The organism is Streptomyces caatingaensis (assembly GCF_001187435.1).
In the GTDB taxonomy this organism is placed as follows: domain Bacteria; phylum Actinomycetota; class Actinomycetes; order Streptomycetales; family Streptomycetaceae; genus Streptomyces; species Streptomyces caatingaensis.
The window spans coordinates 631441-689111 of sequence record NZ_LFXA01000002.1 but is presented as its reverse complement, the minus strand read 5'-3'; the positions used below and the strand labels follow the sequence as shown (position 1 = coordinate 689111).

The 57671-nt window shown below is 74.7% G+C and carries 45 protein-coding genes, 1 tRNA gene and 3 pseudogenes (2 of these 49 only partly in view); 27 read left to right on the top strand and 22 right to left on the bottom strand.

Annotated features, from left to right (window positions below; all coding sequences use genetic code 11):
• Positions 1-409: the 5' end (the start) of an ATP-grasp domain-containing protein gene (locus AC230_RS03655; protein ID WP_049714445.1), read on the bottom strand. It extends 1271 nt beyond the left edge of the window; only the first 409 of its 1680 coding nucleotides appear in the window; it begins with the start codon at positions 407-409; its stop codon lies off the left edge, out of view.
• Between the two features lie 279 nt (positions 410-688).
• On the opposite strand from AC230_RS03655, the gene lanKC reads away from it, so the two are divergent.
• The 4 genes and pseudogenes from lanKC to AC230_RS33420 all read left to right on the top strand — a co-directional run.
• Positions 689-3382 carry a class III lanthionine synthetase LanKC gene (lanKC, locus tag AC230_RS03650; RefSeq protein ID WP_049714444.1) on the top strand — a complete coding sequence of 898 codons (2694 nt, stop codon included), beginning with the start codon at positions 689-691 and terminating at the stop codon, positions 3380-3382.
• Between the two features lie 61 nt (positions 3383-3443).
• Positions 3444-3569 carry a SapB/AmfS family lanthipeptide gene (locus AC230_RS03645; RefSeq protein ID WP_049714443.1) on the top strand — a complete coding sequence of 42 codons (126 nt, stop codon included), beginning with the start codon at positions 3444-3446 and terminating at the stop codon, positions 3567-3569.
• A gap of 102 nt (positions 3570-3671) precedes the next feature.
• Positions 3672-5417 (top strand): ABC transporter transmembrane domain-containing protein, encoded by a 1746-nt coding sequence (locus AC230_RS03640; RefSeq protein WP_078870929.1) that lies wholly within the window; start codon positions 3672-3674, stop codon positions 5415-5417.
• A 373-nt stretch (positions 5418-5790) separates the two neighbouring features.
• Positions 5791-6864: pseudogene (locus AC230_RS33420) on the top strand (ATP-binding cassette domain-containing protein); the annotation flags it as partial.
• A 282-nt stretch (positions 6865-7146) separates the two neighbouring features.
• Here AC230_RS33420 and AC230_RS30700 read toward each other — a convergent pair.
• The 3 genes from AC230_RS30700 to AC230_RS03625 form a co-directional block, all read right to left on the bottom strand.
• A complete protein-coding gene (locus AC230_RS30700; RefSeq protein WP_198535402.1) occupies positions 7147-7758 on the bottom strand; it encodes a response regulator transcription factor in 612 nt (203 codons plus the stop codon).
• Between the two features lie 268 nt (positions 7759-8026).
• Positions 8027-8764, bottom strand: a complete 738-nt coding sequence (locus AC230_RS03630; protein ID WP_241833061.1) for a serine hydrolase — start codon at positions 8762-8764, stop codon at positions 8027-8029.
• A 185-nt stretch (positions 8765-8949) separates the two neighbouring features.
• A complete protein-coding gene (locus AC230_RS03625; RefSeq protein WP_049714441.1) occupies positions 8950-9954 on the bottom strand; it encodes an ArsR/SmtB family transcription factor in 1005 nt (334 codons plus the stop codon).
• Between the two features lie 208 nt (positions 9955-10162).
• Here AC230_RS03625 and AC230_RS03620 point away from each other — a divergent pair, with 208 nt between their 5' ends.
• The 3 genes from AC230_RS03620 to AC230_RS03610 all read left to right on the top strand — a co-directional run bounded on the left by AC230_RS03620 (position 10163) and on the right by AC230_RS03610 (position 14771).
• The gene (locus tag AC230_RS03620) at positions 10163-11971 is read left to right on the top strand and encodes a hydroxysqualene dehydroxylase (RefSeq protein WP_422125550.1); all 1809 of its coding nucleotides are present in this window, start codon (positions 10163-10165) and stop codon (positions 11969-11971) included.
• Between the two features lie 154 nt (positions 11972-12125).
• Positions 12126-13109 carry a trypsin-like serine peptidase gene (locus AC230_RS03615; protein ID WP_049714439.1) on the top strand — a complete coding sequence of 328 codons (984 nt, stop codon included), beginning with the start codon at positions 12126-12128 and terminating at the stop codon, positions 13107-13109.
• A gap of 165 nt (positions 13110-13274) precedes the next feature.
• The gene (locus AC230_RS03610) at positions 13275-14771 is read left to right on the top strand and encodes a M28 family metallopeptidase (RefSeq protein WP_049714438.1); all 1497 of its coding nucleotides are present in this window, start codon (positions 13275-13277) and stop codon (positions 14769-14771) included.
• A gap of 115 nt (positions 14772-14886) precedes the next feature.
• Here the strand turns inward: AC230_RS03610 and AC230_RS03605 are convergent, their stop codons facing one another.
• Positions 14887-15801: an SMP-30/gluconolactonase/LRE family protein gene (locus AC230_RS03605; protein WP_157868501.1), complete on the bottom strand. Its 915-nt coding sequence runs from the start codon at positions 15799-15801 to the stop codon at positions 14887-14889.
• An 85-nt stretch (positions 15802-15886) separates the two neighbouring features.
• On the opposite strand from AC230_RS03605, the gene AC230_RS03600 reads away from it, so the two are divergent.
• Positions 15887-17077 carry an MFS transporter gene (locus AC230_RS03600; RefSeq protein ID WP_049714436.1) on the top strand — a complete coding sequence of 397 codons (1191 nt, stop codon included), beginning with the start codon at positions 15887-15889 and terminating at the stop codon, positions 17075-17077.
• Between the two features lie 223 nt (positions 17078-17300).
• On the opposite strand, the pseudogene AC230_RS33415 reads toward AC230_RS03600, so the two are convergent.
• Positions 17301-17759, bottom strand: a pseudogene (locus tag AC230_RS33415) (polysaccharide deacetylase family protein); the annotation flags it as partial.
• 105 nt (positions 17760-17864) lie between these two features.
• On the opposite strand from AC230_RS33415, the gene AC230_RS03595 reads away from it, so the two are divergent.
• Positions 17865-18887, top strand: coding sequence for an SDR family oxidoreductase (locus AC230_RS03595; RefSeq protein ID WP_049714435.1), 1023 nt, complete (start codon positions 17865-17867; stop codon positions 18885-18887).
• 40 nt (positions 18888-18927) lie between these two features.
• On the opposite strand, the gene AC230_RS30690 is transcribed toward AC230_RS03595, so the two are convergent.
• Positions 18928-19500 carry a hypothetical protein gene (locus tag AC230_RS30690; RefSeq protein WP_049714991.1) on the bottom strand — a complete coding sequence of 191 codons (573 nt, stop codon included), beginning with the start codon at positions 19498-19500 and terminating at the stop codon, positions 18928-18930.
• A gap of 481 nt (positions 19501-19981) precedes the next feature.
• Between AC230_RS30690 and AC230_RS03585 the strand changes: the two genes are divergently transcribed.
• On the top strand, positions 19982-22753 hold the full coding sequence (locus AC230_RS03585; RefSeq protein WP_049714434.1) for a SpoIIE family protein phosphatase: 2772 nt from the start codon (positions 19982-19984) through the stop codon (positions 22751-22753).
• A gap of 26 nt (positions 22754-22779) precedes the next feature.
• Here AC230_RS03585 and AC230_RS03580 read toward each other — a convergent pair whose 3' ends face one another.
• The 5 genes from AC230_RS03580 to AC230_RS03560 form a co-directional block, all read right to left on the bottom strand.
• Entirely contained in the window at positions 22780-23313 is a 534-nt protein-coding gene (locus AC230_RS03580) for a hypothetical protein (protein WP_157868500.1), read from the bottom strand.
• A 131-nt stretch (positions 23314-23444) separates the two neighbouring features.
• Entirely contained in the window at positions 23445-24110 is a 666-nt protein-coding gene (locus AC230_RS03575) for a hypothetical protein (RefSeq protein WP_157868499.1), read from the bottom strand.
• Between the two features lie 799 nt (positions 24111-24909).
• On the bottom strand, positions 24910-26442 hold the full coding sequence (locus AC230_RS03570; RefSeq protein ID WP_049714431.1) for a malate synthase: 1533 nt from the start codon (positions 26440-26442) through the stop codon (positions 24910-24912).
• Between the two features lie 38 nt (positions 26443-26480).
• Positions 26481-27761 (bottom strand): isocitrate lyase, encoded by a 1281-nt coding sequence (gene aceA, locus AC230_RS03565; protein ID WP_049714990.1) that lies wholly within the window; start codon positions 27759-27761, stop codon positions 26481-26483.
• Positions 27762-28000: 239 nt separating this feature from the next.
• Positions 28001-28567 (bottom strand): histidine phosphatase family protein, encoded by a 567-nt coding sequence (locus AC230_RS03560; RefSeq protein ID WP_049714430.1) that lies wholly within the window; start codon positions 28565-28567, stop codon positions 28001-28003.
• Positions 28568-28800: 233 nt separating this feature from the next.
• Here AC230_RS03560 and AC230_RS03555 point away from each other — a divergent pair, with 233 nt between their 5' ends.
• The 6 genes from AC230_RS03555 to AC230_RS03530 all read left to right on the top strand — a co-directional run bounded on the left by AC230_RS03555 (position 28801) and on the right by AC230_RS03530 (position 33277).
• On the top strand, positions 28801-29016 hold the full coding sequence (locus AC230_RS03555) for a CbtB domain-containing protein (RefSeq protein WP_049714429.1): 216 nt from the start codon (positions 28801-28803) through the stop codon (positions 29014-29016).
• A gap of 17 nt (positions 29017-29033) precedes the next feature.
• On the top strand, positions 29034-29744 hold the full coding sequence (locus AC230_RS03550; protein WP_049714428.1) for a CbtA family protein: 711 nt from the start codon (positions 29034-29036) through the stop codon (positions 29742-29744).
• A 353-nt stretch (positions 29745-30097) separates the two neighbouring features.
• Positions 30098-31108: a winged helix-turn-helix domain-containing protein gene (locus AC230_RS03545; RefSeq protein ID WP_078870926.1), complete on the top strand. Its 1011-nt coding sequence runs from the start codon at positions 30098-30100 to the stop codon at positions 31106-31108.
• Positions 31109-31425: 317 nt separating this feature from the next.
• Complete coding sequence (locus AC230_RS03540) at positions 31426-32187, top strand: thioesterase II family protein (RefSeq protein WP_241833060.1); 762 nt, start codon at positions 31426-31428, stop codon at positions 32185-32187.
• Positions 32188-32307: 120 nt separating this feature from the next.
• Positions 32308-32829 carry a DinB family protein gene (locus AC230_RS03535; RefSeq protein WP_049714427.1) on the top strand — a complete coding sequence of 174 codons (522 nt, stop codon included), beginning with the start codon at positions 32308-32310 and terminating at the stop codon, positions 32827-32829.
• A gap of 112 nt (positions 32830-32941) precedes the next feature.
• Positions 32942-33277: a hypothetical protein gene (locus tag AC230_RS03530; RefSeq protein WP_157868498.1), complete on the top strand. Its 336-nt coding sequence runs from the start codon at positions 32942-32944 to the stop codon at positions 33275-33277.
• Positions 33278-33373: 96 nt separating this feature from the next.
• Here the strand turns inward: AC230_RS03530 and AC230_RS03525 are convergent, their stop codons facing one another.
• The 8 genes from AC230_RS03525 to AC230_RS03490 all read right to left on the bottom strand — a co-directional run bounded on the left by AC230_RS03525 (position 33374) and on the right by AC230_RS03490 (position 46512).
• Entirely contained in the window at positions 33374-35602 is a 2229-nt protein-coding gene (locus tag AC230_RS03525) for an NADP-dependent isocitrate dehydrogenase (protein ID WP_049714425.1), read from the bottom strand.
• 94 nt (positions 35603-35696) lie between these two features.
• The gene (locus AC230_RS03520; RefSeq protein ID WP_078870925.1) at positions 35697-37364 is read right to left on the bottom strand and encodes an APC family permease; all 1668 of its coding nucleotides are present in this window, start codon (positions 37362-37364) and stop codon (positions 35697-35699) included.
• Between the two features lie 294 nt (positions 37365-37658).
• Positions 37659-38486 carry an SDR family NAD(P)-dependent oxidoreductase gene (locus tag AC230_RS03515; RefSeq protein WP_049714424.1) on the bottom strand — a complete coding sequence of 276 codons (828 nt, stop codon included), beginning with the start codon at positions 38484-38486 and terminating at the stop codon, positions 37659-37661.
• A 116-nt stretch (positions 38487-38602) separates the two neighbouring features.
• Positions 38603-41926, bottom strand: coding sequence for an ATP-binding protein (locus AC230_RS03510; RefSeq protein ID WP_157868497.1), 3324 nt, complete (start codon positions 41924-41926; stop codon positions 38603-38605).
• Between the two features lie 216 nt (positions 41927-42142).
• On the bottom strand, positions 42143-42742 hold the full coding sequence (locus tag AC230_RS03505) for a histidine phosphatase family protein (RefSeq protein WP_049714986.1): 600 nt from the start codon (positions 42740-42742) through the stop codon (positions 42143-42145).
• On the bottom strand, positions 42735-44192 hold the full coding sequence (gene zwf, locus AC230_RS03500) for a glucose-6-phosphate dehydrogenase (RefSeq protein ID WP_049714422.1): 1458 nt from the start codon (positions 44190-44192) through the stop codon (positions 42735-42737). Before zwf ends, AC230_RS03505 begins: the two co-directional genes overlap by 8 nt.
• Before the next feature lie 347 nt (positions 44193-44539).
• The gene (locus AC230_RS03495) at positions 44540-45049 is read right to left on the bottom strand and encodes an SRPBCC family protein (RefSeq protein ID WP_241833059.1); all 510 of its coding nucleotides are present in this window, start codon (positions 45047-45049) and stop codon (positions 44540-44542) included.
• 155 nt (positions 45050-45204) lie between these two features.
• A complete protein-coding gene (locus AC230_RS03490) occupies positions 45205-46512 on the bottom strand; it encodes a YhgE/Pip domain-containing protein (RefSeq protein WP_049714420.1) in 1308 nt (435 codons plus the stop codon).
• A gap of 195 nt (positions 46513-46707) precedes the next feature.
• Between AC230_RS03490 and AC230_RS03485 the strand changes: the two genes are divergently transcribed.
• The 11 genes and pseudogenes from AC230_RS03485 to AC230_RS03430 all read left to right on the top strand — a co-directional run bounded on the left by AC230_RS03485 (position 46708) and on the right by AC230_RS03430 (position 57153).
• Positions 46708-47388: a MerR family transcriptional regulator gene (locus AC230_RS03485; RefSeq protein ID WP_049714419.1), complete on the top strand. Its 681-nt coding sequence runs from the start codon at positions 46708-46710 to the stop codon at positions 47386-47388.
• A 120-nt stretch (positions 47389-47508) separates the two neighbouring features.
• Positions 47509-48420 (top strand): LysR family transcriptional regulator, encoded by a 912-nt coding sequence (locus tag AC230_RS03480; RefSeq protein WP_049714418.1) that lies wholly within the window; start codon positions 47509-47511, stop codon positions 48418-48420.
• Positions 48421-48746: 326 nt separating this feature from the next.
• A pseudogene (locus tag AC230_RS03475) lies at positions 48747-49873 on the top strand (CaiB/BaiF CoA transferase family protein).
• On the top strand, positions 49873-50637 hold the full coding sequence (locus AC230_RS03470; RefSeq protein WP_049714417.1) for a crotonase/enoyl-CoA hydratase family protein: 765 nt from the start codon (positions 49873-49875) through the stop codon (positions 50635-50637). The pseudogene AC230_RS03475 and the gene AC230_RS03470 overlap by 1 nt, the downstream one beginning before the upstream one ends.
• A complete protein-coding gene (locus AC230_RS03465) occupies positions 50634-51389 on the top strand; it encodes an acetoacetate decarboxylase (protein WP_049714416.1) in 756 nt (251 codons plus the stop codon). The genes AC230_RS03470 and AC230_RS03465 overlap by 4 nt, the downstream gene beginning before the upstream one ends.
• A complete protein-coding gene (locus tag AC230_RS03460) occupies positions 51386-52393 on the top strand; it encodes a 3-hydroxyacyl-CoA dehydrogenase NAD-binding domain-containing protein (protein ID WP_078870924.1) in 1008 nt (335 codons plus the stop codon). Before AC230_RS03465 ends, AC230_RS03460 begins: the two co-directional genes overlap by 4 nt.
• Positions 52394-52408: 15 nt before the next feature.
• A complete protein-coding gene (locus AC230_RS03455) occupies positions 52409-53593 on the top strand; it encodes an acyl-CoA dehydrogenase family protein (protein ID WP_049714415.1) in 1185 nt (394 codons plus the stop codon).
• A gap of 127 nt (positions 53594-53720) precedes the next feature.
• Positions 53721-55391 (top strand): hypothetical protein, encoded by a 1671-nt coding sequence (locus tag AC230_RS32385; RefSeq protein WP_157868496.1) that lies wholly within the window; start codon positions 53721-53723, stop codon positions 55389-55391.
• A 176-nt stretch (positions 55392-55567) separates the two neighbouring features.
• Entirely contained in the window at positions 55568-56119 is a 552-nt protein-coding gene (locus AC230_RS03445) for a hypothetical protein (RefSeq protein WP_049714414.1), read from the top strand.
• Positions 56120-56509: 390 nt separating this feature from the next.
• On the top strand, positions 56510-56761 hold the full coding sequence (locus AC230_RS03435; RefSeq protein ID WP_049714412.1) for a hypothetical protein: 252 nt from the start codon (positions 56510-56512) through the stop codon (positions 56759-56761).
• Positions 56761-57153, top strand: a complete 393-nt coding sequence (locus tag AC230_RS03430) for a type II toxin-antitoxin system VapC family toxin (protein WP_049714411.1) — start codon at positions 56761-56763, stop codon at positions 57151-57153. The genes AC230_RS03435 and AC230_RS03430 overlap by 1 nt, the downstream gene beginning before the upstream one ends.
• A 146-nt stretch (positions 57154-57299) precedes the next feature.
• Here AC230_RS03430 and AC230_RS03425 read toward each other — a convergent pair.
• Both AC230_RS03425 and soxR read right to left on the bottom strand, forming a co-directional pair.
• Positions 57300-57376 (bottom strand) — tRNA-Pro (locus AC230_RS03425).
• Between the two features lie 102 nt (positions 57377-57478).
• Positions 57479-57671: the 3' end of a redox-sensitive transcriptional activator SoxR gene (soxR, locus tag AC230_RS03420; RefSeq protein ID WP_049714410.1), read on the bottom strand. The gene runs 320 nt beyond the window's last position; the window shows 193 of its 513 coding nt (coding positions 321-513); its start codon lies beyond the right edge, outside the window — the gene reads right to left on this strand; the stop codon is at positions 57479-57481.

Below are 57671 nucleotides of genomic sequence, written 5' to 3'. Positions count from 1 at the left end.
CGCTGTACGGCTGGGGGAGGCCGGCGTCGCGCAGCCGTTGCCGGCACAGGTCCCTGGTGCGCACGCGCCGTACGGCGTCGGGGTCGTTGCCCGGGAGGCCGAGTTCGCGGGCGATGACGGCGGCCGGCAGGACGGCGGGCTCACGGACCGTCAGCACGCCGTCCACCGGCGGTTCGGTGGCGGCCCAGGCCCGGCAGGGCTCCGGGTTGTGGATGTCCAGGGCGAGGACGTCGTCGACGTTCGCGAGTTCGCCGGCGGTGGCGGAACGGAGGGCGGCGGGGGTGTCGGCGCCGACGAGGGTGATGCCGCGGGAGCGGGCCTGGGCGCAGAGGCGGTGGATCTGGTCGCGCTCCCAGGGGGTGGGGGCGGTGAGGCCCATGAGGAGGAGGGTGGTGTCGGGGTCGATCATGCGGGGGTTCGCTTTCTGGGGGTGTGGTGGGTTGCTCCTGTTTCGTGGTGGTTTGAGTGATGACGGTAGTGGGGCGGGGGGTGCGGGGCGGGGATTGCCCGGTCGGCGGGGGATGCGCCCCGGGCCCCTGCCCCCGAGGGGGCTCCCCGTTTCCCCCAACCCCCGGTCCCCAACCATGCGTTCTGCACGGCCCCTTCATGACACCTGTGACTGTCCCCGCCCCCCACCGCGTGAAAATCTCGGTGCATCACCACCGCGGGGGATCACGAGGGGGATCACATGGACAAGCGGTACGAGGTCTACTGCCTGGCGGACAGGCACTTCTACGAGACCCCGGAGACCGCTGCCGCTGCCGCCACCGCCCCCGACGGCGTCCTCTTCGACACCGCCCGGCGCCCCGTCCCGGACGGCTGGGAGAGCGCCCGCTCCGGGGACTGGCTCGCGCTCCGGCCGCTGGAGAAGGAGGGGAAGGGCACCGGCCCCCTCCAGGGCTGGAAGATCCACGTCTCGGCCACCGCGGACACCGCGGACAAGACCGCGGCCGACGTCTGGGACTACTGCGTGCCCCGCGGCATCCCGTTCAAGTTCGTCCCCGCGCCCCACCTCCTGCACCTGCGCAACACCAAGTACGCGGCGCGCGACCACAGCGGGAAGTTCGTCACCGTCTATCCGCGCGACGACGGACAACTCCGCACCGTGCTGGAGGAGTTGCACGGGATCGTCGGCGGCCGCCCCGGCCCGTACGTCCTCACCGACCTGCGCTGGCACGAGGGTCCGCTCCATGTGCGCTACGGCGCGTTCGTCCGCCGCTTCTGCGTCGACGGGCGCGGCACTCTCGTCCCGGCGATCGAGGACGGGGAGGGGCGCCTCGTCCCGGATCCCAGAGAGCCGGCGTTCCAGGTGCCGCCGTGGGTGACGCTCCCGGAGTTCCTCGCCCCGCACCTGGCCGCGCGCAACGCGACGACCGTCACCGACATCCCGTACCGCATCGAGAAGGCCCTGCACTTCTCCAACGGCGGCGGCGTCTACCGCGGCACCGACACCCGCGACGGACGCCGGGTCGTCCTCAAGGAGGGCCGTCCGCACGCGGGCCTCGCGGCCGACGGGGCCGACGCCATCACGCGCCTGGAGCGGGAGAAGGACGCGCTGGAGCGGCTGTCCGGGCTCGGGGTCGCGCCCGAGGTGCGCGACTGGTTCACGCTCGGCGACCACCGCTTCCTGGTGATGGACTTCGTGGAGGGCAAGCCCCTCAACTCCTTCTTCGGCGAACGCCATCCGCTGCTCGCCGCCGATCCCGACCCCGCGGCCACCGCCGCCTACACCGAGTGGGCGCTGCGGATCCACCGCGCCGTCGAGGAGGCCGTGACCGCCGTCCACTCCCGCGGGCTCGTCTTCAACGACCTGCACATGTTCAACGTCATGGTCGCGCCCGACGAACGCTCGGTGCGGCTCATCGACTTCGAGGCCGCGGCCCCCGCCGCCGAGCACGGCCGCCAAGTCGTCGCCCACCCGGGCTTCTTCGCCCCGCCCGGCCGCCGCGGCGCCGACGTGGACCGCTACGCGCTGGCGTGCCTGCGGCTGGCGCTGTTCCTGCCCCTCACCACGCTCCTCGTCATCGACCGCGCCAAGGCCGCCCACCTCGCCGAGGTGATCGCCCAGCAGTTCCCCGTGCCGAGGGCGTTCCTCGACGAGGCCGTCGCCGAGATCCTCCGCGACGACGGCGCCCGCGACGCCGGCCACGACGGAGACGACGGCGACGATGGTGTCCGCGGCAACGACGGCGTCCACGGCGACGACAAAGGCGCCAGGCGCAGCCGGCGTGGCGGCGGCACCCGACCGCCCGCCGCCGCCGACTGGCCCGCGAGCCGCGACTCGATGGTCCGCGCCCTCCTGGCCTCCGCCACCCCCCACCGCGACGACCGCCTCTTCCCGGGCGACATCGCCCAGTTCGGCGACGGCGGCGGCCTCGGCCTGGCGCACGGCGCCGCCGGCGTGCTGTACGCCCTGGACGAGGTGGGGGCCGAGCGGTACGAGGCGGGCGAGCGCTGGCTGCTCGACCACACCGACCCGCCACCCCCCGGCACCCCGCTCGGCCTCTACGACGGCCTCGCCGGCGTCGCGTTCGTCCTCGACCGGCTCGGCCACACCGGCCGCGCCCTCGGCCTGATCGACACGGTGCTGAGCGAGAACTGGCAGCGCCTCACCTCCGACCTGCGCGGCGGCATCGCCGGCATCGGGCTCGTCCTCGACCACCTGGCCGCGACGACCGGCGAGACGCGCCTGCGCCGGCAGGCCCTCGCCGCCGCCCGGTCGCTCGCCGACCGGATGACCGCCGAGAGCGCGCCCGCCGGCCGCCGCGCCGGGCTGATGCGCGGCGCGGCGGGGCCCGCGCTGCTGTTCCTGCGGCTGTACGAGCGGACCGGCGCCTCCGAGCTGCTCACCCTCGCCGGGACGGCCCTCCGCGCCGACCTCGACCGCTGCGTGACCACGCGGAGCGGCAGCCTCCAGGTCGACGAGGGCTGGCGCACCATGCCGTACGCCGGCGACGGCAGCGTGGGCATCGGCATGGTCCTCGACGACTTCCTGACCCTCGCGGCCCGCGACGGCCGCGAGCCGGACCCCGGCCTCGCGGCCGCCCGCGACGGCGTCCTCGCCGCGGCCCGCTCCCGCTTCTACGCCCAGCCCGGCCTGTTCCAGGGCCGCGCCGGGATGGTCCTGCACCTGCACCGCACCACCGCCCCCGGCGTCACCCGCGACCAGGTGACCGCCCAGGCCCGCGGCCTGGACTGGTACGCCATGGAGTACCGGGGCGAACTCGCCTTCCCCGGGCACCAGATGATGCGGCTGTCGATGGACCTCGCCACCGGAACGGCCGGCTGTCTGCTGGCGCTGGGCGCCGCGCTCGGCGGCCGCCCCGCCCACCTGCCGTTCCTCCCGCCCCTCCGGGGCGTGCCCGCCCCCGCGGGCTCCTAGACCCGGTGCCGCCGCTCGGCGGCACCGCGCACCGAATCCCGTCCCCAGGAAAGGAAACATCATGGCCCTTCTCGACCTGCAGAACATGGAATCCGAGGAGATGCACGACGGCGGTGGCCACGGCGGCGAGAGCTCGGCCAGCCTGCTCTCCTGCGTGAGCGCCATCAGCGTTCTGCTGTGTCTCTGACGGCCGCGCGCCTGACGGCTCGTCAGATATGAGAGAACGGTCCCGGACGGCCTCCCCGTGGTGGCCGTCCGGGGCCCGCCCGCACCGACGCGAAGGCCGGCCATGCCCCGCAGAAGCACCACCGGAGGCGCCGCTCCCGCACCAGGCCGCGCCCCGGTCCACGCCGCCCCCGACGGCGACCGCGTGCTGCGCGGCGCGGTCCGGCAGGCCGCCGCGCCCGCGGCCGTCCTCGGCCTGGCCACCCTGCTGTCCGCCGGCGCCGGGCTGCTGCTGCCCGCCGCCCTCGGGCGCGCCCTCGACCTCCTGCTGGCCCGCGACCCCGGCGCCGGCCGCCACGTCGCCCTGTGCGCCGCGCTGATCTGCGGGGCCGCCGCCCTGGACGCCGTCGCCGACCTGCTCGGCGGCACCACCGCCGCCCGCTCCACCGCGTACCTGCGCCACCGGCTGCTGCGCCACGTCCTCGCGGCCGGGCCGCGCGTCACCGCCCGTACCGCCCCCGGCGACCTGGTCACCCGCCTCGTGGGCAACACCGCCGACGCCGCGGCCGCCCCCGCCACCGTGGCCACCGCCGCCGCCACCGCCGCCGGCCCGCTGGGCGCCGTCGCCGCCCTGGGGATCATCAGCCCCTGGCTGGCCGCCGCCTTCCTCGCGGGCGCGCCCCTGCTCTTCCTCCTGCTGCGCTCCTTCGCCCGCGCCTCCGGCGACTGCGCCGCGCGCTACCAGCGGATCCAGGGGGACATCGCGGGCCGCCTCGCCGAGGCCGTCACGGGCGCCCGCACCATCGCCGCCGCCGGCACGGCCGGACGCGAACGCGCCCGCGTGCTCGCGCCGTTGGGCGGGCTGTCCCGCCAGGGCCACCGCATGTGGCGGGTGCAGGGCCGGGCCGGTGCCCGGGCCGTCACCCTCGTCCCGCTGCTCCAGATCACCGTCCTCGCCGTCGCCGGTGTGCTGCTCTCCGGGGGCCGGATCAGCGTGGGCGACCTGCTGGCCGCCTCCCGCTACGCCGTCCTCGCCACCGGCATCGGCATGCTCACCGGGCGGATCGGCGCCCTCGTCCGCGCCCGGGCGGCGGGCCGGCGGATCGCCGAGGTCCTCGCCGTCCCGCCCGTGCGCCACGGCGGGCTGCCGCTGCCGCCCGGCCCCGGCACCCTGGAGCTGCGCGGCGTCGGCGCGGTCCGCGACGGCCGGCCGGTCCTGAGCGGCATCGACCTCGTCGTGCCCGGCGGCACCTCGCTGGCCGTCGTCGGCCGTTCCGGCAGCGGCAAGTCGGTGCTGGCCGCGCTGGCCGGCCGGCTCGCCGACCCCGACACCGGGACCGTCGCCCTCGACGGCGTCCCCCTGCCCGCCCTGTCGCACGACGCCCTGCGCGGCGCCGTCGGCCACGCCTTCGAGCGGCCCGCGCTGCTGGGCGCCACCGTCGGCGACGCCCTCGCCCTCGGCGTCACCGACCCCGGCCGGGAGGCGGTCGTCGCCGCCGCGCGGGCCGCCTGCGCGGACGGCTTCGTCCGGCGGCTGCCCGAGGGGTACGACACGCCGCGCGCGGCCGCGCCCCTGTCCGGCGGCGAGGCCCAACGCCTCGGTCTGGCGCGGGCGTTCGCCCACGCCGGGCGGGTCCTCGTCCTGGACGACGCCACGTCCGGGCTCGACTCCCCCACCGAGCGGGAGGTCGGCCGGGCCCTCGCCCACGACGTCGCCGCCCGCACCCGCGTCGTCGTCGCCCGGCGCGCCTCCACGGCCGCCCGCGCCGACCGCGTCGCCTGGCTGGAGGACGGCCGGCTGCGCGCCACGGGCCCGCACGCGGAGCTGTGGCACCTGCCGGAGTACCGGGCGGTGTTCGGTGCGGACTGAACTGCCCTCCGCCGGGCTGCGGTTCCTCGCCGCGCGGCGCCGCGCCCTCGTCCGGCTGGCCGGCTGGTCCGCCCTGGAGGCGGGCCACACCTTCGCCCTGGGGTACGCCCTCGCCCACGCCCTGGACGGCGGCTTCCTCGCCGGCCGGACGGGCGCGGGCCTCGCCTGGCTGGGCGCCGCCGTCCTCGCCGTCCTCGCCGGGGCGTTGAGCACCGGACGGACGTACCCGGCGCTCGCCTCCGTGGTCGAGCCGCTGCGCGACGCCCTCGTCCGGCGGGTCGTGACGCGCGCCCTCCACGACGGCGACGGCGCGGCGGTCTCCCGCCTCACCCACCAAGTGGAGATCGCGCGGGACGCGTTCGCCGGGCTGCTGATGGTCACGCGCTCGTTCGTCTTCACCGCGGCCGGCGCCCTGACCGGTCTCTTCGTGCTGGCGCCCGCCCTGTTGGCGGTGGTGGCCGGGCCCCTGCTGCTGGGCCTGCTCCTCTTCGCGGCGACGCTGCGGGCGCTGGCCCGGCGCCAGGAGGCGTTCCTCGTCGCGGACGAGGAGATCGCGCGGTCGCTGGGCGAGGTGTGCCAGGGGCTGCGGGACGTGGCGGCGGCCGGGGCGGAGGCCCGGGTGCGGGCGGAGGCCGGGGCGCTGATCGACGCCCAGCGGCGGGCGGCCGGGGCGCTCGCGCGCTGGTCCGTGGCCCGGATCGCGGCCCTCACGGTCGCGGGCCGCCTGCCGCTGGTGCTGCTGCTGGTGACCGCGCCCTGGCTGCTCGACCGGGGGGTCACCCCGGGCTCCCTGGTCGGCGCCCTCGCCTATCTGACGCAGTCGCTGCTGCCGGCGCTGCAGGATCTGGTGCGGGGGGTGGGGACGAGCGGCGCCCGCCTGACGGTCGTCGTCCGCCGCCTTCTCTCCCCCGCTCCCGCCGCCTCCCCGTCCCCCGGGACGGACCCCGGCCCCGGCACGGAGGGCGGGGACCTCCCGACGGCACGGCCCGCGAGGGCGCCGGGCCGTCCCCCGCGGGGGGCCGAACTCGCCTTCCGCGGCACCACCTTCGCCTACGGCCCCCACTCGGCCCCCGCCGTCCACGACCTCACCCTGACCGTGCCCCCCGGGGGCCGCCTGGCCGTCGTCGGGCCCAGCGGCGTCGGCAAGTCGACGCTCGCCGGGCTGGCGGCGGGGCTGCTGGCACCCCGTTCCGGGGAGGTGCTGCTCGGGGGGCTGCCCGCGGACAGCCCCGCCGCGCGGGCCCTGCGGCTGCTGATCCCGCAGGAGGCGTACGTGTTCTCGGGGACGCTCGCCGACAACCTCGGCTATCTGCGCGAAGGGCGCGTGCCGCAGGGTGAGTTGGCGGACGCCGTGGAGGCCGTCGGCATGCTGCGGCTCGTCGGGCGGCTCGGCGGTCTCGACGCACCCGTCGTACCGGGCGAGCTGTCGGCCGGCGAGCGCCAGCAGATCGCCCTGGCCCGCGCCTGGCTCTCCCCCGCCCCGGTCGCCCTGCTCGACGAGGCGACCTGCCACCTCGACGCGGCCGCCGAGGCCCGCGCCGAAGACGCCCTGGCCGCGGGCCCGCACGGGCGCCGCACGCTGGTCGTCATCGCGCACCGCGCCGCCTCCGCCCTGCGCGCGGACCGCGTCCTGGTGCTCGACGGCCCGCGCACGGTGTGCGGGGAGCACGCCGGACTCCTGCGCGTCTCCCCGCTCTACCGCGACCTGGCCGGCGACGCCGCCGACCGGTCAGACCCAGCCCGCGACCTGCGAGATCCGTATCGCGTCGACACGGTTGCGCGCCCCGGTCTTGCGGGTGATCGCGGACATGTAGTTGCGCACGGTCCCGTTGGAGAGGTGCAGACTGCGCGCGATCTCCCCGACGGACGCACCCTCGGCGGCCAGTGACAGCACGCTCAACTCCCGTCTCGTGAGCGGGATCTCCGCCGCCTCCAGGAAGCCGTACCCCAGCGATTCGTCGATGTAGCGCTCGCCGCGGGCGACCTGCCGTATGCCCTCCGCCAGCCGGTCCGGTGAAGCGTTTTTGCTCAAGTACCCCAAGGCGCGCTCCTCGTACGCCCGGCGCAGCGGCCCCGGGCGCTCCGCGCTCGCCAGGGCCAGCAGGGCGGGCACGGCGTCCCCCGGTCCCCGTCCGCCGGACAGCTCCCGCAGCCCCCCGGGGCCACCCGCGTCAGGGCTGTCCACGTCCACCACGCACACCCGCGGGCGGACGGTCCGCGCGGCGGCCGGCGCCCGGCGCCACGGCGCGGAGAAGACCTCCAGATCCGGCTCTCTTCCGATCAGCTCCGCGAGGGCGGTGCGCAGCAGCGAGGTGTCGTGCACCAGTAGAACTCGGATCACGGATTCCGTCCCACCCTTCCCATCTCCCCCCAAGAACCGCCTTGCTCAGGGCACGTCAAGCACGTCACCAATTCATACCGGCGGTTGCCCTGGCCATGGGTGGGGATCACTGAGCCGCGGGGGGCGTAAGGGCGCACAGTGCTATCCTTGCGCGCCCCAAGTTCACATGAATGCGCCTTTCAAAACTCTTGGAAAACTGACCCCGGAGTCAGCTGCGCGGAGCGGCCGTCACGGACGGCACCGTCACCCCGTGCCCTGCGGGACACGGTCAGAGCAGCACGGCTCCCGGCACCCGCAGCGACCGCGTGATCTCCGTGACCGCCGCCCCCGCCTCCGCGTACGGCGTGCCGGGCGGGTGCAGGGTGAGGACGGCGACCACCGCGCGGTCGCCGGGACCCACCGCCCCGGTGGTGTGCAGGGCCGGCCGCCGGAGGTCGACCCCTGTACCGGACACGCCCGTCGGCCGGGCGGCGGGCGGGTATCCCGACCAGCCCTGCTTCACCGCCCACGGCCGGGCGAAGGCGGACGGGATGCCGAAGAACTGGTCGAAGCCGTCGGTGCCGTACCGGGTGGCCCGGCGCAACGGGCCCAGGACGGCCTCGCGTTGCGCCGGGGGCGCGTCGTCCAGGAGGTGGCGCCAGACGCGCACGACGTCGGCCGCCGTGACGGCGGAGTATCCCCAGTGGCCCGGGAAGCGGGGCGGCGGGCCCGCGGTACCCGTGAGGCCGAGACGGGAGACCATGCGCGTGATCACGCCGGTCCCCCCGTTCCGCTCCCAGAAGTGACCGGCCGCGCTGTCGTCGCTGCTCGCGAGCATCGCGGCCAGCCGGGTGCGGTCCGCCGGCGGCAGGCCGTCCACCGGGCCGCGGTCCCACAGGTGGTCGAGCGCGATCAGCAGTTTCACCACTGACGCCGACCGGAACCGCGCATCCGGTGCGAGCCGTTCGGCGAAGGTGCCGGAGCAGCGGTCGTACACGGCGACGCCCGCGCTCACCCCCGTCGGCACCCCCGGTCCTCCGGACGGCGCGCTCACGGCGCGTACCGCCCGGGCCCTCCCGGCTCACGTCCTCGCACGTCGATCCCCCGTCTCTCCCCCGCATCCCCCCTGGGACACCACGGTGCGCCCGACGGGCCCGCCCGGCCACGGCATTCGACGGGAGTCGAAAGCCGCAGGCCGGCGGCGCGGCACTATCACGCCACGCGGCGGCCGTTGAGCAGCTGGACGCCCAGCGGGGTGAGCGTGTGGTGCGCCGCCCCGCCCACCCGCCGGGTCACCAGCAGCCCGGCCTCGCGCAGGACGGAGACGTGGTGGCTGGCGGTCGCGGCCGCGATGTCGGCGGTGCGGGCCAGCTCCGTGGTGGTGCCGCCCTCGGCGACGGCCTCCAGCAGCACCGCCCGCGTCCGTCCCAGCAGCGCCTCCAGCCCCTGCCCGCGCCCGGACGGCGGCCTGCCGGGCACCAGTTGGACGGGGCTGTGCTCGATGGGGTAGACCACCACGGGCGGCAGGTCGCGGCTGCGCAGCATCGTGGGCGCCCGCCAGCAGAAGAACGAGGGCAGCAGCAGTATCCCGCGTCCCTCCAGATACAAGTCGCCCTGCACGTGCGGCCCGTGCATGATGAGCACCGGCCGCTGCCACTCCAGGGCGGGGTGGAGGCCGCGCAGCAGGTGGTCGAAGGCGCCCGCGGGCAGGTCGGCGGCCGGCAGGGAGCGGCCGCGGGCGGCGAGGTCGGCGCCCACCTCGGTGCGCACCCGGGACCAGTGGGGCGCGAGCGCCAGCCGGTAGTAGGAGCGGAGGGCGTCGCCCAGCCCCTTCAGCGCCTCCACGTCGCCGTCGGCGATGCCGCGCATCCACGGCGCCACCCGCCCTCCGGACAGGGCGAGTTCGGTGAGGTCGCCGCGCAGCCGGGCGCGCGGGGTGGACAGCAGCGCGCTGATGCCCAGGTCGATGCCGCCGCTGCCGGCGGCCGGGGTGAGGAAGTCGGGCGAGTAGCCGACCGGCGGGGCGAGCGCCAGCAGGCGGCGGGCGCCGGGGTCCAGTCTGCCCCGCACCGAGCGGCGCCACCGGTCGAACACCAGCGGGCCGTCGTTGGTCTGGAGCATGTGCAGACTCAGCAGCACTTCCCACATCGGGTCGGGCGACTGCGCGAGCCTGGTGCGCGCGAAGTCGTCGGCGCCGAAATGGATCCGCAGTCCCACGGGCGTCGCCTCCTGACCGGTACCACGGGCGCCGTACTGCGTCGTCCCGGTAGGGGTCCATGGTCGGGGCGCGGCGAGGACCCTTTCAATCCGGCAACCGCGTGTTCCGGCCATCCTGCTTCCACACGTGACGGCTGCTGTGCGTGGGACGGGTGCGGTCCTATCATCCGTCGCCGACACGCCAGTTACCCATCCGTAGGGAGTCGTGGTGACAGTGGAGCGCACGCGGAGCACGACACGCAGGGGATTCATCGGCGGGGCCGCGGCGGCGGCCGCGGGGGCGGCCCTCGCGGGCACCGCCGCCACGGGGACGGCCCGGGCCGCGTCCGCCCGCCCGCGCACCGGCGGCGGGCGGGCCGGCGGGCGGACGGTCGCGGTCCTGGGCGGCGGGGTCGCGGGGCTGACCGCGGCGCACGAACTCGCCGAACGCGGCTTCGAGGTCACGGTGTACGAGCGCAAGGACGCCCTCGGCGGCAAGGCGCGCAGCATGGACGTCCCCGGCAGCGCGCGCGGCGGCCGCAGACCCCTGCCGGGCGAGCACGGCTTCCGCTTCATTCCGGGGATCTACCACAACCTCCCGGACACCCTGCGCCGCATACCGTTTCCCGGCAAGGCGCACGGCGTGCACGACAACCTCGTCGCGCCGAGCGAGGCGCTGTTCGCCCGCACCGGGCGCGAGGACCTCCGCTTCCCGTTCGCCGGCTGGAGTTCCCGGCCGGGCCCGCTCACCCCCGACGAGGTGCGACGGGCCCTCACGGCGTACCTGGAGACCTTCGCCGGGCTGCCCGCGCACGAGATCGCCCATTTCGCGGGCCGCATGCTGGTCTGGTTCACCAGCTGCGACGAGCGCCGCGTAGGCGACTGGGAGCGCGTGCCCTGGTGGGAGTTCACCCACGCCGCGCGCATGTCGCCCACCTACCAGCGGCTGCTGTGCATCGGCATCACCCGCAACATCGTCGCGACCAAGGCGGAGGTGGCGAGCACCCGGACGGTGGCGACGATGCTGGAGGCGTTCGTCTTCAACGCCCTGGGCCGGGGCGCGGACGGCGCGCCCGACCGGATCCTCGACGCCCCCACCAACGAGGCGTGGATCGACCCCTGGGTGGCGCATCTGCGCTCCCTGGGCGTCGAGTTCCGCACCGGGTGGGCGGCGCGGGACCTGCGGCTGGAGGGCGGACGGATCACCGGCGCCGTCCTGGAGGGCCCGGGCGGCGCCCGGCACACCGCCGAGGCCGGCCACTTCGTCTCCGCCATGCCCGTCGAACACGCGAGGGAGACCTGGAACGCGGAGCTCCGGGCGGCCGATCCGCAACTGGCCCGCTGCGACCGGCTGCGCACGGACTGGATGACGGGCATCCAGTTCTATCTCACCGAGCCGACGCCCATCGTCCACGGCCACATCAACCACATCGACTCCGCCTGGTCGCTCACCTCCATCTCCCAGGCCCAGTTCTGGCCCCGGCACGACTTCCGGCGGGACTTCGGCGACGGGACGGTGGCCGACTGCCTCTCCTGCGACATCTCCGAGTGGGACAAGCCCGGCATCCTCTACGGGAGGACGGCCAAGCAGTGCACCCGCGAGGAGGTCGCCCGCGAGGTGTGGGCGCAGCTCAAGGCGGGCCTCAACGACACCGGCCGCACGGTGCTGAGGGACTCCGTCCTGCACTCCTGGTTCCTCGACCCGGCCGTCGAACTCGACGGCTCCCACGCCTCCAACGACGAACAGCTGCTCATCCACCCCGTCGGCACCTGGGCCAACCGCCCCACCGCGCGCACCGCCGTCCCCAACCTCTTCCTCGCGGGCGACTACGTCGCCACCGACATCGACCTGGCGACCATGGAGGGCGCCAACGCCTCGGCCCGCGCGGCGGTCAACGCCCTGCTGGACGAGACCGGTTCGCGGGCGAGCCGGTGCACGATCACCCCGCTGTACCGGGCACCGGAACTGGAACCGGCCAAGCGGCGGGACGCGGTGCGGTGGCGGCTGGGCCTGCGGAACGCGTACGACGTGGGGTGAGCCGGCCGCCCGCGCGGGGCGGGCGGGGCGGAACCTTGCGGCTTGACGGAGTACCGTCAAGGCGCGCACTCTTCCCCTCGCACCGTCGAAACCGCACCACTCGTCTGCCCGGTCCGCGTCCGCGCGGGCCGGCCCCCCGCAGAAGGAGTACCGCGTGAGACGCCACCCCCGTACGACCGTCGCCGCGGCCGCCGCCCTGCTGGCCGCCTGTTCGCTCGCCGTCCCCGGGCTGACGGCCGGTGCCGCGGAGGCCGCGCCGCCGCCGGCGACCGAGCACGCGGCGGCCACCACGTCCGCCGCGCAGCGGCAGGTCGCCGCGTACTGGACGCCGGAGCGGATGCGGTCGGCCGCTCCGCTCGACATCGCGCCCGGCCGTCCCGGCGCCGCCCCGGCGAGCACCGGCCGGCACACCACCGTCGCGCCGACCCCCGCCCCCTCGCACCCGTCCGTACGGTCCTTCCCGCAGGCCGGTGGCCCGTGGACCGGCGGCGGCGCGGTCGTCAGGACGTCCGGACGCGTCTTCTTCACCTTCCAGGGCCGCACCGCCTCCTGCTCCGGCGACGCGGTCACCAGCGGCAACCACAGCACCGTGCTCACCGCCGGGCACTGTGTGAAGTACCAGGGCAGCTGGCACACCAACTGGACGTTCGTACCCGGCTACCACGACGGCCAGGCCCCCTACGGCACCTGGAGCGCGGCCAAGACGCTGTCCACCCCGCAGTGGACGGCGAGCGAGGACATGAACAACGACATCGGCGCCGCCGTCGTCGCCCCGCTCGACGGCAGGAAGCTCACCGACGTGGTCGGCGGCCAGGGCCTCGACTTCAACGGCGCCTACGGGCGGGCCATGTACTCCTTCGGCTTCCCGGCCGCGTCCCCGTACGACGGGACGAAGCTCATCCACTGCAGCGGCACGGCCACCAAGGACTTCCTGCTCACCAAGGACCACGGCCTGAGCTGCAACATGACCGGCGGCTCCAGCGGCGGCCCGTGGTTCACGTCGTTCGACGAGTCGACCGGCACCGGCCTCCAGGCGTCGGTGAACAGCTTCGGCTACACGTTCCTGCCGAACACGATGTTCGGCCCCTACTTCGGCGACGAGGCGAAGGCGCTGTACGACAGCGCGCAGACCACCTGACACCCCGGTGCGCATGCCCGCGGGACCGCCCGGGCCGGCATGTCCGGCACGTGGCGGTCTTGTGTCGGCTACCGGCCAGGATCTCCCGCCGGAGGCCCCCGCTCCGTAAGGTCCGTGCCAGGAGCGGGCCTTGACGAAAAGGGCCCGCCTGTCGAAGGGACTCCCGTGCGCCTCCCCCACCGTCCCGGCGGCCGCCGGGCACTGACCGCCCTCGTCGCCACCGCCGTCGCGGCCCCCGTCCTGCTCGCCGCCGCGCCCGCCGACGCGCGGGGCACGGACGACCCGGCACGTCAGCACCGGAAGGCCGAGCGGCTCGCGAGACAGCTGGAGCGCGAGTCGTCGGCGAGGAGCGCCTACCGGCACCTGGCCGCGTTCCAGCGGATCGCCGACGCCAACGGCGGCAACCGCGCGGCGGGGACGCCGGGCCATGACGCGTCCGCCCGCTACGTGTACCGGCTGCTGGAGCAGGCCGGATACCGCGTCTCCTCCCAGGACTTCACCATCTGGGACGCGAGGACGACCACCGAGAAGCTGTCCGTCCTCTCACCCGGCCCGCGCGAACTGAAGGTCACGGCCGGCAAGTTGTCGCCCTCCACCCCGGCCTCCGGCATCCAGGCGGCGATCGCCGTCGCCAAGGTGAGCGACAAGCCCGGCTGCACGCCGGACGACTACGCCTCCGACACCTTCACCGGAAAGATAGCCCTGATCAAACGGGGCGTCTGCTCGTACGCGGAGAAGCAGGCGGCCGCCGCCAAGGCGGGGGCCATCGGGGCGGTCATCTACAACCACAGCGGAACGGCCCCCGCACGGCTGCGCTTCGACGACCCGGCCGAGGGCCGGATCCCCACCGCCGGCATCTCCCTGGCCGACGGCGAGGCGCTGGCCGCGGCCGCCGCCAAGGGCCCCGTCAAGCTCTCCCTCACCATCCAGCAGCAGCACATCCCGAAGACCACCCGCAACGTCGTCGCCGAGACCCGCGGCGGGGACGCGAACCACGTGGTCGCGCTCGGCAGCCACCTCGACTCGGTCCCCGAGGGCCCCGGCATCAACGACAACGGCTCCGGCTCCGCCGGCCTGCTGGAGGTCGCCCTCAAGCTCGCCCGCACGACCCGGCACCCCACCAACAAGGTGCGCTTCGCCTGGTGGTCGGGCGAGGAGCTGGGCCTGCTCGGCTCCGACCACTACGTCAAGCAGCTCACCCCCGAGCAGCGCCGGAAGATCGCCCTCTACCTCAACTTCGACATGATCGCCTCGCCCAACGCGGCCGAACTCGTCTACGACGGCGACGACTCCGACCACAAGGGCTCGGGCCCCGGCCCCAAGGGCTCCGCCGAGATCGAGAAGCTCATCACCGACTACCTCGACCGCAAGCACAAGCCCCACGAGGGCACCGACTTCGACGGCCGCTCCGACTACGGCCCCTTCATCGACGCCGGCATCCCCGCGGGCGGCACCTTCACCGGCGCCGAGGGCATCAAGACCGAGGAGCAGGCCGCCAAGTTCGGCGGCACGGCGGGCGTCGCCTACGACCCCAACTACCACGCCAAGGGCGACACCCTGAAGAACATCGACCTGAAGTACTTCGACACCAACATCGACGTCATCGCGCACGCGGTGGGCGTCTACGCCCACGACCTCGGCTCACTGGGCACCCGCAACTGACGGCCTCCGCACGGCGGTTCCCCGCGCACCCGCGCCGGGGCACCGCCCCGCGGCGACCGGTGTCCGGCGACGGGCAGGGCCGCGCTCGTGCCCGGTCACGTCACCTGCCGGCCCGTCAGATCCGCACCCTTGCCACCCGCCCCGACGCCTCCGTGACGAACAGGTCGTGGTGCGGGTCGTAGGAGCCGAAGCCACGGGGGGCGCGGACGCTGGTCGGCATGTGCAGGCCGGTGGCCAGCGTGCAGGAGCGGCCGGTGGAGGGGGTGACGCGGAGGAGCTCGCCGCGGGCGAAGGAGGCGACCACGAGGTCGCCGTCGTCCAGGACGGTGAGGTCGTCCAGCACCTTCGCGTCCAGGGGGTTGGGGCTCAGGCGGGCGACCGTGGTCCAGCGGGCGGGGTCGCGGAGCGGAATGCTCACCACGCTGGAGGTGAGGTCGACCAGGACGCTCGCGTAGAGCCGGTCGCCGGCCGACGCCAGGCCGTTGGTGCCGAAGACGGCGGCCCGGCGGGTCCACTCCTCGTCGCGCGAGCCGTCGGGGCGGATCTTGAGGATGCCGGTGGCGAGTTCGCGGGTGAGGTAGAAGTTCCCGGCGCCGTCGATGGCGAGGCCGTTGATGCCGGGGGTGCCGGTGACGACCTTCTCGGGGCGGGGCCGGGCGGCCGCCGGGTCGAAGGCGACGACGCCGCCGTCGCGGGCCAGGGGCGCGACACCGTAGTTGACGTACATCCGGCCGTCCGGGCCGCGGCGGATGCCGCCGGGACCGCTCACGGGAACGGTGGTGCGCAGGGTGCCGTCGGGGGCGTACCCCTCGACACGGTTCTTGGTGGCGTGCGAGACCCACAGCATGCCGCGGCCGTCGAACTCCAGGTTCTCCCGCCAGTCCGCGAGCGGGAGTCCGCCGGGGCGGAAGACCGTCGTTCTCGCGCGGGCGGCGCAGTTGTCGCGGGGGGCGGCCGCCGAGGCGCCCTGGGTGCCGACGAGCAGTGCGGTCACCAGACTTGCCGTCAGGAACAGCGAACGTAAGCGCATCGCACCGTTGTACCATGGCGGATTTCCGTTACGGAGTGGCCTTTTATCGGAAGCGGGACACGGCGCCGCCCGGCACCATCGACCTGTGTCAGCGAAGAGGAACGCCATACGTCTGCTGTCGTTCGGCCACGCCTGCGTGGACGTCTACCAGGGTGCGGTGGCCGCGCTCGTGCCGTTCTTCGTGGCCGAGCGGCACTGGTCCTACACCGCGGCCTCGGGGATCGTGCTGGCCGCGTCGCTCCTTTCCTCCGTCGTACAGCCGCTGTTCGGGGCGCTCACCGACCGGTGGCCGATGCCGTGGCTGCTGCCGGTGAGCACGCTCGCGGCGGGCGGCGGTGTCGCGCTGAGCGGGACGGGCGGGCCGTACGCGGTCACGCTCGCGGTGGTCGCGGTCTCGGGGATCGGGGTGGCCGCCTACCACCCGGAGGCGGCGCGGGCGGCGAGGAGCGCGGCCGGGGGCGACCACACCGCGATGGGCTGGTTCTCACTGGGCGGCAACATCGGCTTCGCCGCTGCCCCGTTGCTGGTCGCGGCCGTCGTCGCGACGGGCGGACTGCGGGCGGCGCCGTTGCTGGCCGTCCCCGCGGTGGTCGCGGCCGTGCTCTACGCGGCCGTGCCGCGGGGCACGGCGCGTCCGCGGCCGAGGGGCGGCGCCGGGGCCGAAGGGCGCGACGACTGGCGGTCGTTCGGGCGGCTGTCGGGGGCCATCGCCTGCCGGTCGGTGGTCTTCGTGGGTCTCGGCACGTTCATCGCGCTGTACGTGCGCCAGCGCGTCGGCGGCGGCGAAGTGGCGGGCACGGCCGCCCTGTTCGTCCTCTACCTCGGCGGCGCGGTGGGCACGGTGGCCGGTGCCCGGCTGGCGCACCGCTACGGGCGGCTCGCCGTCGTCCGCCGGTCGTACGCGCTGTCGGTCCTCGCCGTCGCGGGCGTCGTCCTCGTCCCCGGGCCGGCGCTCTACCTGTTCGTCGCCCTGGCCTCGGCCGGGCTGTACCTGCCGTTCTCCCTCCATGTCACCCTCGGCCAGGACTACTTGCCCGGGCGCGTCGGCACGGCGAGCGGTGTCACCCTGGGGCTGGCCGTCAGCGTCGGCGGCGTCGCCGGCCCGGCGATCGGCGCGCTGGCCGACGCCGCGTCCCTGCGCGTGGCCCTCGCCCCGCTGATCGCCCTGCCCGCCGTCGGCTGGCTGCTGCTGCGCCCGTTGCGCGAGCCGGGAGCGCCGGGGCGGACGGGGGCGCCGGCGGGGCGGGCGGATCGAGCAGCGTCCGCAGGTCGCTGACCTCGTACCCGCGCGACCGCACCAGTTCGACGATCCGCGGCAGCGCGGCGGCGTCCAGCACCTGCCCGGAGCCGTCGGCCGATCCGACGTGCATCTGGACGATCGCGCCCGGCGCGAGGACGCCGTCCACGCGCCGCACGGCCTCCTCGACGGTCATGCCGCCGGCGGTGCCCAGGTAGCCCTTGGTGTCGGTCGTCCACTCGATGTCCGCCAGACCGAGGGAGTTGACGTGGGCGATGCCCTGCGGCGTCGCCTCCCCGTACGGGAAGCGGAAGAACGGCAGCGGCACCGCGCCCGCCGCCCGCAGCGCCCGGTCGGCGGCGGTCACCTCCTTCTCCACCTCCGCGCGGGAGAGCCCGGCGAAGTGCGGGTGGCTGTGGGAGTGGCTCCCGACGCCGCCCTGCCGGGCCATGGCCCGCACGGCCTCCGGGTGGCGCTCGGCGAACTGCCCGGTGGGGAAGAACGTCGCGGGCACCCGCCGCCCGCGCAGCACGCGCAGCACCTCGTCGATCCCGGCGGTGTCCCAGGCGGCGTTGAAGGTGAGCGCGACGCGGCGTTCGGTGGTGGCGAAGGAGCGGTTGGCGGAGCCGTAGAGCCGTTCGACGGGGGCGGCGCGGGCGGCGCCGGGGAGCAGGCAGAGGACGAGCAGCAGGGCGGCGGCGGGGGCGTGGAGGGGTCTCACGCGGAGGGGTCTCACAGGGCGAGCATGCGCGGCGGGGGGTGCGGCCGCGCGGGAGCGGCGACCGATCGGGCGTTTGCCCGGGGGCGCGAGGGGTACCCGGCGGCGGTGAACACACACAGCGGATCACGCACCGGAGGGCGCACCGTCGTCGTGACCGGTGCCAGCGGCGGCGTCGGGCGCGCCACGGCGCGGGCCTTCGCCGCGCGCGGCGACCGGGTGGCCCTGCTGGCCCGGGGCCGCAGGGGGCTCGACGCGGCGGCGCGGGAGGTCACGCAGGCCGGCGGGCAGGCGCTGGTCGTGCCGGTGGACGTGGCGGACCACTGCGCGGTGCGCGCGGCGGCCGACCGGGTCGAGGAGGTCTTCGGGCCGGTGGACGTGTGGGTCAACAACGCCTTCGCGACCGTCTTCGCGCCGTTCGTCGAGATCGAGCCGGAGGAGTTCCGGCGGGCCACCGAGGTCACGTACCTGGGCTGTGTGTACGGCACGCAGGCCGCGCTGTCGCGGATGCTGCCGCGCGACCACGGCACGATCGTGCAGGTCGGCTCGGCGCTGGCGTACCGGGGGATCCCGCTCCAGGCCGCGTACTGCGGGGCGAAGCACGCGATCCAGGGGATGAACGAGGCGCTGCGCTGCGAGCTGCTGCACCAGGGCAGCCGGGTGCGGACGACGATGGTGCAGCTGCCGGGGCTGAACACGCCCCAGTTCCGCTGGGCGCTCTCGCGGCTGCCGCGCCGTCCGCAGCCCGTGCCGCCCATCTACCAGCCGGAGGTGGCGGCGCGGGCGATCGTGTACGCGGCCAGCCATCCGCGCCGGCGCGAGCACTGGGTCGGCGGCAGCACGGTCGGCACGCTGATCGCCAACGCGGTGGCGCCGGGGCTGCTGGACCGCTATCTGGCGCGGACGGGCTTCGCCTCGCAGCAGACGTCGGTGCCGCAGGACGAGTTGGCGCCGGTGAACCTGTGGCACCCGGCGGACGGGAGCGAGGGGCACGACTTCGGGGCGCACGGCACGTTCGACGACATGGCCAAGCGGCACGGCGTCCAGCCGTGGCTGTCCCGGCACCGGGGCGCGGTGGCCGCGGTCGCGGCCGCGGCGGGGGTGGGCGCCGCGGTGCGGCGGCGCCGCTGAGCGCGGCCCCCGGCGCTTCCGTACGGCCGGAACGCCGGCGTCAGCGGTCGGCGACTTCCAGGCGGTAGTCGACGGACGTGCTGAACGAACCCGACGATCCCTTGAAGCTCAGCGTGTGCGTGCCCGGCGGCAGCGGGTCCATCCGCACCCACAGGCCGCAGGCCAGCGCGCCGGGACCGCGGCCCTTCACCGGTGTGCCGTCCAGCCGTTCGGGATCGAGGGCCTTGCCGTCCAGGGTGGCGCTCCCCCCGGCGGAGCCCATGAAGGTGTCGCAATCCCCCTTCGAGGCCGTGAGATTCACGAGCGGGAAGGCGATGGGGGTTCCCGCGGGCAGGGTGCACTGCCGGCGGGCGGGCCCGCCGTGCGTGCCGGCCAGGAACCAGACGTCCGACGCCTGCCCCCGCACGCACAGGCGGCCGTCCGGGTCGTCGATCGGGTTCGGCTCCCCCGGCTCCGCGTCCGCCCACGCCCACCAGCGCTCCTGGAGCTCCCGGGCGCTCGGGCGCGGCGGCGCGGCACCGTCCCCGCCGGTGCCGCCGTCGCCCTTCGAGCAGCCCGCGGCGAGGAGCGCCGTGGCGGCGAGGAGGACGACCGTCGATCTCTTGAATTGCACCAGCAAATGATAGACGCCTGTGACGGGGCCTCCGAACCCGCCCGTGCACCTTCGGCGTTCGGCGGCGGACGGCCCGCAGCGCCCTGGCACATCGCCCGCGGCCCGACGGGGACGATGCCCGCGGATCACCCGTTCGAGCGGCGGAAGGCTGCACTCCGGCGCGTCGGAGTGTGGACTGAGGACTGCGTGGGGTAAGAGCACCCGACCTCTCTCCCGAGCACGTGTGAGGAGCGGCAGATGACCTTCTCGGAGCGAGACGTGGCCGACGAGATCGAGCAGATGAAGGAGGACGCGCTGAACCAGGTGGTCAGCGACGAGGACCGGGACGCCGGGCTCTCCGACGAGGAGTGGTGAGGGAGCCCCCGGGAGCCCATGGGAGTCCCCTCGCCGGGCCCTCGCCCGGCTCCGGCCCGGCCCCGGCCCGACCCCCGCGCGGCACCCAACGTTCGCGCCGCGCGGGGCACCACGGTAGACATGGAACATGGCCCGAATCCCGGGCCGCTCCTGGAGGCCCTCGGGCCGCTGGTTCGCCGGCCGGCGCGCGGGCGGTCGGCACGAGCGGCGGCAGTGGCGGCAGAGCCCGCGCGAGGCGTCGGCGCGACGTCCGTGGGCGGTGACGAGCACCCGCAGCGTCGCCGGCCAGATGTTCCTGCTCCAGGTGCTGATCGTGCTGCTGCTCGTCTTGGCGGCGGTCGGCACGCTGCTCTTCCAGGCACGGACCGACAGGTTCCAGGCGGCGCGGGACCGTTCCCTCGCCGCGGCCGAGGCGTTCGCGCACGCCCCCGGCCTGCCGGCCGCGATGCGGGGCCCGGACCCCTCCGCCGTGCTCCAGCCGCTGACCGAGGACGCCCGCAGACGCGGCGGCGTCGACTTCGTCGTGGTCACCGACCGCGCCGGCGTCCGCTTCACCCACCCCGACCCGTCCCTCATCGGCAAGCACTTCGTCGGCACCGTCGACCCGACCCTGAGCACCGGCAAGGTCACGATCGAGAGCGTCCACGGCCCGCTGGGCCAGGAGGTCCAGGCCGTGGTGCCGGTGCGCGACGCGAGCGGCGCGATCGTCGGCGCGGTGGCCTCGGGGATCAAGGTCAGCGCGGTCAGCAGCGCCTTCGACCGGCAGCTCCCCTTCGTCCTCGGCGCCGGGGCCGCGGCCCTCGCCCTGGCCACCGCGGGCACGGCCCTCGTCAGCCGGCGGCTGCGCCGGCAGACGCACGGGCTGGGCCCGGCCGAGATGACCCGGATGTACGAACACCACGACGCCGTGCTGCACGCCGTGCGCGAGGGCGTCGTCATCGTCGGCGGCGACGGCCGGCTCCTGCTGGTGAACGACGAGGCACGGCGGCTGCTGGGCCTGCCGCCCGACGTCGAGGGCCGGCGCGTGGACGAGCTGGGCCTCGACGCGCGCGCCGCGGCGCTGCTGTCGTCCCGGCGCGCGGTCACGGACGAGGTGCTGCCCGTCGGCGACCGCCTGCTCGCCGTCAACCTGCGGACCACCGACCGCCGCGGCGGCCCGCCGGGCAGCGTCGCCACCCTGCGGGACTCCACCGAGCTGCGGGCGCTGGCCGGCCGGGCCGAGCTGGCGCGCGAGCGGCTGCGGCTGCTGTACGACGCGAGCGTGGCGGTCGGCACGACGCTGGACGTCCGGCGGACCGCCGAGGAGCTGACCCGGGTGGCGTCGCCCCGCTTCACCGACTACGCCACCGTCGACCTCGCCGAGCAGGTGCTGCGCGGCGGCGAGCCGGCGCTGTCACCGGCGCCGGGCGAGGAGGCGGAGCTGCGCCGCGTCGCGCTCACCGGCCCGACGGCCGACAGCCCGCTCTACCCGGCCGGGGAGCTGGTGACCTTCGCCGGGCCGACCCCGCAGGCCGTCGGGTTCGTCAGCGGCCACCCGGTGCTCGTCCCCGACCTGGCCGCCTCCTCCGGCTGGCGCACCCAGGACCCGTCGCGCACCCAGGCCGTGCTGGACTACGGCTTCGTCTCGATGATCACCGTGCCACTGAAGGCGCGGGGCGTGCTGCTGGGGATCGCGACGTTCTGGCGCACCCGCGACAGCGCGCCCTTCGAGGAGGACGACCTGTCGCTCGCCGAGGAGCTGGCGGCGCGCGCGGCCGTGTGCATCGACAACGCCCGCCGCTACACGCGCGAGCACGACATGGCCGTCACCCTCCAGCACAGTCTGCTGCCGCGCGGCCTGCCCGAGCAGAACGCGCTGGAGACCGCCTACCGCTACCTGCCGGCCCAGGCCGGGGTCGGCGGCGACTGGTTCGACGTGATCCCGCTGCCCGGGGCGCGGGTGGCGCTGGTCGTGGGCGACGTGGTCGGGCACGGGCTGCACGCCGCCGCCACGATGGGCCGGCTGCGCACGGCCGTGCTGAACTTCTCCACCCTCGACCTGCCGCCCGACGAACTCCTCGGGCACCTCGACGAGTTGGTGGCCCGCATCGACCAGGAGGCGGCCGTGGCGGAGTCGCCGGACGAGCGGCCCGTCGCGGGTGCGACCTGTCTCTACGCGGTCTACGACCCGGTGTCGGGCGTCTGTTCCCTGGCGCGCGCCGGCCATCCCCTGCCGGCCCTGGTCGCGCCGGACGGCTCGGTGGAGTTCCCCGAGCTGCCGGCCGGGCCGCCGCTGGGCCTGGGCGGCCTGCCCTTCGAGGCCGCCGACCTGCGCCTGCCCGCGGGCAGCAGCCTCGTCCTGTACACCGACGGGCTGGTCGAGGACCGCCGCCGGGACATCGACGAGGGCCTCGCCGTCCTCCGCGCGTCCCTCGCCGTGCCGGACCGCACGCCGCAGGAGACCTGCGAGGCCGTCCTCGGCGCGCTGCTGCCCGACCGGCAGACCGACGACATCGCCCTGCTCGTGGCCCGCACCCGGATCCTGCCGGCCGACCGGATCTCCGAGTGGGAACTCCCCTCCGACCCGGCGGTCGTCGCCCGCGCCCGCGCCGACGTGGCCCGCCAGCTGGAGCAATGGGGCCTGGAGGAGGCCCTGTTCACCACCGAGCTCATCCTCAGCGAACTGATCACCAACGCCATCCGGCACGCCTCCGGCCCCATCCGCGTCCGCCTGCTGCGCGACCGCGCCCTGATCTGCGAGGTCGCCGACACCAGCAGCACGTCCCCGCACCTGCGCTACGCGGCGGCGGAGGACGAGGGCGGCCGGGGGCTGTTCCTGGTCGCCCAGCTCGCGGAGCGGTGGGGGACGCGCTACACGCCCGGGGGCAAGGTCATCTGGGCGGAAGTCCCGCCCTCCTGACGGGACTTCGGGCCCGGGTCACGGGCTCAGGACGGCAGGATCTCCAGCTGGGTCCCGCCCGGGGCGTGGGAGACGGGCATGAGCGCCAGGCACTCTACGGCGGCGCTGCGGGCGAGGGTCACCACCGTCCTGCGCGCGGGCCGTCCCTTGCCGACGCCCTCGGTCACCTCGCCGTGGAGCCGGACGGCGTTGGCCCCGGCCACCCGCAGGACGGACGCGCTCCCGTAGCGGACGACGGACGTCCGCCCGTCCGCGTAGCGGATGGTCTCCACGCCGGCCGGGGCGTCCGTCCCGATGCAGGAGGAGGCGGGCGAGAAGCCCTCGAAGTGCCCTTCGGCGCGGACGGAACGCCCGGGGGCGGTGGTGCAGGTGTACGCGGAGCGGCCCGTGATGCGGGTCGGCCGCGGCAGGAGCCCGAGGGAGGGGTCGGCGGACCCCTCCTCCGAGCCCGTGCAGACGACGGCCTCGCCACCGCGCGCCGCCGACGCCGCGGCCGGCCCCGCGCCCATCAGGATCACGGCGCACAACGCCGTCGCCGCTCCTCGCCGTCCCACTGCCATGCGCGTCCCTCCGGGAAACCGCCGGCGCGGGGCCTTCCCCCGCGCACCGTCCGCCTCCCTACCCCGGGGCGCCTCCGGGGCCACCACGGGTCGTGGCGCGGTGACGGCGTGCGCGCCGGAGCGCGCGACCGTCAGCCGGCGACCAGTCCGGTGATGAACTTGCGGCAACGCCCGCTGACGACCGGCGTGATGCCGTGGATGAGCTGCGCGCCGTAGACGATGCCGGTGCCCGCCCCGGCGGGGGTGGTCCACGGGACGCCGCGGACCTCGTGGATCCACGCGGTGTCGGGTTCGTCCCGCGAGATCCGGTCGTGCGGGGCGATGCGTGTGAAGCGCATGCCCTCCGCGTAGCCGGGGGCGGACGTCCCGTCGTGGCGGGTGTCCCACACCCCCTCGCTGGACGTGGTCTCGAAGAAGAACTCCCCGCCCTCGCGCGCGTCCTCGACCGTGACCCCGATCCGGGCCACGTGCCGCGGCGTCCCGAACGGATCCGCCGCGATCCCGTCCATGTGCCGGACCGCGCCCTCGCCGGGCCCGAACTGGATGAGCTGCCACGGCGACACGCCCGTCACGGCCGGGAACGTCCTCCGTATCTCCGGCAGATGCCGCCGCGTCGCCGCGTCGAGCACGTCCTGCACCTCGTCCGGCAGCTCTCTCAACTCCTCCCCCACGTAGGACGGTTGCCACCCCGTCCGCACGATGTGCCGCTCGACTGCCTCGGCGAGGCGCGCCACTTCGCCGGCCGTCAGGAAGGCGTCCACGGTGTCCACGGCGAGCGTCTCGGTGAGAGTGATCACGATGCCGGCCTCCTCGATCACGCGGGAGCATGCGCCGTCATCGTCGTACAGGCACCACAAGCCGACAAGAGACTCCGCGCGCGCCACCGCGACGCCCGTGCGGTTTTCGCCCCCGCCCCGCCCTTTCACCGTTTCTCGCCGCGCTGCCGCGCGGGAGTGCCACGCGGCTCCGCCGCGGGGTTCCCGGCTCGCCCCGCAGGCGGCGCGCCCCCCGGGACGGGCTGCTTTCAGCCCGTCCGGCGGTGCTGGGGTGGGGAGCGGCGGAGCCGCGATGGGGGGGCGAGGGGCGGCCCCCAGGGGGTCAAGGGCCGGCCCCCCCAGGGGGTCAAGGGCCGGCCCCCCACGGGGGGTCAAGGGCCGGCCCCCCACGGGGGGTCACGGGGCGGAGCCCCGGTGGAGCGCAAGGGCGAAAGCCCGCCCGGCGGCCCAGGGGACGGCGCCCCGTCGGACGCAGGGGCGAAGCCCCGCCCGGGCCCAAGAACGCGCAGCCCGGCGGAGTGCAGGGTGGACCCCCGCCCGGGTCCAGGGGGTGCGGGGGCGAAGCCCCCCGCCCCGCGCAGGAGCGCGCCCCCCACCCCGGGGTGACCCAGGGGCCAAGCCCCGCCCCCACGCGGGAACACGGCCCCCCGCCCCAAGGTGGCCCAGGGGCGCAGCCCCGCCCGGGGTCCAGGGGCGAAGCCCCGGTGGGGTGCAGGGGCGAAGCCCCGCCCCCGCGCGGGAGCGCGGCCCCCGCTCCGGGGTAACCCAGGGGCGGAGCCCCCGGGGAAACGGTGAAAGGGCGGGGCGGGGGGCAATGCCCTCACGGCGGTGGGGGGTTGCGGCGGGCGTCGGCCGGGGGTGTGAAGTCGGGGGTGAAGGGGCCGGGGGGCTCGGGGCCGAGGACGGTGCGGGCGACGATGTGGCGGGCCTGCTCGGCCCGGGAGAGCGGCTGTTCGGCCGTCAGGGCGGCGGCCTCCTCCGCGAGGAGGCGCAGGACCGCCGCCGGGGAGACGACGTCGTGGCGGAGCCACTGCCAGACCTGGCAGCGGGCCGTCTCCGCCGTGGCGGCGTCCTCGACGAGGCCGTGGCGGAGGACGGAGGTGCCGCCGCGGAGCCAGGAGTCGCCGCAGCGCAGGGCGACGGACAGGGCGGTGCGGACGCCCAGTTCGGTGGGCCGGCCGCTGCTGCGCGGGACGGAGAGGAGGGCGGAGGAGGTGACGTGGACGTCCTCCCGGGTGCGTTCGAGCTGGTGGGGCCGGCCGCCGAGGACGGAGTCGAAGGAGGCCCGGCAGACGGGGACGAGGTCGGGGTGGGCGACGCGGGAGCCGTCGAAACCGTCCTCCGCCTCGCGCTCCTTGTCGCAGCGCACCCGCGCGAGGACGGCCTCGCGCGCCGCCGCGTCGGCGCCGGGCACCTGCGGGGCGGGGGCCCCGATCGCGTGGGTGCCGCGCCGGTGACAGGTGCGGACGAGCAGCTCGGTGCAGGCGCGCAGGAACGGCGCGGTCATGGTGACCTTGCCGCGGTCGGGCAGCAGGAAGTCCGGCCGGTGCGGGAAGGCCCGGACGACACCGGCGAGGTACCGCCGGGGATCGGCGGCCAACCCGGCCGCGCGCGACCGCAGTTCGTAGAGGATCTCCTCCATCTCGAAGGCGGCGCCGATCGTTTCGACGGGGACGGTGGCACGGACCGTGCCGTACGGCAGGCCGAGCTGTTCCTCGGCGAAGGAGAAGACGTCGTTCCACAGCCGCGCCTCCAGGTGGTTCTCCACCTGGGGGAGGCAGAAGTACGGCCCGGGCGGTCCGCCGCTCCCCCGCCGGGCCCGGTGGTAGAGGTACAGGCCGGCGTCGACGAGGGCGGCCGCGGCCGGACGGCCGGCGACGAGCAGGTGCCGTTCGGTGAGGTGCCAGCCGCGCGGGCGGACGAGGACCGTCAGGGGGGACGCCAGGACGTGCGCCTGGCCCTCGACGGCCCGGCTCCAGACGGGCGCCATGCCGTCCGCGAAGTCGGCGACCCACACGGGCGCGCCGGAGGCGAGGGCCCGGTCGGCGCCCTGCCGGGTGGGCGGGCCGGTGATCTCGACGCGGCGGTCGGCCAGTCCGGGGGCGGGCGGGGCGACGCGCCAGGACGGGTCGGCGCGGACGGCGGCGGTGGCCGGTACGAGGTCGAGGGCCCCGCCGCCGGCCAGCAGGGCGGCCCGGTGCCGCCGTTCGGACAGGAGCGCGGCCCGGCGGCCGGCGAAGGCCGCGTCGAGGCGGGCGACGAATTCGACGGCTTCGGGGGTGAGGACCTCGTCGGAGCGGGCGGGCCGGTCGCCGAGGAGGTGGACGGTCGGGGTGAGGGTGGGTGCTGCCATGGTCGTCTCCTGGGGGTGACCGGTCCGCCGGCTCGGGCCTAGTGGAACTGCTCTTCCTCGGTGGAGCCGGTCAGCGCGGTGGTGGAGGACGCGGGGTTGACGGCCGTGGAGACCAGGTCGAAGTAGCCGGTACCCACCTCGCGCTGGTGCTTCACCGCCGTGAACCCGTCCGCCTGGGCGGCGAACTCGCGCTCCTGGAGCTCGACGTAGGCGGTCATGCCGTGCTCGGCGTAGCCGCGGGCGAGGTCGAACATGGCGTGGTTGAGGGAGTGGAATCCGGCCAGGGTGATGAACTGGAAGCGGTAGCCCATGGCGCCCAGTTCGCGCTGGAACTTGGCGATCCGGTCGTCGTCCAGGGCGGCCTTCCAGTTGAAGGAGGGCGAGCAGTTGTAGGCGAGCATCTTGTCGGGGTGGCGGGCGTGGATCGCCTCGGCGAACTCGCGGGCCTGCCCGAGGTCCGGGGTGCCGGTCTCGACCCACAGGAGGTCGGCGTACGGGGCGTACGCGAGGCCGCGCGCGATGACGGGCGCCATGCCGTTGCGCACCCGGTAGAAGCCCTCGGCGGTCCGCTCCCCCGTGACGAACTCGGCGTCGCGCTCGTCGACGTCGCTGGTGAGGAGGGTCGCGGCGAGGGCGTCGGTGCGGGCGACGATCAGGGTGGGCACGTCGGCGATGTCGGCGGCCAGCCGGGCGGCGTTGAGGGTGCGGATGTGCTGGGAGGTGGGGACGAGGACCTTGCCGCCGAGGTGGCCGCACTTCTTCTCGGAGGCGAGCTGGTCCTCGTAGTGGATGCCCGCCGCGCCGGCCGCGATCATCGCCTTGGCGAGTTCGAAGGCGTTCAGCGGCCCGCCGAAGCCGGCCTCGGCGTCGGCGACGATCGGCGCGAGCCAGTCGACGGACGTGTCGCCCTCGGCGGTGGCGATCTGGTCCGCGCGCAGCAGCGCGTTGTTGATCCGGCGCACCACCGTGGGAACGGAGTTGACCGGGTAGAGGCTCTGGTCGGGGTAGGTGTGCCCGGCCTGGTTGGCGTCCGCGGCGACCTGCCAGCCGGACAGGTAGATCGCCTGGAGCCCGGCCCTGACCATCTGGACGGCCTGGCCGCCGGTCAGGGCGCCCAGCGCGTGGACGTAGTCCCGCTCGTGCAGTTGGCGCCACAGCCGCTCCGCGCCGCGCCGCGCCAGCGTGTGCTCCTCGCGGACGCTGCCCGCCAGCCGTATCACGTCCTCCGCGCCGTAGGTGCGCTCGACGCCCCGCCACCGCGGGTCCGTCGCCCACCGCCGTGCCAGCTCGTCGGCCTCCGTCGTGCCTGCCTGCGCCATGACCGTCTCCCGGTTCGCGTCGACCTTCACGTTCGTCGTGCTGCCGCCTGCCGGCGGGTGGCGCGCGAAGTCCCGTCTACCGAGCGGTAGTTCAGATGAGCGCGGCCGGACTCCGACGAGCCACACCACGACTGTGGCAGTGGCACTGAGTGCCATCAACAGTCGCTTCCCGCCATTTTCCGCGAACGCCCGGCGACCGGCGGGCGAACACCCGGCGGACGGCGGCGCCGCCGGGGCCCTCAGTCCTCCGGCAGGCGCGCGCAGCGCCAGTTCCACCGCCCGGCGCGGCCGGTGAGCTCGGTGGCCGACAGCGGCGGCACGTCCAGCCGCCAGAAGACGGCCGGCGGCAGCTCCAACGCGCCCACGACGGCGGCCCGGACGACGGCCTGCGGGACGACGGCGAGCACGCGGCCGCCCGCTCCGGCCTGCGCCGCGAGCCACCTCGTCGTCCGGGCGGCCAGGGCGAGGACCGACTCGCCGCCGTGCGGGGCCGCCGCCGGGTCGGACAACCAGGCGGCCAGGGCGGCCGGTTCGGCCGCCGCCACCTCGTCGGGCTCCCGGCCCCGCCAGCGTCCCGTGTCGAGGTCGGCCAACTCGCGTGCTGGCACGGCGTGCACTCCCAGGGCGCCGGCCGTGGCGCGGCAGCACGCCCCGGGGGCGGCGTACGCCCGCGTACGGCCGGGCAGCCGGGCCGCGACCGCCCGCGCGGACCGCAGGGCGGCGTCGTCCGGCGCCTCGTCGTCACCGAAGCGCGCACCCCGTCCCGTCCCCGTCACCGGCGTCATGAGCAGCACCCGTACCGTCATCCCGTCCCCCCTCTCCGGCCTCGCACGGCCGGTGACTTGGCGCCTCCGTGTGCGCTGGTGCGCGTTCCGCCGCCCATGGCCGGGCGGTGTCTCAAACGGTACGGTCGCCGGGACACTGACGACGGGTGGCGGAAGCCGGTGGAACCCCGGCACGGTCGCGCCACCGTGAGAGTCGGACCCGCACCTCGTCGTCCCCCGGCCCCGAGGACGCGTTCTTCCAGGAGGTTTCGGCCATGGCACACTCCGCCCCCACCAGCCCCGCCGCTCCCGTCGTCACCCCCGCATCCGCCAGGTCCCTGGCCCCCTGGGCCCTGCTCGTCGGCCTGCTCGCCCTGGTCCTGCTCTACTTCGTCGGCGCCGAGCAGGGCGCGTCCTCGGTGTTCTCCGGGGCGGGCGTCCACGAGTGGGTCCACGACGCGCGCCATCTGCTCGGGTTCCCGTGCCACTGAGCCGGGGAGGCGCGCGCATGCGATCCGTCCCCGTACGCCCGCTGCTCGTCCGCGGTCTGCTCGCGGGCCTGGCCGCCGGGCTGTTCGCCCTGACCGTGGCCTACTTCCTGGGCGAGCCCCAGGTGGACGCGGCGATCTCCTTCGAGGACGCCCACACCCACGAGCACGGCGCCGGACTCGTCTCCCGTTCCCTCCAGTCGTCGGCCGGCCTCGCCACGGGCGTCCTCGTCGAGGCGCTCGCCCTCGGCGGGGTCGCGGCCCTGGCCTACTGCGCCCTCCTGGGGCGCGCCGGCCCCCTCGGGCCCCGGGCCACGGCGGTCCTGCTCTCCGCGGGGGCGCTGCTCACCCTCCACGTCATCCCGTTCCTCAAGTACCCGGCGAATCCGCCCTCGGTGGGCGAGCCGGACACCATCGGCCGGCGCACGGCGCTCTACTTCCTGATGATCGCCCTGAGCGTCCTGCTCTCCTCCGGCGCCCTCCTCCTGCGCCGCGGGCTGTCCCCCCGCCTCGGCCCCTGGTACGCGACGATCGCCGCCACGGCGGTCCTGGTCGCCGCGCTCGCCCTGGCCTTCGCCTTCCTGCCCGCGGTCGACGAGGTCCCGGAGGACTTCCCGGCCGACACCCTCTGGCGCTTCCGCCTCGCGGCCCTGGCCGTCCCGAGCACGCTGTGGGCGGCGTTCGGGGTCCTCTTCGGGGAGGCGGCGGAACGGGCCCTGGACACCGGCTGACCGCCGGCCGCGCCGGACTCCCGCACCGGCCCGCGTTCCACGCCGAAGGGCGCCGTTCCGTCCCCACACGGAACGGCGCCCTTCGGCTGCTGCCGGGTGCGCGTCTCCCCCCGCCGCCTGTGTCACGGTTCCCCCCGCGGCGGCCGGACGGGCGCCCGGCACGGGCCTGGGGTGTGCGGCCCGACAAGGGAGTCTGCGGGGCGGGGGCGGATCCGGGCAAAGGAGTTCGGCCCTGGCCGAATACGGGCGCGGGGGAACGCTTACCATCGTGCGGGACAAGTAGCGGTAAGCAGCGCTTCGCCCGCAATGTCCGCCCCTTCCTTTCGCCCCTACGTGCCGGAGGCCCGAAAGCCGTGACACTGCGTCTGCACTTCAGCGCCGAGGACCTCGGCCGGGTGCGGTTGACGGCGACGCCGGATCCGCTCGCCGAGGCGACGTTCAGCCTGCCGCTCCTCCAGACCAGCGGCGCCCCCGCCCTTGAGGGGTGGCGGCAGCGGTCGCTGCGGGAACTCAGCCCGGTCGTACGGCCGTTGCTGGAGCTGGCGCCGGCGGGGCTGGACGAGTACGTGCCCGAGGCGTTCATCCGGGTGCGCGGCTCCACGTCGCTGGAGCACAGCCTGGAGGCGACCTGGAGCATGCCCCGGCACGTGTGGGCGGCCGACCTGTCGGTGGCCGAGGACTGGCGGCCCTCGGTGCCCCGCTGGATCGGCGACCTGCACTCCGGGGACAGGGGCGCCGCCCGGCTCGTCGACCGCGCGTTCCGCTCGTACTACGACGCGGCCGTCGCCCCGTACTGGCGGCAACTGGCCGCCTGCGTCCAGGCGGACCGGGCGCACCGGATGCGGGTCATGGCCGAGCACGGCGCCGAGCACCTGCTCGCCACGCTCCATCCCGCGCTGCGCTGGGAGTCCCCGGTCCTGTACGCGCCCTGCACGATGGACGTCGATCTGCCGCTGGAGGGACGGGGGGTGCTGCTCACGCCGACGTTCTTCCTGACCGCCCCGGTCTTCCGGCTCGACAGCGCGGACCCGGACGCGCCGCTGGAGGTGCGCTACCCCGTGGCCCGCGAACTGTCCGCCTACCAGGCGGTCCTCGCGCCCCCGGCCGGGCCGCACGAGGGCCATCCCGCCCACCTGACGGCCCTCTTGGGCCGGACCAGGGCCCGCGTCCTCGACGCCGCCGCCACGGAGGGCGGCACCGCCGACCTCGCCAGCCGCGCCGGCGTCTCCCCCGCCTCCGCCAGCGAACACGCCACCGTCCTGCGCACCGCGGGCCTCCTCACCACCCGCCGCACCGGCTCATCCGTACGACACGCCCTGACCCCCCTGGGCCGCGCCCTCCTGGACGGCACACCCACGGGCTGATTTCAGCCCGTCCGGCGCTTGAGGACAACCGCGCGGAGCGCGGTTCGGGGCCCGGGACGGAGCCCCGGAAGGGAGCGCCGGGGGGGCACAGCCCCCGGTAGGTGCAGGAGCGGAGCCCGCTCGGGGTGCAGGGGCGGAGCCCGCGCCGTCCGCGCGGAGCGCGGTGCGGGGGGGGGGAGGGGCGGAGCCCCTGGGAAACGGTGAAAGGGCGGGGCGGGGAGAGGCAACGGAACACACCAGGCGCAGACCCCGGCGCCCAAGCCCGCGCACAAGCCCCGCCGCACCCCCGCGCACACACGCTCAGTACGCTCCGGGGCGTGAGCACCGACCCGATCATCCGCCCCCGCCCCGTCCCCGCCCCCGAACTGCGGCTGTTCGTCCTGCACCACGCCGGCGGATCGCACCTGACCTACCGGCCGTGGGCCCGGCTGCTGCCGGCGGAGTGGGAGTTGTGCCTGCTGGAGGCGCCCGGCAGGGCGTCGCGGCCCGGCCGGGCGCACACCACGGCGGACGGGCTGGCGGAGACGTTCCTGGACGACCTGCGGCCCCATCTCGGGGCGCCGTACGCCCTCTTCGGGCACAGCATGGGCGCCCTGACCGCCTACGAGCTGACGCTCGCGCTGCGCGACCGCGGCCTGCCGCTGCCGCGCTGGCTGGGGCTGTCGGCCCTCAACCCGCCCGAGCACCACCCGCGGGCCGAGCAGCGGTTCGGCCTGCCGGCCGAGGAACTGCGCGAGGCCGTCGCGGACCTGGGCGGCACACCGCGGGAGGTCCTCGAACACCCGGAGCTGTGGCGGCTGGTGGAGCCCGTCCTCCGCGCCGACCTGCGCCTGGCCGAGTGCTGGCGGCCGCGCGCCGACGCCGCCCCGCTGCCCGTCCCTCTGTCCGCCTTCGCCGGGGACGCGGACCCGTACGCCCTCCCGCACCTGATGTCCACCTGGGCGGCCCGGACGACCCGGTTCCGCGGGGTGCGGACGCTGTCCGGCGGTCACTTCTACTTCCTGCCGGACCCGGCGCCGCTGGTGGCGGCGATCACCGCCGCGATCCGGGCGGAAGACGGTGTCCCGTCCGGGCGGTGAGCCGGCCCCGTGAGCGCCCCGCGCGGCACCGCGCGCCCCGCCCACCGGCCCGGAACCCCTCCGTCCGGCCCGAACGGCCCACTACCGTGAGGAGCTTCCGGAAGAAAGCGAGCACCGCCGTTGAACGATCCCACGGCCACGGTCACCGAACGCTCCGCCGAACAGCTGCTCAGGCTGGAGGAGTTGGTCGGCATACTCACCGACGCGCAGTACGTCCACCGGCCCCGGGACGCCAGCGGCATCGCCCCCCACGTACGCCACTGCGTGGACCACTACTCCGCGATCCTCGCCGGCGCGGACAGCGGCACGGTGGACTACGACCGGCGCACCCGCGGCGGGGTGCTGGAGCGCGACCGCGGGGCCGCGCTGGCCCGGCTGGCGAACGTCCGGACGCGGGTGAGCACGATGCCGCCCCGCGCCCTGGGCTACCCGGTGGAGGTGCTCACCGTCGTCGGTGCCGACGGCGCCGTGGCCCGCACCCGTTCGACCGTGGGCCGGGAGCTGCTCTTCGTCTCGCACCACGCCGTCCACCACCTGGCGATGATCGCGCCGATCGCCCGCTCGCTGGGCGTGCCCGTCCCGCCGGACTTCGGCTACGCGCCGGCGACCCTGGCCGCGGGGGCGGGGCCGGCGCCGGCCTGACGCGCGTTCCGTCCTCCGCCGGTCTGGTACGCGCCGCCGTATGGAGCTACGGTCTGCTCCCCTCCCCTCGCCGGAAGGCAACGCACACCGCATGAGGACAGGACACCGGACCATGAATGAGACATCTGTCGTGCCGCTGGCCGCCCCCTCGGTCGACGGGGCGGTGAACGGCACCGTCGTGCTCGACGGCTCGTCCCGGCTGACCGTGCGCGTCGGTCCGTACCCGCGGATGACGCAGGGCGACGAGGTGCAACTGCGCTGGGACACCGGCGTGTTGCGCACCTCGCTGATCGACCGGCGGGCGGTGCGCGCGGACGAGGTGGGCGGCGGCACGGTGTTCACCGTCGGGGAGCCGGCGCCGGGGACGGTGCGGGTCAGCTATCTGGTCCGCGACCCGGACGGCGGCTGGCGCTCGTCACCCGCCCTGACGCTGACGATCCGCCGCTGAGCGTACGGCCACTGACGATCCGCCGCCGGCCGGCCCGGAGGCCGGCCGGCCCCGCCCCTCGCGACAAGGGGCGGGGCAACCGGTTCCGACGGGGCGTCAGGCGAGCGACGCGATCGCCTCGTTGAAGGTCTGCGACGGACGCATGACCGCCGCCGCCTTGGCCGGGTCGGGCTGGTAGTAGCCGCCGATGTCGGCCGGCGAGCCCTGGACCGCGATCAGCTCGTCGACGATCGTCCGCTCCTGGGCGGTGAGGGTCTCGGCGAGCGGGCCGAACGCCTTGGCCAGGTCGGCGTCGTCGGTCTGCTGGGCCAGCTCCTGGGCCCAGTACAGGGACAGGTAGAAGTGGCTGCCGCGGTTGTCGATGCCGCCGACGCGACGGGTCGGGGACTTGTCCTCGTTGAGGAAGGTCGCCGTGGCGCGGTCGAGGGTGTCGGCGAGGACCTGGGCACGGGAGTTGCCGGTGGTCTGCGCGAGGTGCTCGAAGCTGGCGGCCAGGGCGAAGAACTCGCCGAGGCTGTCCCAGCGCAGGTAGTTCTCCTTGACGAGCTGCTGGACGTGCTTGGGGGCCGAGCCGCCCGCGCCCGTCTCGAAGAGGCCGCCGCCGGCCATCAGCGGGACGACGGAGAGCATCTTGGCGCTGGTGCCCAGCTCCAGGATCGGGAAGAGGTCGGTCAGGTAGTCGCGCAGCACGTTGCCGGTGACCGAGATGGTGTTCTCGCCGCGGCGGATGCGCTCGACGGAGAGCTTGGTGGCCTCGACCGGGGCGAGGATGCGGATGTCCAGGCCCTCGGTGTCGTGCTCGGGAAGGTAGCGCTTGACCTTCTCGATGAGGACGGCGTCGTGGGCGCGGTTCTCGTCCAGCCAGAAGACGGCCGGGTCGCCGGTGGCGCGGGCGCGGGTGACGGCGAGCTTCACCCAGTCCTTGATGGGGGCGTCCTTGGTCTGGCAGGCGCGGAAGATGTCGCCCTCGGAGACCGGCTGCTCCAGGACCGCGGTGCCGGTGGCGACGTCCACGAGGCGGACGGTGCCGGCGGCCGGGATCTCGAAGGTCTTGTCGTGCGAGCCGTACTCCTCGGCCTTCTGCGCCATCAGGCCGACGTTGGGCACGGAGCCCATGGTGGCCGGGTCGAAGGCGCCGTGGGCGCGGCAGTCGTCGATGACGGCCTGGTAGACGCCGGAGTAGCTGCTGTCCGGGAGGACGGCGAGGGTGTCGGCCTCCTGGCCGTCCGGGCCCCACATGTGGCCGGAGGTGCGGATCATGGCCGGCATGGAGGCGTCGACGATGACGTCGGAGGGGACGTGGAGGTTGGTGATGCCCTTGTCGGAGTCGACCATGGCCAGGGCCGGGCCCTCGGCCAGCTCGGCGTCGAAGGACGCCTTGATCTCCTCGCCGAGGCCGTGCGGGATGGTCTCCAGGCCCTTGAGGATGGCGCCGAGGCCGTCGTTGGGGGACAGGCCGGCGCCGGCCAGCACCTCGCCGTACTTGGCGAAGGTCTTCGGGAAGAAGGCGCGCACGACGTGGCCGAAGACGATCGGGTCCGAGACCTTCATCATCGTGGCCTTGAGGTGCACGGAGAACAGCACGCCCTCGGCCTTGGCGCGGGCGACCTGGGCGGCGAGGAACTCGCGCAGGGCGGCGACGCGCATGACGGAGGCGTCGACGACCTCACCGGCGAGGACGGGGACGGCCTCGCGCAGGACGGTGGTGGTGCCGTCCTCGGTGACGAGCTCGATGCGCAGGGTGCCGTCCTCGGCGATCACCGTGGACTTCTCGGTGGAGCGGAAGTCGTTCTCGCCCATGGTGGCGACGTTCGTCTTCGACTCGGGGGTCCAGGCGCCCATGCGGTGCGGGTGGGCCTTGGCGTAGTTCTTGACCGACGCGGGGGCGCGGCGGTCGGAGTTGCCCTCGCGCAGGACGGGGTTGACGGCGCTGCCCTTGACCTTGTCGTAGCGGGCGCGGACCTCGCGCTCCTCGTCGGTCCGCGGGTCGTCCGGGTAGGCCGGCAGGGCGTAGCCCTGCGCCTGGAGCTCGGCGATCGCGGCCTTGAGCTGCGGGATCGAGGCGGAGATGTTGGGCAGCTTGATGATGTTGGCGCCGGGGGTCTTGGCCAGCTCGCCCAGCTCGGCGAGGGCGTCGGCGACGCGCTGGTCCTCGCGGAGGTACTCGGGGAAGTGCGCGATGATCCGCCCGGCCAGGGAGATGTCGCGGCTCTCCACGGTGATCCCGGCGGTCGAGGCGTAGGCCTGGACGACGGGCAGGAACGAATGCGTCGCCAGGGCCGGCGCCTCGTCGGTGTGCGTGTAGATGATGGTCGAGTCAGTCACCGGGTGCTCCGCTCCACTCCACGTTTGCAACATTGCTCGACATCAAGATATCCCGTCGCGGGGGCCCGCTTCACCGGGCCCCGCGCCAGCGGCCTCAGCGGGCGGCGGCGCCGGCGGGCTCGGGGCTGCGGGGCTCGGGCACGGCGGGGGCGGCGGCCGTGTCGAGGACGGGGTCGGGGCCGGGCAGCCCGGCCCGGTGGGCGCGGACGCCGGCGTGGACGGCCCAGTAATAGAAGCCCACGGACGACAGGGCGACCAGGGCGATGTCCACGCCGCCCGGGAGCACGCCGTGCCCGCCGAACTCGGTGCTGCCGAGCGCGGACAGCAGGGCCAGCCAGAGCAGGAAGGCGACCATCCACCAGGCGGGGGCGAACTGCCGGGCCAGGCTCTTCTCGCCGCGGCGGCGCAGCACGACGGCGGCGATCGGCACGGAGACGAGGGTGAGCAGGGCGACCTTGCCGGTGTTGGGCCACTTCGACCAGTACAGGGCGCAGGCGGCGAAGGCGAAGGTCAGCGGGCAGAGCACGGCGGCGGCCGGGAGCTTGAAGGGGCGGGGCAGCTGCGGCTTGGTCCTGCGGAAGACGCCGACGGCGATGGGGCCCATGAGGTAGGAGACGACCATGGCGGCGGAGACGACGCTGGCGAGCGCCTCCCAGCTGTGCCCGATGGTGAGCAGCAGGAGGACGGAGAAGCCGAGGTTGAGCCACATCGCGGGGCGGGCGACGCCGTAGCGGGGGTGCACCTCGGCGATCTTCCTGGGGAAGAAGCCGGTCTCGGCGAGGTTCTGCGCGAGGTAGGCGGAGGAGGCGACGTTGCCGATGTTGGCGCCGTTCGGGGAGATGAAGGCGCCGAACTGGAGCATGGTGACGACCCAGTGGAGCATCAGCAGCTTGGCGAGGTCGGCGAAGGGCGAGGCGAAGTTGATGCCGCTCCAGCCGCCGGCCTCGGCGAGCTTCTCGGGGGGCACGGCGCCGAGGAAGGCGACCTGGAGCGCGAGGTAGATCACCAGGCCGAGGGAGAGCGCGCCGACGAGGGCGAGCGGGATGGCGCGGCCGGGGTTCTTGGCGGTGCCGCCGAGGTTGACGACGGCCTGGAAGCCGTTGAAGGCGAAGACGACGCCGGAGGCGGTCACGGCGGTGAGCACGGCGGACCAGCCGTTGGGGGCGAAGCCGCCGTGGCCGGTGAAGTTGCCGGTGTGGAAGCCGGAGGCGATCAGGGCGCCGCAGGCGAGGACCGGGATGGCGAACTTGACCAGGGTGAGCAGGTTGTTGGCCCGGGCCAGCAGGGCGACCGACCAGTAGCAGGCGAGCCAGAGCGCGACGGTCAGCAGGAGCGCGGTGGCGATGCCGGTGGCGCTCAGGCTGCCGTCCGAGACCAGCCCGCGGGCCCAGCCGAAGCTCCAGGAGGACATGTACTGGGTGCCCGCGATGGCCTCGATGGGGATCAGGGAGGCGGTCGCGATCCACACGGCCCAGCCGGTGACGAAGCCGAGCACCGGGCCGTGGGAGATGGAGCCGAAGCGGGCCATGGCGCCGGGCAGCGGGTAGGCGGCGCCGACCTCGGCGTAGGACATGGCGATCATGCCGATGAAGATCGCGCCGATCACCCAGGCGACGAGCGCGGCGGGGCCGGCGACCTGCGCGGCCTGGCCGGCGCCGAAGAGCCAGCCGGAGCCGAAGATGGACCCCAGTCCGATCATGATCAGGGCGAAGAGGCTGAGCCCCTTCCGGTTGCCCGCGTTGTTGGCCGCGCTCAGATCCACGAGGGTGCTTTCCGTTCTGCCGGGAAACTGGTGACGCCACCTGCCGGGCCGGGCGGAAGGCTCCGCCCGCGCCGCTCAACCGGCCTGGTCCACCGCACACCGAAACTCGCGAGACAGCCGAAAACGCAACAGCGACACCGGACATAGTACGACAACCCGCGGTAACGGCCCCGGGCCGGAACGGCCGGCTCCGCAGCGCGCTCCCGTCCTCGCGCGCAGTAATCGCCACCCGGCGCGGGGACGGCGCCCTCCGCGCCCTCGGTCGTCGCCCGCGCCCTCGGTCCCCCTCGCGCCTCAGTCCTCCCCGCCCGCGCGCGGCCCGATCCGGAAGTCGAACGCCGCCGTCCCCGGGTCGAGCGCCGTCACCCCGCCGTCCACGGTGAGGACCGCGCCGTTGACGTACGACGCGGCGGGCGACAGCAGCCAGGCCACGGCCCCGGCCACCTCCTCCGGGGCGCCGGGACGGCCCGCCGGGGTCAGCCGGGTGGCCTCCGCGTACGCCGCGTCCAGGCCCGCCTCCCCCTCCCCCAGCCCCTCGGCCGCGGCGAAGCGCGCCATCCGCCCGTCCGCCATCTCCGTGCGCACCCAGCTCGGACAGACGACGTTGGCCCGCAGCCCGCGCGCCCCGTAGTCGACGGCGAGGGAGCGGCAGAGCTGGAGGAGGGCGGCCTTCGAGGTGGCGTAGGCGGCGTTCCCCCGGCCGTTGCGCAGCGCGGCCACGGAGGCCACCGCGACGACGGCGCCCCGGGCCTCCAACAGGTGCGGCAGGGCGGCGCGTTGGAGCAGGAACGGCCCGGTCACATTCGTCCGCATGACCTCCTCCCAGGTCTCGGGGGACAGCTCGCCCACGGCACCGCTGCGCCCGATGCCGGCGTTCAGGACGAGCCCGTCCAGCCGCCCGTACGCGGCCACGGCGGCGTCCACGAGGCCCTGGACGGCCTCGGGGTCGCCGGCGTCGGAGGGGTGGGCGAGGGCGCCGGTCTCCTCCGCGACGCGCCGCAGCGGTCCGGGCCGCCGCCCGGAGACGACCACGTGGTGCCCGGCCTCCCGCAGCAGCCGTGCGGTGGCGGCGCCGATCCCCGTTCCGCCGCCGGTGACGATGTACGTGCGCTGTCCGGCCATGACCGTCCACCCCTCCGAGCAAGATCGTCGTCCCGGCGATCCTACGCACCGGCGGCCGCCGCCCGGAGACCCGGTACCCCGCGGCCGGCCCCCGGGGGCCACCGCGGGGGCGCCGCTCACCCGCCGGCCGCCGCCAGCCCCCTCCCCGCGGCCTCCGCCCAGTGCCGCGCCCCCGCCCGCTCCGCCACCGCCCGCGCCCGGCGGTAGTGCTCGGCGGCCGCGCGGGGCCGGTCGAGGAGGTGGGCGAGGGCGCCGAGGTGGTGGGCGACCGGGCCGAGGGTGACGACGCCGCTGCCCGCGCCGGCCAGGCCGTCCGCGGCGGGGAGGAGCCGGCGGTAGACCGAGGACGCCATCGCGCGGTCGCCGAGTTCGACGGCGAGGACGGCGGCCAGGCCCAGGCGGGCCTCCAGGAGGTGGTCGCGCGGGAGGGGGCGGGCCGCGGCGGCCACCGCGCGGGCCTCGGAGGCACGGCCGCCGGCCAGCAGCATCAGCGCCTGACCGCGGGCGTAGATGGGCCCCCAGCGGTCGTACTGGTCCTGCGCCTCGCCGGCGAGGTCGAGGAGGGAGCCGTGGCCGGCGGCCCGCAGGCAGAAGCGGGCGAAGTGCAGCAGGTCCCGCTCGATGCCCCACATCCACGTACCGTCCAGGCTCTCGGTGACGCGCAGATACGCGGCGTCGGCCTCGTCCGTGCGGCCGTCGATCGCCAGCCGCATGGCGCGGTACCAGGCCAGCAGGGTGGCGGGCAGCGGCAGTTCGTAGCGGTCGGACAGGCGCTCGACCGCCGCGGCGTGCGCGTCGGCGATCGCCGGCTCGGCGAGCGCGGCGTGCGCCTGACAGAGGATCAGGTGGCCGAACACCTCGACCGGCGCCAGCTCGTGGCGGACACCGAGGGCCACGATCTCCTGGCCGATCCGCACGCGCTCGGACGCCAGACCCGCCCGCCGGAAGGTGTGCGCGTGCCGGGCGTGCAACGCCTGGGCCAGCAGCACCGGTTCGGCCAGCTCGCGGGCGGCCGCCTCCGCCCGGCGGGCGGCGAGCGGGCCCCGTTCGTCCTGGCCGCCGTCCAGCTCCAGGGCCAGCGTCGTCAGCGCCTGGCAGCGGGCCGTCGCCGCCTCCTCGGGCAGGCCGTCGAGCACCCGCTGCGCGGTGGCGACGATCTGCGCGTCACGGGCGGCGTAGCGGCGGTTCGTCCACACCGTCGGCACGTCGAAGGCGGCGAGCACGCCCGCCGTGAACTCCGGGTCGCCGAAGCGCTCGGCGGCCTCCACGGCCGTGCCCCGCTGCTCCCGCGCGGCCACCACGTCCCCGGCCAGGGCGAGCGCCCTGACCATGCCCATCACCAGTTCCAGCCGCCCCCGTTCGTCGGCCGAGCCGGAGCGGTCGTGCGCCTCCAGCGCGGCCCGCCACAGCCGCACCGCCTCGCGGTGGGCGAAGCGCCGCTGCGCCTGCTCGGCGGCGGCGCGGGCGTACGCGGCGGCCCGCGGGGCGGTGGCGCGGTCGCCCGCGGCGAGGAAGTGGTGGGCGAGCAGGCTCACGTGGCCGGGCCGCAGCCGCCGCACGGCCTCGCCCGCCCGGGTGTGCCAGTGGGCGCGGCGCAGCAGCGGGATTTCTTCGTAGAGCGCGTCGCGGACCAGCAGGTGCGCGAAGCGCACCCGTCCGGCCTCCTCCTCGGCGAGCAGCCCCTCCGCCAGTCCGGTCTCCACGGCGGCGGCGACCGTCGCCGGGTCGTCCCCGGTCATGCCGGCGAGGACGTCCAGGTCGATCTCGCGGCCGAGGACGGTCGCCCGCCGCAGCAGCGCGGCGGTGTCCTCGGGGAGCCGGGCCAGCCGGTGCCGGATCACCGCCCGCACCCCGGCGGGGACGTGGCGCAGCGCGGCGGAGGCGCCCGCGTCGGCCATGAGCCGGGCGGTCTCGCGGACGAAGAAGGGGTTCCCGGCGGTGCGTTCGGCGACGGCGCGCACGGTGGCGTCGTCGGCGTCCGGGGCCCGGTGCCGGACGAGCGCGGAGACGTCGGCGTCGGCGAGGCCGCCGAGTTCGATCCAGAGGGGGTGGCCGCGGGCCAGCCGGGCCAGTGCGTCGCGCAGCGTCCCCGTCTGTTCGGCGGGCCGGTAGGCGGCGGCCACCATCAGCGGCGCGGCGGCGTCGGCGGCCCGGTCGACGAGGTGTCCCAGCAGCGCGAGGGTCTCCTCGTCGGCCCGGTGCAGGTCGTCGAGGAGGACGAGGAGGGGGGCCCTGGCGGCCGCCCCGGCCAGGTGGCGGGCGACGGCGTCGTGCAGCCGGAAGCGGGAGCAGGCCGCGCCGGCGGGCGGCGCCGCGTCGGGCGCGGCGGATAACAGGGCCGCCTCGGGCGGCGGTCGGTGCCCCAGGGCGGTGAGTTCGCCCAGCAGTTCCGTCCACGGCCAGGCCGCGGGGGCGCCGTCGCTCTCCGGGCAGCGGCCCCGGATGCCGCGCCAGCCCTGCGCGGCCAGCCGTTCGCGCAGCCGCTGGAGCAGCGCGGTCTTGCCCGCGCCGGGTTCCCCGGCGATCAGGGCCAGGCGGACGGATCCGAAGGGGGCGGCGGCGAGGGCTTCCAGCTCGGCGAGTTCGGCGTGCCGGCCGACGAAGGGGGCGGCCGCGGCGCCCCGGACGGCGGGGGCCGCGGGGGGCGGGGGTGCCGCGGGAGCCGCCGCCGGGCGGGCGCCGGCCGCGAAGGCGGGGTCGCCGTCCAGGATCCGCCGGTGGGCGGTCTCCAGCAGCGGCCCCGGCTCGACGCCCAGTTCGTCGACGAGCAGCCGGCGGGCCCTGCGGTAGACGGCGAGCGCGTCCGCCTGCCGCCCGGCCCGGCACAGGGCGCGCATCAGCAGCCCGTACGGGCCCTCGCGCAGCGGGTGTTCGTCGGTGAGCGCGGTGAGCTCGGGGACACAGCTCAGCGAGCCGCCCAGGTCGAGGTCGAGGGCGAGGCGCTCCTCCAGGACCGCGAGCCGCAGCTCGGCGAGGCACTGGCGCTGCCGTTCGGCGAACGGGCCGGGCAGGCCGGCCAGCGGCTCGCCCCGCCACAGGACGAGGGCCTCGGCCAGCAGGTCGCGGGCCTCCTCGGGCCGCCCGCCGGCCTTCGCCCGGCCCGCGCGGGCCGCCAGCGCCTCGGCGCGCGCCGCGTCGACGGCGTCGTCGGGGAGCCGGAGCCGGTAGCCGTCGCCGAGCGAGTCCAGGACGGGCGCGGCCGGGTCGCGGTGCAGCACCTTGCGCAGCCGGGAGACGTAGGTGCGGATCGTGGCGACGGCCGCCCTGGGCGGTTCCTCCCCCCAGAGCGCGTCGACCAGGTCCGCGGCCGTGACCGTCCGGCCGGGGCGCAGCAGCAGGACGGCGAGCGTCGCCTGCTGCTGTCTGCTGCCCAGCGGCAGCACGGTCCCCCCGTCCCGGCCCAGCATCGGGCCGAGCACCGAGAAACGGAGGCCCCCCACGTCGCCCACCTGCCGCGTACCTCCGCGCGCCGAAACCACCCTTTTTCGTACGCGCTCATGAAAACGACCCGGATGTAGATCGTCAACCCATTCGGCGGCGTCGGGGTCGCTCCGGGTCGAGTCCCTGCATAACGGACGGCCGTCGGCCGGCGGAGTCCCGCGCCCGCCGGCAGGTGCCGTTCCGGATCAGGGCGGACGGGGGCGGGCCGCGGTGGTTCAAGGGGGAATGTTCCAGCCGGTGATGACGGGCCGTCCGTGCTCCGTCCCGAGGACGGACAACGTGCCGGTGTCCAGCCGGTACAGGGCCCCGTCCGCCGCCGGCCGGCCCAGCCGGCGGGCGGTCAGCGCGCGCAGGACGTGCCCGTGCGCGAAGAGCGCGACGTCCCCGCCGGTGTCGCGGAGCGCCGCGTCCGCGCGGACGAGGACGGCGTCGCAGCGCTCGCCGAGCCGGGCGAGGGTCTCGCCGGGCCGGTCCGGGCCGCCGGTGGGGACGCCGTCGCGCCACAGGTCCCAGCCGGGGTGCCGCTGCCGGATCTCCGCGGTGGTCAGGCCCTCGTAGGCGCCGTAGTCCCACTCCACGAGGCCGGGTTCGAGGACGACGCCCCGCCCGCGCGGCAGGCTCAGCTCGGCGGTGCGCACGGCCCGTCGCAGCGGGCTGCACAGGACGTGGGTGATCCTGCGGGCGGCGAGCGCGGGGGCGAGGGCGGCGGCCTGCAGCTCCCCGTCGGGGGTGAGGGGGACGTCGGTGCGGCCGGTGTGCCGGCCGCTCCGGCTCCACTCGGTCTCGCCGTGGCGGATCAGCAGGAGGTCACCCATCCCGGCCGTCACCGCCCTCCGGGAGGCACCACCGGTACGGGGCGATGAGCCGGTGGACGCGGTCCGGCCCCCAGGAGCCCCGGGCGTACGGCTCGGCCGGCGGCGGGTTCTCCAGCAGCGGCGCGGACGCCTCCCACAGGCGCTCGACGCCGTCGGCGCTGGTGAACAGGGACTGGTCGCCCAGCATCGCGTCGAGGATGAGGCGCTCGTAACCCTCCAGCGCGTGCGCCGTGGTGAAGCAGTCGGAGTAGGCGAAGACCATGGCCGCCGCACCGAGGCGCATCTCGGGGCCCGGCTCCTTGGCCAGGAAGCGGGCGGTGATGCGGCCGGGGTCGTCGAAGTCGATGACCAGCTCGTTGGCGGTGTCCGGCACGTCCCGGGGGAACATGCGCAGCGCCGGTTCGCGGAAGCCGAGGGTGACCACGTGCCGCCCCTCGGCCAGGGCCTTGCCGGAGCGCAGGTAGAACGGGACGCCGGCCCAGCGCCAGTTGTCGATCTCCACGCGCAGGGCGGCGAAGGTCTCGGTGTCGGAGTCGGGGGCGACGCCGGGCTCGGCGCGGTAGCCCTCGTACTGGCCGCGGACGACGTGGGCCGGGTCCAGGGGCCGCATGCTCTGGAAGACCTTGTCCTTCTCGGCGCGCAGGGCCCGGGCGGTGAGCGTGGCGGGCGGTTCCATGGCGACGAACCCGAGGATCTGGAAGAGGTGCGTCACGATCATGTCGCGGAAGGTGCCCGTGCCCTCGAAGAACCCGGCCCGGCCCTCGATGGTGAGCTTCTCCGGCACGTCGATCTGTACGTGGCTGATGTGATTGCGGTTCCAGACGGGTTCGAAGAGGCCGTTGGCGAAGCGGAGGGCGAGGATGTTGTCGACGGACTCCTTGCCGAGGAAGTGGTCGATGCGGAAGACCCGGGACTCGTCGAAGACCGCGTGGATCGTCTCGTCGAGCGCGCGGGCGGTGGGCAGGTCGGTGCCGAAGGGCTTCTCGACGATGAGGCGCCCGCCGTCGGCGAGGCCGGACGCGCCGAGTTCGCCGACGACGGCGGGGAACGCGGCGGGCGGTACGGCGAGGTGGAACAGCCGCCGCGGGCTGCCCCCGAGGGCCCGCTCGGCCTCCTGGACGGCGGCGGCGAGCGGCCCGGTGTCACCGGGGTCGGCCGTCCCGAAGGACAGCGCCCGCTCGAACTCCTCCCACGCCGGCCCCTCCGGCTTCGACCTGCCGAACTCCGCGACGGCCCGCCGGGCGTGGGCCCGGAACCCCTCGGCGTCCGGCGCGCCGGCGGCCGGTGCCGAGCCGATGACGCGGTAGCCCGCGGGCATGAGCCCGGCGCGGGCCAAGTGGTAGAGCCCGGGCAGGAGTTTGCGCCGGGCGAGGTCGCCGGTGGCGCCGAAGAGGACGATCACATGGTCCTCGGGCCGCGGTCCGTGGTCCCCGGCACTGCGCACGCTCATCGTCGCTCCTTCCCGGCCGCCGGGGCCCGCCCGCCCCGTTCGCAGGGGCCGGCCCCCGCCGGTTCGCGCCGCGCCCGTGCCCCCGTTCCGGGTCGCTGCGGCGGGGCCCGGGGCACCGGGGGGGCGTTCACGCCGGCGACAGGACGGCGGCCGTCGCCGTGCCCCTCCCGGCGGGGCACACCGTCGGCGGCGCACTTCTCCCGGGCGCGCAGGGCCGGTTGGGCCCCGGACCCGGGGCGAGGAGGCCCGGCGGCGAGGACGGCCCCCTGCCGCCCGGCGGGGACGCGGCCGCCCCAACGGTCCCTTCCAGTAGACGCCGTCCGCCGGCCGGCCGCATCCCGGCCGGGTCAGGACTCCGCGAGCTTCCTGACGCCGTCGAGCGTCGCGCGGATGCCCCGCTCCAGCATGTCCAGGCGGAAGGCGACGAGTTCCTCCTCGCGCTCCGGCTCGGCCTCGACCATCTTCGTCAGGTACGAGGTGCCCGGGCCGATCGTGACGGAGTGGCGCAGCCGGGTGCCGTCGCCCTCGGGGGCGAGCTCGAAGCTCCAGGTGGCGACAGGGCGGTCGAAGTCGCCCTCCATACCGCCGACTTGCCAGGCGAAGGCCGTGCCCGGCCGGTGGTCGCTGACCCGCGACACCGTCTCCCAGCCGCCCAGCAGCTCGTTGCGGTTGCGGCCGACGAAGGTCGCCCCGAGGGCCGGGCCGGTGGCGCCGTCCAGCCACTCGGCCTCGTACAGTTCGCCGCCGAAGCGGGTCGGGGTGGTGATGTCGGAGACGAGGTCCCACACCCGTTCCGGCGCCGCCGCCACGTGGATGTCCGCCCCGGTCCCCGGTCCGTCCGCCAGTCGCATCGTCATCGTCCTCCCCGTCGGTGCCGTCTCTCGGCCCGAACACCCTAGCGGGCAGGGGCGTTCGGGGCTACCGGCGAGTAGGCCGCCGGGGCGCGGACGCGCCGCCGCCCGCCCGGGGCGCGAGGGGCGCTCCGGACGGGCGGCGGTGGGGAGGGCGGGGATCAGACGGCCGCCGGGGCCGGCTCCGCGTCGGCGGGCTTCTCCGGACGGGCGTCGCGGCGCAGACCCTTGCGGTCGTAGAGGTAGGTGACGCCGAAGCCGAAGAGCACGGCGGCGGCGAGGGCGATGCCCAGCGAGACCCAGGCGCGGGTCAGGCCGGCGTCCGCCTGGGCGCCGTAGTAGAGGATCGAGCGCAGGCCGCCGGTGATCTGCCGCAGCGGCTCGAACTCCGAGAGCACGCGGAAGAAGTCGGGCAGCGCCTGCAGCGGCACGGTCGAACCCGAGGAGGGAACGGCCATGGCCACGAAGACGATCGTCGAGAGCAGCATGCCGGGGAGGCCGAAGGCGCGCAGGAGCGCCAGCGCGCCGATGCCGACGACGGCGACGGTGACCACCGAGTAGACCCACAGCAGGCCGAGGTGGGAGGCGTCCATGCCGAGGATGCCGACCGTGGCGAGCTCGACCAGGGAGCCCATGACGACGGAGAGGCCGAGCATGAGCACGCAGTCGATGCCCAGGGTGCGCACCCGGCTCGTCCGGCGCAGCGGGTTGCGCAGGCGGAACGGGCCGTAGTCGGTGTGCTGGTAGCCGAGGAAGGTGTCGACCTGGGAGACGAGCGCGTTGGCGCCGAGCATGCCGCAGACGACCAGGACCAGGGCGTAGTAGAAGGCGCTCAGGCCCATGGCGCTGTGGCTGCCGAGCGGGTGGCCGTCGGCGACCTGGACGTCGACGGGGTCGGCGAGCATCAGCTGGGCGGCCGGGGCGAGCTTGGCGCCCTGGGCGTTCGCCTGCTTGAGGAGCTCCTTGCCGAGCTGGGCGGAGGCCGCGTGGGCGGCCTTCTGGGTCGCGCCACTGGCCATCGAGGAGCCGAAGCTGCCGGCCGACTGGTTGGTGAGCACGGTGATCGTCGGCCGGACGGGCTTCGTCTGCTGCGGGCTGATCAGGCCCGTCAGCGAGGCGGTGAAGTTCTCCGGCACGACGATGGCGCCGAAGAGCTTGCCCTGGCCGAGCTTCTTGTCGGCCTCCTCGCGGTCGAGGACCTGCCAGTCGAAGCTGTCGTTGCCCTCCGCCGACTTCTTGATCCCGGAGACCACCCGGTCACCGGCGTTGAGCCGCTCGCCCTTGGCGACGACGGCGCCCTTGTCGCTGTTGACCAGCGCGACGGGCAGATCGCGCAGGTTGCCCTTGGGGTTGACGTTGCCGCCCACGTAGAGCAGGGCGAAGAGGCTGGCAATCACCGCGAGGATGAGGCCCGAGCCGATCCACAGCCGCGGGCTGCGGAGCGCGGAGGTGGGCTGAGGGGTAGGCATGAACGCTCCGGTTCGATCACACGGGGTTACTAGATATTGAAGGTATCCAGTGCTAGATAGTGACAGTATCGAGTTACGGTGTCCAATCGCGGTGCCTTATTCGGGCATCAGGCGTTCCCGTACGTTCCCGTACGGGGACCGGCGCGACGGCGGACGCCCGGCAGCACCCCGCCGCACCACCGACGAGGAAGTCGCATGAAGATCTCGGAGCTCAGCCGCACGACCGGCGTGCCGGTCGCCAGCATCAAGTACTTCCGCCGGGAGGGCCTGCTGCCGGCCGGCCGGGCCACCGCCGCGACGCTCGCCGAGTACGGGGACGAACACGTGCAGCGGCTGCGGCTGATCAAGGCGCTGACCACCCTCGGCGGGCTGTCCATCGCCGCCACCCGCGAGGTCCTCACCGCGGTCGACCGGGCCGACAGCGCCGACGGCACCCTCAAGGCGATCAGTTACGCCCTGCCCGTGCCCGTCGCCCAGGCCCCGGCCGTGGACGAGGACGAGGAGGCACGGGCCGGGGCGGCCGCGGCGGCGGACGTGGCCGGCCTCGTCGCGGCGATGGACTGGCGCATCCCCGCCACCTCGCCGCACGTCCGCGGCCTGACCACGGCCCTGCGCGAGCTCCGCCGCCTCGACGCGGACTACCGCCCCGAACGGCTCGTCGCCTACGCCGAGCTGGCCCGCTCCATCGCCCGGCTCGACCTGGAACGCGCGGCCGCCTTCGAGGACGCGCCGAGCCTGGCCGAACAGGCGGTCGTCGTCCTCGCCCTCTCCGGGCCGATGCTCGAACTGCTGCGCCGCCTCGCCCAGGAGGACCTCGTCCGCCGCCGGACGACGTTCGAGGACTCCGAGGACGTGGGGGCGGACGCCCCGGCGTAACGCCCGGCGGCATCCCGTACGGCCTCCGGCGCCCCGACGAGGCCGGACCCCGGCGCGAAGCCGGTGTCCCCCGCCCCGCGCCCCCGCGGAACGGCCCCCGCCCCCGGCTAGGGTGCGGCAATGGAGATCTTCCATCTGCGCTACTTCGTGGCGGTCGCCGAGAACCTCAGCTTCTCCCGCGCGGCACGTCAACTGCACATGGCCACCTCGCCGTTGAGCCAGCGGATCAGGGACCTCGAACGCGAGCTGGGACGGCCGCTCTTCGACCGGGACTCCCACCACGTCTCCCTGACCCCCGCCGGGGCCGCGCTGCTGCCCGTCGCGAAGGACGTCCTCGGCCGCTTCGACGACATCCCCTGGCGGCTGCGCCGGGCCGTGGGCCACGAACGGCAGACCGCGTACGTCGGCGTCGTACCGGCGCTGCACCCGCGGCTCAAGGAGCGGCTCGCGCGCGTCGAGGAGCGCTGCGCCGGGGAGTTCGACGTCAAGCGCTGGCCCGGCAACAGCGCGAACCTGGTGAACGCGGTGCAGCGCGGCGACCTGGCCATGGCGCTCGTGCACCTGCCCGTGCACGCCGACGGCATCGAGGTGCTGGAGCTGCTGCGCGAGCCGCTGGGCGCGCTGCTGCCGGCCGCCGAGTTCGGCGGGCGCGACGCGGTGTCGCTCAGCGAGCTCACCGACCACACCTATGTCACCTCGGCGCCCGGGACGCTGCCCACCTATTTCGACCAGCTCAGGGTGCGCCTCAAGGCCGCCGGAATTCACCGGGAGATAACGCTCAACATCGGCGACTACGCGAGCGTGCGGGAAATCGTGGCGAACGGCTCGGTGTTCGGCATCACCTTACTCAGCGCGGGCGAGGGCGATGCGGGCAAGGGCGCGAGCGTCGTGCTGCCGTTCCGTGACTTCTCGCCCGCCCTGGCGACCGGTCTCATCTGGCGCCGGGACCGGGCCGAGCCGGACGGCGACCTGCACGGGCTGGTCGAGGCGGCGACAAACACATTCTCCGAGCCCCTCGACCAGGGGACCTGACCTGCCCGTTCCCTCCCGGAAAACGGCGTGACCGCTGCGGTCACGCCGTTTTTCGCGCATTGATGTCACTGATCGCTTGGGTTCCGCCACCGCCCGGCACTAGCGTTTTCCATGGGACGCGGAAACGACCCCGCAAGGGTTCCGCATTCCCCTTTCCCGCCCTTTCCCTTTTTGGAGTGGTGATGGAATCCGCCGCACATCCCGCAGCCCGGGAAAAGACCGGCCCGGAAACTCCCGGCCCGGAAGACAATAGCCCGGAAGACAATGGCCCCGAAAAGAACGGTCCGGAAAAGAACGGCCCGCTCGCCGGAGTACGCGTCATCGACATGGCCACGGTGGTGATGGGCCCGTACGCCGCGCAGATCCTCGGCGACCTCGGCGCCGACGTCATCAAGATCGAGTCGCCGAACGACACCGTCCGCGTCGGCACCCTGCACCGCACCCCCGGCATGACGCCGCTGAACCTCAACGTCAACCGCAACAAGCGCAGCGTCGCGCTGAACCTCAAGGACGAGGACGGACGCGCCAGGGCGCTGGAGCTCATCGGCACCGCCGACATCCTGATCACCAACATGCGCATCGGCGCCCTGCGCCGCCTCGGCATGGACCACGAGACCCTCGCCGCGCTCAACCCCCGCCTCGTCCACGTCCACGCCCAGGGCTTCCGCCCGGACTCCGACCGGGCGGCCCTGGCCGCCTACGACGAGACGGTGCAGGCCGCGTCCGGCCTGCTGGACCTGGCGCAGCGCGCGGGCGACATCGGCGCCCCGGTCGTGCTGCCGAGCATCTTCGCCGACAAGGTCGCCGCCCTGACGATCGTGTACGCGGCGCTGGCCGCCCTCGTCCACCAGCGCGCCACCGGGCAGGGGCAGCACGTCGAAGTGCCCATGGCCGACACGCTGTTGGCGTTCAACCTGGTCGAGCATCTGCAGGGCCGGGTCTTCGAGCCGCCGATGGGCCCGACGGGCTTCCCGCTGTCGATGAACAGGGGGCACCGGGCCCGTCCGACCAAGGACGGCCTGGCGATGGTCATCCCGTACGGCCCGCAGAACTTCCGCGACCTGTTCGCCGCGGCGGGCCGCGCGGACCTGGCCGAGGACCCGCGCGTCAACGGCGAGTTCATCGACTCGCAGCGCGACGGCGAGGCCCTGGCCGGACTGCTGGACACGGTGACGCCGCTGCTGACGACCGCGCAGTGGGCGGAGGTGTCGCCAAGCACAGCATCCCCTTCGGGCCCGTCCTGCGGCTCGACGAGGCCGCCGACGACCCGTACGTCCGCGACGGCCACCTGCTGGACGTCGCCGAGCACCCGAGCGAGGGCGCGTACCGGGTGATCGGCATCCCGCTGGCGTTCTCCGCGACGCCCGCCTCGGTGCGCCGGCACGCCCCGCTGCCCGGTCAGGACACCGAGGACGTGCTCGCCGAGCTGGCCGCCCGAGGGGAGGTGCGGTGATGAGCGACAGCGTCCGTACGGAGACCGCCGGCGGCGTCCTCGTCGTCACCATCGACCGGCCCAGGGCCCGCAACGCCGTGGACGCCGCGGTCACCCGGGGCATCGCCGCCGCCGTGGACCGCCTGGAGTCCGACCCCGCCCTGCGGGTGGGCGTCCTCACCGGCGCGGACGGCACGTTCTGCGCGGGCATGGACCTCAAGGCCGCGGCCCGCGGCGAGCAGGTGACCGTGCCGGGCAAGGGCTTCGCCGGGCTCGTCGAGGCCCGTCCGGCCAAGCCGCTGGTCGCGGCCGTCGAGGGCCACGCCCTGGGCGGCGGCTTCGAACTCGCCCTGGCCTGCGACCTGGTGGTCGCCGCCGAGGGCGCCCGCTTCGCCCTCCCCGAGGTCAGGCGCGGCCTGATCGCCGGCGGCGGCGGAGTCGTGCGCCTCCCCCGGCGCATCCCCCACCACCTGGCCATGGAGCTGCTGCTGACCGGCCGCACGATCACCGCGGAACGCGCCCGCGACCTCGGCGTCGTCAACCGGCTCACCCCCGACGGCCGGGCCCTGCCGGCCGCGCTGGAACTCGCGGAGGAGATCGCCGCCAACGCGCCGCTGGCGCTGGCCGCGGTCAAGCGGACCGTCCAACGGGCCGACGGCGCGCCGGAGTCCGAGGCGTTCGCCGCGCAGGCCGCCGAGATCGGGGCGCTGCTGCGGTCGGCCGACTTCGCCGAGGGCGTGCGCGCCTTCGCCGAGAAGCGCGCGCCGCGCTGGAGCGGACGATGAACCGCGCACAGGTGCTGGCCACGCTCGCCACCCCCGCCACGGCCCCCGCGTACGCCCCGGCCGCGGTCCGCTTCACCGACCGCGAGTACCTGAGCGTCGTCTACCGCACCGACGCCGAGGCGCTGCGGGCCGTGGTGCCCGAGCCGCTGAGCATCGACCCCGGCGAGCCGCTGGTGCGGTTCGAGGTGATGAAGATGGGCGACGCGACGTCGTACGGCCCGTACGTGGAGGCCGGGCAGGCGATCCCGGTGCGGTTCGGGGACGAGCGCGGCGAGTACCTGCACGCGATGTACCTGGACAGCTTCGCCGCCACGGCGGCGGGCCGCGAGGTGAGCGCCTATCCGAAGGCGATGGGCACGCCCGCCCTGTACGCCGACCACGCCGCGCTGGTCGGGACGCTGGACTACGGCAGCGTCCGGGTGGCCACCGCGACCATGGGCTACAAGCACCACCCGCTCGACCCGGACCGCGCCCGCGCGCAGATCGCGGTGCCCACGTACATGCTCAAGACCGTTCCGGACTACGACGGGACGCCGCGCGTCTGCGAGCTGGTCCGCACCCGGATCACGGATCTCGTGGTCAAGGAGGCGTACACCGGGCCCGCGCGGCTTCAGCTCTTCGCGCACGTGCTGGCGCCACTGGCGGACCTGCCGGTGCGCGAGGTGGTCTCGGCGAGCCACATCGTCACGGACCTCACGTTGGACAAGGCCGTTCCCGTCCACGACTACCTGACCGAGGAGAACCCGTCATGACCCCCGAGTGCAAGCCCGAGTGCAAACCCGAGTGGAAGCCCGGGTGGAAGACCGGGTGGAAGACCGTCACCGTCGTCGGCGCCGGCACCATCGGCCTCGCGTGGGCCGCGCTCTTCGCCTCGCACGGCATCGAGGTCACCGTCACCGATCCGCGCGAGGACCTGGACGAGGCCGTGGACGAGGCCCTGCCCCTGCTCGCCGCCGGGCTCCCCGGCAGCGACCCGGACGGGCTGCGCGGCCGCATCCGCACCACCCACGACCTGGCCGGGGCCGTGGCCGGGGCGCGGCTCGTCCAGGAGAACGGCCCGGAGGACCTGGAGTTCAAGCGGCGGCTCTTCGCCGACATCGCCGGACACGCCCCGGGCGACGCGGTGCTGGCCACCTCCACGTCCGGCATCGTGGCCTCCCGGATCGCCGAGGGCCTGCCGGACGCGGTCGCCGCGCGGCTGCTGGTCGCCCACCCGTTCAACCCGCCGCACATCGTGCCGCTCGTGGAGATCGTCCCGGGCGCGCGCACCTCCGAGGACGTCGTCGAGGCGGCCGTCGCCTTCTACCGGTCGCTGGGCAAGGTGCCCGTGCGGCTGCACAGGGAAGTCCCCGGTTTCGTGGCCAACCGGCTGCAGAGCGCGGTGCTCCGGGAGGCGATCCACCTCGTCCTCGAAGGGGTGGTGGACGCCGGGGAGCTCGACACCGTGATGAAGGCGTCGCTGGGCGGCCGTTACGCGACCGTCGGCCCCTTCGAGAGCTTCCACCTCGGCGGCGGCCCCGGCGGCATCCGCCACATGATGCGCCACCTGGGCCCCGGCCTCGCCGAGGGCTGGCGGCGCCTGGGCCGCCCGGAGCTGGACGACGCGGCCGTCGCCACGATCGTCGCCCGGACCGAGGCCGCGTACGGCACGGGCCCGGCGGCCTACCGCGAACGCGCCGCGCTGCGCGACCGCAAGCACCTGGCCCTGAACGCGACGCTGCGCGCCACCGACAAGAACGACACACAGAACACCTGACGAGAGGAGCCCCCGATGCCCAAGCCCGCCAACCCCACCCCCGACTTCTTCGGCTTCGCCGACCTGCTGAGCGACGCCGAACGAGCCGAACTCGCCACTCTCCGCGCCTACTTGGAGAGCGAGATCGAACCGCTGGCGAACGCCGCCTGGGAACGCGCCGAGTTCCCCTTCGAGGCGGTCGAGAAGCTGGCCAAGCTCCGCCTGGCCGGATACACCTACCCCGAGTTCGGCGACGGCCGCCCGCGCGGCGAGCTCTTCTCCGGCTTCCTCACCCTCGAACTCAACCGGATCGACCCGTCGTTGGCCGTGTTCTCCGGCGTCCACACCGGTCTGGCCATGGGCAGCATCCGCGGCGGCGGCAGCCCGGAGCAGCGCGAGCGCTGGCTGCCCGACATGGCCGCGATGAACAAGATCGGCGCGTTCGCCCTCACCGAGCCCGAGGGCGGCTCCGACGTCGCGGGCGGCATGCGCACCACCGCCCGGCGCGAGGGCGACACCTGGGTCCTCGACGGCGCCAAGCGCTGGATCGGCAACGGCACCTTCGCCGATCTCGTCGTGGTCTGGGCCCGCGACGTGGCCGACGACAACGTCAAGGGTTTCGTGGTGGAGAAGGGCACCCCCGGATTCACCGCCACGAAGATCGAGGGCAAGATCGCGCTGCGGACCGTGCAGAACGCCGACATCGTCCTCGACGGCGTCCGCGTCCCCGAGGCCGACCGCCTCCAGCGGGTGAACAGCTTCCGCGACACCGCCGCCGTCCTGGCCGGCACCCGCGGCGGAGTGGCCTGGCAGGCCCTGGGCATCGCGGTGCGCGCCTACGAACTCGCCCGCGAATACGCCGTCACCCGCGTCCAGTTCGGCCGCCCCATCGGCTCCTTCCAGCTGATCCAGGACCTCCTGGTCAAGATGCTCGGCAACGTCACCGCCATGTTCGGCATGGTCGTCCGCCTCAACCAGCTCGTCGCCACCGGCCACGCCACCGCCGAACAGGCCGCCCTCGCCAAGGCGTTCACCACCACCCGCATGCGCGAATGCGTCGCCTGGGCCCGCGAACTCTTCGGCGGCAACGGCATCGTCCTCGACCACGGCATCGCCCGCTTCTTCGCCGACGCGGAGGCCGTCTACTCCTTCGAGGGCTCCCGCGAGATGAACACCCTGATCGTGGGGAAGGCGGTCACGGGGCACAGCGCGTTCGCGTGACGGCGACGCCGGGGGTGCGGCCGCCTCCCCACCCACGGCCCTCCCCCGGCCCCGGCACACGACCACACAGGGGCTCGTCCACGGCGACCGGCAAGTCAGCAACACCACCATCAGTGGCGGCTACCTGATGGATGGCTTGCTGCCCATCCATGGGTTGAAGCCGGGCGCCGTCCGCCATCTCCGGCAACTGCTGCGTGAGGCCGGTGCCTGCCTGGTAGTCGTGACACAGGACGATCCCGGTTTCGTCCGTGACCTCGAACGCCATCTCCATGTGAAGCCGTTGGCGTGTCCACCACCTCCGCCCAAGGCGGTGTTCGACGCCAGGTTCAAGGCCGCGGTGCCGGATCCGGCCGAACGCGAACGACTGCTCGGCGCCCTGGAACCCGGTCTCCTGGACGGCCTCCTCGTGCCGGAGCTGGTCCCCTCCGAAGTCGTCGAGCTGGTGGCCGCCGTGGCGGCGTCCGCCGAAGAGCCCGCAGTCCTCTCCGGCATACGGGACCGGCTGAGTTTCCTGGCCGAAGAGGAGGTCCCCCAACTGATAAAGAAGCTTCACGACGATCCCGACGCCCTGGCGTTCCTGCTGGCCGCCTGTGTTTTCGAGGGGCTCGACTATCGGATCGTCCTGGAGGAAGCGGACCGGCTCCTCGCCGTCGCGGACGGGGCTCTGCACGCCGTCCTCGACCCATCAGAAAGCACGACGGAAAAGAACCGGCAGCCACGGCCCAACCCCCGCTTCGTCTTCCGGAGATCACTAGATGATCCGCTGCGCACCGTGCGCGCGCAGCGGGCGCCGAAAGAGATCCACGTCGGCCCGACCCATTCCTATGTGGTGGAACCGGTGAGGTTCGCCCGCCATCGGCAGGCAGAGACGGTCCTCAGGCACGTCTGGCGTGAATACGGCGGTCTCTCCGCGGTGCTGACCGAATGGATGGACCAGGTCCACGGCGGGAGGGAACTCACTGCACCGGTCGGTCGTGTCGTGGGCATGGCCGCCGGCTGGGGCGGCGGACGGCAAGCGCTGCGCCACATCGGCGTCCTCGCCGAGTCCGAACGCGACAGCAGCCGGAACATCGCAGCCCATGCCCTGGGCATCGCGTCCGAGGACCCGGTGCTGGCCAGTGAGGTGAAGTACAGGATCATTCGGTGGAGTTGGAGCCCGAGCCCACAGCTGCGCACAACCGTCGCACATGCCTGTGGTACTCCCTTCGGCTTCTCCCGGCCGGATGTGGCGATGACGCTGCTGCACCGGGTTTCCCGCGGACCGGACGGTCAGCAGAGCCTGCAGGTGAACCGCGCGGCCCGTACGTCGTTGGGAAATCTGTTCAACTCGGGTAGTCAGCCAGTGGTCGTACGGCACTTGGCCGAATGGATACGCCGGGACGGGACCGATGCCGAGCTCGCCCTGCGCCTCTTCCCGCACCTCCTGGCGGATGCCTCCTGGTTCCATTCACAGTTGCTCGGCGACGGCGAGTTCGCGCAGCCGATCGTCGAGCTCATCCGCCGCGCGCTGAATCACAACGGCATGTTCGACGTGACCTGCCGGCACCTGGTGCATTGGTGCCGTCTCGCCGCTTGGACCGAATCCCAGCGGGAGGCCATGACGATCCTGCTCAAAGGGCTGGCCCAGAACATGCAGCACGGAGTACTGCGATTGTTCGCCCTGATCGGCCGGAACGACAACCCTGACTTGGTCGGCCGCGAGGCTGCCCGGCAGGCTCTTGACGCCTGGCGCAGGGGAACACCGACAGGGCCGGTGCCTCCACACAGTGATCTGTTCACTGAAAGAGGAACCCTCTGACCACCGGCCCCGACCGTCCGATCTGCTCACCGGACAACCCGTGCGCCCTGGCTCGAGATCCTGCGGCAACGCTGCTCCGGCCGCTCTGCCTCCAGGGATACGTGACGGCGCGTTTTCGCCGACCACCCTCCGGCTGCTCCAGCACCCGACTGACAGACACACGAGAGAAGACGGCAATGGCATTACTACGCTGGTCAAGTGCGTTCGACGGCATCGAGGCGGACGTCCTGGTTCTTCAGGCCGGCCCCGCGCTACGCCGGACGGTGCACCAGGTGTCCGGCCGTCTCGGATCCGAACGCGCCGAGGTCGAGGCCGCGATGCTGATGGCCCTGCTGGAGGAGTTGGAGGCGGTGGATCTCGAGCAGCCCAATCCCGGCCTGGTGCTGCTGAAGGCCGTCCGGACCCGCGCCTGGCGCGCCGCTCGCCGTCGACCCGAGACCGCCGTGGCCGACACTGCGGTCACGGAGGTCCTGCGGCGTGGCCCTGGCCATGGCATGGAACTGTGCATTCCCACTCCGGTCCGCAGAGGGCGTCTGCTCGCTCCCCTGCGGATCACGGTGTCGCGTAGCCAGCGCGAGGGCGAGCTCCTCGGGGCCATGGCTCACCGGCTCGGCCTGCGCGACCTGGTGTCCACGACGGCCGGTAAAGGACGGAGGCGCCGAATCGGGACGATCTCGCCGGGACAGAAAGGCGGTTCGCGACGAGTGGGCGGGGAGCCATTCCGCTGACCTTCCCCGAGGTCTTCGCGCTTCCGGTCATCACCAATCTGCGCACAGCAGCGGCGGCGTTCGGGATGAGCATGAGTACGGCCTACCGGCTTGCCGGGCGTGGGGCCTTCTCTTGCGAGCTGCTACGCCCCGGGCACCGCTACCTGGTACCGACCGCGCCCCTGATGCGCGCCCTCGGTAGCGAGGAATGGCCGGTCTGTGCGGGCGACTTGGCCGTGGGTGCCGAAGACGAGGACGAACTCGGCTGAACCGAACCGGTCTCGTGCGGCCTCAGGCGGTAGGCCGCACCGCATCCGGCGGCTCAGCACCACACCGGCACTGACCAGGCCAAAGACCGCCTTTGCAAGAGTTCTCAGACCAGGCCTTACTACCACTGGTAGGATCATTGCCATGAGCGGTAGCAAGAAGTACTCGATCAGCCTCCCCGAAGAACTCGCGGAAACCGTGAAGGCCCACGTCGGCCCCGGGAGCTTCTCGGCCTACGTCACCGAAGCTCTGGAGCAACGAGTCGCCATGGACAAACTCCGTGAGATCGTCGCCGACTTCGAGACGGACAACGACGAGCTGACCCGTGCCGAGGTCGAGGCGGCCCGCGCCTTGCTGCGCCACGACCACAGCCGCTCGGGCGGGGCTGCCGCCTGATGCCCGGCACGCTCCTGCTCGACAGCGAAGGCCTCTCCAGGCTCTATCTCAAGGACCGTACCGTCACAGCCTTCGTCCAGGCCGCCGCGGAGGAGGGTGTGCGCGTGACCACCAGCGCCATGACCACCCTGGAAGCCGACTACGAACGCGTTCACCCCGCCCGCATCAAATGGGTCCTCTCCCGCATCGACGTGCACGACGTGACCAAGGAGATCGCCGGCCAGGCAGCACTGCTCCTGCGCAACCACCGCCTGCGCGGCCACAAATACGCGATCGACGCGGTCCTCGCGGCCATCGCGCGCACCGCACCCGGGCCTGTCACCGTCCTCACCTCCGACCCCGAGGACCTCACGCTGCTCTGCGGACCCGCCGTCGAGATCCACAAAGTCTGAGCACGTCCCAGGCGATCCCGCGTTGCGCCGACCTCCGAGAAACATGCCGGCGAGCAACCACCTGGAATCGCACAGGGGTCACTCCCCCCGAATGGAAAAGGCCGTTCCCGATCGATCGGAAACGGCCTCTGACCTGCGAAAATCGCTGGTCGGGACGGCGGGATTTGAACCCACGACCCCTTGACCCCCAGTCAAGTGCGCTACCAAGCTGCGCCACGTCCCGGTGCTCGTCCGGCCCGGGCTCTCGCCCTTGCCGACCGCGCAAGAGAACAATACCGCACGGCGCGGGGTGGTCGCGCACGGGTTGTGAGGGGGGTGGGGGCGGTCAGGCGGGGAGGCCGTTGTCGGGGCAGGGGCGGCGGCGGGGGGTGCGGGGGCCGGGTATCGGGGGTTCGTCGCCGAGGAGGTAGCGGGCGCCGGCCCCGCGGTCGGCGGCGGCGTCGTCGGGGTTGTAGATCGCGCACTTGCGCAGGGAGAGGCAGCCGCAGCCGATGCAGCTGGTCAGGCGGCGCTTGAGG

Coding starts and splice junctions, on each gene's coding strand:
- lanKC (WP_049714444.1), top strand. CDS start 689: ATGGACAAGCGGTACGAGGTCTACTGCCTGGCGGACAGGCACTTCTAC.
- AC230_RS03645 (WP_049714443.1), top strand. CDS start 3,444: ATGGCCCTTCTCGACCTGCAGAACATGGAATCCGAGGAGATGCACGAC.
- AC230_RS03640 (WP_078870929.1), top strand. CDS start 3,672: ATGCCCCGCAGAAGCACCACCGGAGGCGCCGCTCCCGCACCAGGCCGC.
- AC230_RS03605 (WP_157868501.1), bottom strand. CDS start 15,801: ATGCGCTTACGTTCGCTGTTCCTGACGGCAAGTCTGGTGACCGCACTG.
- AC230_RS03585 (WP_049714434.1), top strand. CDS start 19,982: ATGGCCCGAATCCCGGGCCGCTCCTGGAGGCCCTCGGGCCGCTGGTTC.
- AC230_RS03580 (WP_157868500.1), bottom strand. CDS start 23,313: ATGGCAGTGGGACGGCGAGGAGCGGCGACGGCGTTGTGCGCCGTGATC.
- AC230_RS03570 (WP_049714431.1), bottom strand. CDS start 26,442: ATGGCAGCACCCACCCTCACCCCGACCGTCCACCTCCTCGGCGACCGG.
- aceA (WP_049714990.1), bottom strand. CDS start 27,761: ATGGCGCAGGCAGGCACGACGGAGGCCGACGAGCTGGCACGGCGGTGG.
- AC230_RS03560 (WP_049714430.1), bottom strand. CDS start 28,567: ATGACGGTACGGGTGCTGCTCATGACGCCGGTGACGGGGACGGGACGG.
- AC230_RS03555 (WP_049714429.1), top strand. CDS start 28,801: ATGGCACACTCCGCCCCCACCAGCCCCGCCGCTCCCGTCGTCACCCCC.
- AC230_RS03550 (WP_049714428.1), top strand. CDS start 29,034: ATGCGATCCGTCCCCGTACGCCCGCTGCTCGTCCGCGGTCTGCTCGCG.
- AC230_RS03530 (WP_157868498.1), top strand. CDS start 32,942: ATGAATGAGACATCTGTCGTGCCGCTGGCCGCCCCCTCGGTCGACGGG.
- AC230_RS03515 (WP_049714424.1), bottom strand. CDS start 38,486: ATGGCCGGACAGCGCACGTACATCGTCACCGGCGGCGGAACGGGGATC.
- AC230_RS03505 (WP_049714986.1), bottom strand. CDS start 42,742: ATGGGTGACCTCCTGCTGATCCGCCACGGCGAGACCGAGTGGAGCCGG.
- zwf (WP_049714422.1), bottom strand. CDS start 44,192: ATGAGCGTGCGCAGTGCCGGGGACCACGGACCGCGGCCCGAGGACCAT.
- AC230_RS03495 (WP_241833059.1), bottom strand. CDS start 45,049: ATGACGATGCGACTGGCGGACGGACCGGGGACCGGGGCGGACATCCAC.
- AC230_RS03490 (WP_049714420.1), bottom strand. CDS start 46,512: ATGCCTACCCCTCAGCCCACCTCCGCGCTCCGCAGCCCGCGGCTGTGG.
- AC230_RS03485 (WP_049714419.1), top strand. CDS start 46,708: ATGAAGATCTCGGAGCTCAGCCGCACGACCGGCGTGCCGGTCGCCAGC.
- AC230_RS03480 (WP_049714418.1), top strand. CDS start 47,509: ATGGAGATCTTCCATCTGCGCTACTTCGTGGCGGTCGCCGAGAACCTC.
- AC230_RS03470 (WP_049714417.1), top strand. CDS start 49,873: ATGAGCGACAGCGTCCGTACGGAGACCGCCGGCGGCGTCCTCGTCGTC.
- AC230_RS03465 (WP_049714416.1), top strand. CDS start 50,634: ATGAACCGCGCACAGGTGCTGGCCACGCTCGCCACCCCCGCCACGGCC.
- AC230_RS03460 (WP_078870924.1), top strand. CDS start 51,386: ATGACCCCCGAGTGCAAGCCCGAGTGCAAACCCGAGTGGAAGCCCGGG.
- AC230_RS03455 (WP_049714415.1), top strand. CDS start 52,409: ATGCCCAAGCCCGCCAACCCCACCCCCGACTTCTTCGGCTTCGCCGAC.
- AC230_RS32385 (WP_157868496.1), top strand. CDS start 53,721: ATGGATGGCTTGCTGCCCATCCATGGGTTGAAGCCGGGCGCCGTCCGC.
- AC230_RS03445 (WP_049714414.1), top strand. CDS start 55,568: ATGGCATTACTACGCTGGTCAAGTGCGTTCGACGGCATCGAGGCGGAC.
- AC230_RS03435 (WP_049714412.1), top strand. CDS start 56,510: ATGAGCGGTAGCAAGAAGTACTCGATCAGCCTCCCCGAAGAACTCGCG.
- AC230_RS03430 (WP_049714411.1), top strand. CDS start 56,761: ATGCCCGGCACGCTCCTGCTCGACAGCGAAGGCCTCTCCAGGCTCTAT.